General features: G+C 68.4%; 55 protein-coding genes and 1 pseudogene. 8 read left to right on the plus strand and 48 right to left on the minus strand.

Annotated features, from left to right (window positions below; translation table 11 throughout):
- Positions 1-100: 100 nt before the first annotated feature.
- Positions 101-592: a beta-class carbonic anhydrase gene (locus SK803_RS33295; protein ID WP_319970132.1), complete on the plus strand. Its 492-nt coding sequence runs from the start codon at positions 101-103 to the stop codon at positions 590-592.
- Here SK803_RS33295 and SK803_RS33300 read toward each other — a convergent pair.
- From SK803_RS33300 to rlmN, 5 genes are all read right to left on the minus strand, one after another.
- A complete protein-coding gene (locus tag SK803_RS33300; protein WP_319970133.1) occupies positions 589-1005 on the minus strand; it encodes a hypothetical protein in 417 nt (138 codons plus the stop codon). The genes SK803_RS33295 and SK803_RS33300 overlap by 4 nt on opposite strands.
- 113 nt (positions 1006-1118) lie before the next feature.
- Positions 1119-1778: a hypothetical protein gene (locus tag SK803_RS33305; RefSeq protein WP_319970135.1), complete on the minus strand. Its 660-nt coding sequence runs from the start codon at positions 1776-1778 to the stop codon at positions 1119-1121.
- Positions 1779-1849: 71 nt separating this feature from the next.
- Positions 1850-2281, minus strand: a complete 432-nt coding sequence (locus SK803_RS33310; RefSeq protein WP_319970136.1) for a type II toxin-antitoxin system VapC family toxin — start codon at positions 2279-2281, stop codon at positions 1850-1852.
- Positions 2278-2523 carry a FitA-like ribbon-helix-helix domain-containing protein gene (locus SK803_RS33315; RefSeq protein ID WP_319970137.1) on the minus strand — a complete coding sequence of 82 codons (246 nt, stop codon included), beginning with the start codon at positions 2521-2523 and terminating at the stop codon, positions 2278-2280. The genes SK803_RS33310 and SK803_RS33315 overlap by 4 nt, the downstream gene beginning before the upstream one ends.
- Before the next feature lie 80 nt (positions 2524-2603).
- The gene (gene rlmN / locus SK803_RS33320) at positions 2604-3710 is read right to left on the minus strand and encodes a 23S rRNA (adenine(2503)-C(2))-methyltransferase RlmN (RefSeq protein ID WP_319970139.1); all 1107 of its coding nucleotides are present in this window, start codon (positions 3708-3710) and stop codon (positions 2604-2606) included.
- A gap of 194 nt (positions 3711-3904) precedes the next feature.
- Between rlmN and SK803_RS33325 the strand changes: the two genes are divergently transcribed.
- A complete protein-coding gene (locus tag SK803_RS33325) occupies positions 3905-4291 on the plus strand; it encodes a PadR family transcriptional regulator (protein WP_319970140.1) in 387 nt (128 codons plus the stop codon).
- A 1-nt stretch (position 4292) separates the two neighbouring features.
- Here the strand turns inward: SK803_RS33325 and SK803_RS33330 are convergent, their stop codons facing one another.
- The 4 genes from SK803_RS33330 to SK803_RS33345 form a co-directional block, all read right to left on the minus strand.
- A complete protein-coding gene (locus tag SK803_RS33330; protein WP_319970141.1) occupies positions 4293-5267 on the minus strand; it encodes an aldo/keto reductase in 975 nt (324 codons plus the stop codon).
- 18 nt (positions 5268-5285) lie between these two features.
- Positions 5286-10196 carry a fibronectin type III domain-containing protein gene (locus tag SK803_RS33335; RefSeq protein WP_319970142.1) on the minus strand — a complete coding sequence of 1637 codons (4911 nt, stop codon included), beginning with the start codon at positions 10194-10196 and terminating at the stop codon, positions 5286-5288.
- Positions 10197-10277: 81 nt separating this feature from the next.
- Positions 10278-11066, minus strand: a complete 789-nt coding sequence (locus tag SK803_RS33340) for a GNAT family N-acetyltransferase (protein WP_319970143.1) — start codon at positions 11064-11066, stop codon at positions 10278-10280.
- Between the two features lie 8 nt (positions 11067-11074).
- On the minus strand, positions 11075-11818 hold the full coding sequence (locus SK803_RS33345; protein WP_319970144.1) for a class I SAM-dependent methyltransferase: 744 nt from the start codon (positions 11816-11818) through the stop codon (positions 11075-11077).
- 88 nt (positions 11819-11906) lie between these two features.
- Between SK803_RS33345 and SK803_RS33350 the strand changes: the two genes are divergently transcribed.
- Positions 11907-12731: a VOC family protein gene (locus SK803_RS33350; protein ID WP_319970145.1), complete on the plus strand. Its 825-nt coding sequence runs from the start codon at positions 11907-11909 to the stop codon at positions 12729-12731.
- 10 nt (positions 12732-12741) lie between these two features.
- Here the strand turns inward: SK803_RS33350 and SK803_RS33355 are convergent, their stop codons facing one another.
- From SK803_RS33355 to rpsB, 5 genes are all read right to left on the minus strand, one after another.
- A complete protein-coding gene (locus SK803_RS33355) occupies positions 12742-13587 on the minus strand; it encodes a phosphatidate cytidylyltransferase (protein ID WP_319970146.1) in 846 nt (281 codons plus the stop codon).
- Positions 13588-13668: 81 nt separating this feature from the next.
- The gene (gene frr, locus SK803_RS33360) at positions 13669-14226 is read right to left on the minus strand and encodes a ribosome recycling factor (protein WP_319970147.1); all 558 of its coding nucleotides are present in this window, start codon (positions 14224-14226) and stop codon (positions 13669-13671) included.
- A gap of 61 nt (positions 14227-14287) precedes the next feature.
- Positions 14288-14998, minus strand: a complete 711-nt coding sequence (gene pyrH, locus SK803_RS33365; RefSeq protein WP_396426237.1) for a UMP kinase — start codon at positions 14996-14998, stop codon at positions 14288-14290.
- Positions 14999-15122: 124 nt separating this feature from the next.
- Positions 15123-15938, minus strand: coding sequence for a translation elongation factor Ts (gene tsf, locus SK803_RS33370; RefSeq protein ID WP_319970148.1), 816 nt, complete (start codon positions 15936-15938; stop codon positions 15123-15125).
- A 72-nt stretch (positions 15939-16010) separates the two neighbouring features.
- Complete coding sequence (rpsB, locus tag SK803_RS33375; RefSeq protein ID WP_319970150.1) at positions 16011-16856, minus strand: 30S ribosomal protein S2; 846 nt, start codon at positions 16854-16856, stop codon at positions 16011-16013.
- 371 nt (positions 16857-17227) lie between these two features.
- Between rpsB and SK803_RS33380 the strand changes: the two genes are divergently transcribed.
- Positions 17228-17707, plus strand: coding sequence for a M23 family metallopeptidase (locus tag SK803_RS33380; RefSeq protein WP_319970152.1), 480 nt, complete (start codon positions 17228-17230; stop codon positions 17705-17707).
- A 721-nt stretch (positions 17708-18428) separates the two neighbouring features.
- On the opposite strand, the gene SK803_RS33385 is transcribed toward SK803_RS33380, so the two are convergent.
- Together SK803_RS33385 and SK803_RS33390 are read right to left on the minus strand one after the other, a co-directional pair.
- Complete coding sequence (locus SK803_RS33385) at positions 18429-19424, minus strand: FliA/WhiG family RNA polymerase sigma factor (RefSeq protein WP_319970154.1); 996 nt, start codon at positions 19422-19424, stop codon at positions 18429-18431.
- A complete protein-coding gene (locus SK803_RS33390; RefSeq protein WP_319970155.1) occupies positions 19399-20376 on the minus strand; it encodes a tyrosine recombinase XerC in 978 nt (325 codons plus the stop codon). Before SK803_RS33390 ends, SK803_RS33385 begins: the two co-directional genes overlap by 26 nt.
- A 208-nt stretch (positions 20377-20584) precedes the next feature.
- Here SK803_RS33390 and SK803_RS33395 point away from each other — a divergent pair, with 208 nt between their 5' ends.
- Positions 20585-21055, plus strand: coding sequence for a hypothetical protein (locus SK803_RS33395; protein ID WP_319970156.1), 471 nt, complete (start codon positions 20585-20587; stop codon positions 21053-21055).
- 44 nt (positions 21056-21099) lie between these two features.
- A complete protein-coding gene (locus SK803_RS33400; protein ID WP_319970158.1) occupies positions 21100-22596 on the plus strand; it encodes a M48 family metalloprotease in 1497 nt (498 codons plus the stop codon).
- 38 nt (positions 22597-22634) lie between these two features.
- Here the strand turns inward: SK803_RS33400 and dprA are convergent, their stop codons facing one another.
- The 15 genes and pseudogenes from dprA to SK803_RS33475 all read right to left on the minus strand — a co-directional run bounded on the left by dprA (position 22635) and on the right by SK803_RS33475 (position 34820).
- Positions 22635-23810, minus strand: coding sequence for a DNA-processing protein DprA (gene dprA / locus SK803_RS33405; RefSeq protein WP_319970160.1), 1176 nt, complete (start codon positions 23808-23810; stop codon positions 22635-22637).
- Positions 23811-24501: 691 nt separating this feature from the next.
- Complete coding sequence (locus tag SK803_RS33410) at positions 24502-26025, minus strand: YifB family Mg chelatase-like AAA ATPase (RefSeq protein ID WP_319970162.1); 1524 nt, start codon at positions 26023-26025, stop codon at positions 24502-24504.
- 1 nt (position 26026) lies between these two features.
- Positions 26027-26404 (minus strand): YraN family protein, encoded by a 378-nt coding sequence (locus SK803_RS33415; protein WP_319970163.1) that lies wholly within the window; start codon positions 26402-26404, stop codon positions 26027-26029.
- 164 nt (positions 26405-26568) lie between these two features.
- Entirely contained in the window at positions 26569-26892 is a 324-nt protein-coding gene (locus tag SK803_RS33420; RefSeq protein ID WP_030468024.1) for a DUF2469 domain-containing protein, read from the minus strand.
- Positions 26892-27683: a ribonuclease HII gene (locus SK803_RS33425; protein WP_319970164.1), complete on the minus strand. Its 792-nt coding sequence runs from the start codon at positions 27681-27683 to the stop codon at positions 26892-26894. Before SK803_RS33425 ends, SK803_RS33420 begins: the two co-directional genes overlap by 1 nt.
- Positions 27680-28546: a signal peptidase I gene (gene lepB / locus SK803_RS33430; protein WP_319970165.1), complete on the minus strand. Its 867-nt coding sequence runs from the start codon at positions 28544-28546 to the stop codon at positions 27680-27682. Before lepB (SK803_RS33430) ends, SK803_RS33425 begins: the two co-directional genes overlap by 4 nt.
- Positions 28547-28562: 16 nt before the next feature.
- A pseudogene (gene lepB, locus SK803_RS33435) lies at positions 28563-29291 on the minus strand (signal peptidase I); the annotation flags it as partial.
- Positions 29292-29294: 3 nt separating this feature from the next.
- Positions 29295-29654 carry a 50S ribosomal protein L19 gene (gene rplS / locus SK803_RS33440; protein ID WP_086663379.1) on the minus strand — a complete coding sequence of 120 codons (360 nt, stop codon included), beginning with the start codon at positions 29652-29654 and terminating at the stop codon, positions 29295-29297.
- Between the two features lie 154 nt (positions 29655-29808).
- Complete coding sequence (trmD, locus tag SK803_RS33445) at positions 29809-30555, minus strand: tRNA (guanosine(37)-N1)-methyltransferase TrmD (RefSeq protein WP_319970166.1); 747 nt, start codon at positions 30553-30555, stop codon at positions 29809-29811.
- Positions 30545-31060, minus strand: coding sequence for a ribosome maturation factor RimM (rimM, locus tag SK803_RS33450; protein WP_319970167.1), 516 nt, complete (start codon positions 31058-31060; stop codon positions 30545-30547). The genes trmD and rimM overlap by 11 nt, the downstream gene beginning before the upstream one ends.
- 19 nt (positions 31061-31079) lie before the next feature.
- Complete coding sequence (locus SK803_RS33455; RefSeq protein WP_030468017.1) at positions 31080-31319, minus strand: RNA-binding protein; 240 nt, start codon at positions 31317-31319, stop codon at positions 31080-31082.
- Positions 31316-31759, minus strand: coding sequence for a 30S ribosomal protein S16 (gene rpsP, locus SK803_RS33460; RefSeq protein ID WP_319970169.1), 444 nt, complete (start codon positions 31757-31759; stop codon positions 31316-31318). Before rpsP ends, SK803_RS33455 begins: the two co-directional genes overlap by 4 nt.
- Before the next feature lie 122 nt (positions 31760-31881).
- Complete coding sequence (locus SK803_RS33465; RefSeq protein ID WP_319970170.1) at positions 31882-32613, minus strand: LamB/YcsF family protein; 732 nt, start codon at positions 32611-32613, stop codon at positions 31882-31884.
- Positions 32613-33389 (minus strand): CPBP family intramembrane glutamic endopeptidase, encoded by a 777-nt coding sequence (locus SK803_RS33470; protein WP_319970171.1) that lies wholly within the window; start codon positions 33387-33389, stop codon positions 32613-32615. Before SK803_RS33470 ends, SK803_RS33465 begins: the two co-directional genes overlap by 1 nt.
- Positions 33390-33944: 555 nt before the next feature.
- Positions 33945-34820: an RNA polymerase sigma-70 factor gene (locus SK803_RS33475; protein WP_319970172.1), complete on the minus strand. Its 876-nt coding sequence runs from the start codon at positions 34818-34820 to the stop codon at positions 33945-33947.
- Positions 34821-34963: 143 nt separating this feature from the next.
- Between SK803_RS33475 and SK803_RS33480 the strand changes: the two genes are divergently transcribed.
- Positions 34964-35443, plus strand: a complete 480-nt coding sequence (locus SK803_RS33480; RefSeq protein ID WP_319970173.1) for a carboxymuconolactone decarboxylase family protein — start codon at positions 34964-34966, stop codon at positions 35441-35443.
- Here SK803_RS33480 and SK803_RS33485 read toward each other — a convergent pair.
- From SK803_RS33485 to SK803_RS33495, 3 genes are read right to left on the minus strand one after another with little or no spacing between them, the layout of a single operon-like run.
- Positions 35440-36495, minus strand: coding sequence for an amidohydrolase family protein (locus tag SK803_RS33485; RefSeq protein ID WP_319970267.1), 1056 nt, complete (start codon positions 36493-36495; stop codon positions 35440-35442). The genes SK803_RS33480 and SK803_RS33485 overlap by 4 nt on opposite strands.
- 2 nt (positions 36496-36497) lie before the next feature.
- A complete protein-coding gene (ffh, locus tag SK803_RS33490) occupies positions 36498-38063 on the minus strand; it encodes a signal recognition particle protein (RefSeq protein ID WP_319970175.1) in 1566 nt (521 codons plus the stop codon).
- Positions 38064-38089: 26 nt separating this feature from the next.
- On the minus strand, positions 38090-38554 hold the full coding sequence (locus tag SK803_RS33495) for an NUDIX hydrolase (RefSeq protein WP_319970176.1): 465 nt from the start codon (positions 38552-38554) through the stop codon (positions 38090-38092).
- A 25-nt stretch (positions 38555-38579) separates the two neighbouring features.
- On the opposite strand from SK803_RS33495, the gene SK803_RS33500 reads away from it, so the two are divergent.
- The gene (locus SK803_RS33500) at positions 38580-42263 is read left to right on the plus strand and encodes an nSTAND1 domain-containing NTPase (RefSeq protein ID WP_319970177.1); all 3684 of its coding nucleotides are present in this window, start codon (positions 38580-38582) and stop codon (positions 42261-42263) included.
- On the opposite strand, the gene SK803_RS33505 is transcribed toward SK803_RS33500, so the two are convergent.
- The 14 genes from SK803_RS33505 to SK803_RS33570 form a co-directional block, all read right to left on the minus strand.
- Positions 42256-42870: an HAD family hydrolase gene (locus SK803_RS33505; protein WP_319970178.1), complete on the minus strand. Its 615-nt coding sequence runs from the start codon at positions 42868-42870 to the stop codon at positions 42256-42258. The two genes, SK803_RS33500 and SK803_RS33505, sit on opposite strands and share 8 nt — an antisense overlap.
- A complete protein-coding gene (locus SK803_RS33510) occupies positions 42867-43427 on the minus strand; it encodes an AAA family ATPase (protein WP_319970179.1) in 561 nt (186 codons plus the stop codon). The genes SK803_RS33505 and SK803_RS33510 overlap by 4 nt, the downstream gene beginning before the upstream one ends.
- 70 nt (positions 43428-43497) lie before the next feature.
- The gene (locus SK803_RS33515) at positions 43498-43692 is read right to left on the minus strand and encodes a hypothetical protein (protein ID WP_319970180.1); all 195 of its coding nucleotides are present in this window, start codon (positions 43690-43692) and stop codon (positions 43498-43500) included.
- Positions 43689-44192, minus strand: coding sequence for a hypothetical protein (locus SK803_RS33520; RefSeq protein WP_319970181.1), 504 nt, complete (start codon positions 44190-44192; stop codon positions 43689-43691). Before SK803_RS33520 ends, SK803_RS33515 begins: the two co-directional genes overlap by 4 nt.
- 279 nt (positions 44193-44471) lie before the next feature.
- Positions 44472-46796 (minus strand): [protein-PII] uridylyltransferase, encoded by a 2325-nt coding sequence (locus SK803_RS33525; RefSeq protein ID WP_319970182.1) that lies wholly within the window; start codon positions 46794-46796, stop codon positions 44472-44474.
- 21 nt (positions 46797-46817) lie between these two features.
- Entirely contained in the window at positions 46818-47156 is a 339-nt protein-coding gene (locus tag SK803_RS33530; RefSeq protein ID WP_030479675.1) for a P-II family nitrogen regulator, read from the minus strand.
- Positions 47153-48496 carry an ammonium transporter gene (locus SK803_RS33535; RefSeq protein WP_319970185.1) on the minus strand — a complete coding sequence of 448 codons (1344 nt, stop codon included), beginning with the start codon at positions 48494-48496 and terminating at the stop codon, positions 47153-47155. The genes SK803_RS33530 and SK803_RS33535 overlap by 4 nt, the downstream gene beginning before the upstream one ends.
- Positions 48497-48799: 303 nt before the next feature.
- Entirely contained in the window at positions 48800-50323 is a 1524-nt protein-coding gene (locus tag SK803_RS33540) for an alpha/beta hydrolase (RefSeq protein WP_319970187.1), read from the minus strand.
- A gap of 116 nt (positions 50324-50439) precedes the next feature.
- Entirely contained in the window at positions 50440-51432 is a 993-nt protein-coding gene (gene alc, locus SK803_RS33545; protein WP_319970188.1) for an allantoicase, read from the minus strand.
- On the minus strand, positions 51429-52718 hold the full coding sequence (gene allB / locus SK803_RS33550) for an allantoinase AllB (protein WP_319970189.1): 1290 nt from the start codon (positions 52716-52718) through the stop codon (positions 51429-51431). The genes alc and allB overlap by 4 nt, the downstream gene beginning before the upstream one ends.
- 5 nt (positions 52719-52723) lie before the next feature.
- The gene (locus tag SK803_RS33555) at positions 52724-53728 is read right to left on the minus strand and encodes a glycerate kinase (protein WP_319970190.1); all 1005 of its coding nucleotides are present in this window, start codon (positions 53726-53728) and stop codon (positions 52724-52726) included.
- The gene (gene gcl, locus SK803_RS33560) at positions 53725-55425 is read right to left on the minus strand and encodes a glyoxylate carboligase (RefSeq protein WP_319970191.1); all 1701 of its coding nucleotides are present in this window, start codon (positions 55423-55425) and stop codon (positions 53725-53727) included. The genes SK803_RS33555 and gcl overlap by 4 nt, the downstream gene beginning before the upstream one ends.
- Position 55426: 1 nt before the next feature.
- Positions 55427-56284 carry an NAD(P)-dependent oxidoreductase gene (locus SK803_RS33565; protein WP_319970192.1) on the minus strand — a complete coding sequence of 286 codons (858 nt, stop codon included), beginning with the start codon at positions 56282-56284 and terminating at the stop codon, positions 55427-55429.
- Positions 56281-57027 carry a hydroxypyruvate isomerase family protein gene (locus SK803_RS33570; RefSeq protein ID WP_319970193.1) on the minus strand — a complete coding sequence of 249 codons (747 nt, stop codon included), beginning with the start codon at positions 57025-57027 and terminating at the stop codon, positions 56281-56283. Before SK803_RS33570 ends, SK803_RS33565 begins: the two co-directional genes overlap by 4 nt.
- Positions 57028-57109: the final 82 nt, after the last annotated feature.

The following is a 57109-nucleotide window of genomic DNA, read 5'->3' on the forward strand; positions in this document are numbered from 1 at the left end:
GTCTCTGAGTGGGGGCCTTTCCCATCTCCTGGGCACAGTTGCAGGTATGCGCATGCGGCAGTTGGCTCAAGGCATACGCCCAGGTGAGAGGACCTCGCACATGTCGGTCACCGACGAACTGCTCGCCAACAACGCCTCGTACTCAGCCCAGTTCTCCGGCCCGCTCCCGCTGCCACCCGCCAGGCACCTGGCCGTCGTCGCCTGCATGGACGCCCGCATCGACGTCTACCGCGTGCTGGGCCTGCGGGAAGGCGAAGCGCACGTCATCCGCAACGCCGGCGGCGTCGTGACCGAGGACGAGATCCGCTCGCTCGCCATCAGCCAGCGCCTGCTCGGCACCCGCGAGATCATCCTGATCCATCACACCGACTGCGGCATGCTCACGTTCACCGACGACGACTTCAAGCGCTCGATCCAGGACGACGTCGGCGTGAAGCCCGCCTGGGCCGCCGAGGCGTTCAGCGACCTGGAAGAGGACGTCCGGCAGTCCGTCGGGCGCATCCTCGCGAACCCGTTCGTGCCGGTGAAGGACTCCGTGCGGGGCTTCGTGTTCGACGTGGCGACCGGCGCACTGACCGAGGTAAAGCCTTAGACACAAACCCAGCAGTACAGCCGTTCGTCCTTGCTCACCGCTTTCTGCGCCAGCGCCTGAAGTTCGTGCAGAATCTCAGCCAGCTCCACGGGATCCCACCTTTGCAACTCCTCAATCTGCGCCCAAGCCACGGCAACGTCGCTCAGGTCGGACGCCTGGTGGAGCCCGTCCCGCAATCCATCAGTGACGGTGAGGACCAGCAGCTCGCCGTCGCCCTCCATCGCCACCAGCTGCCCAGACCGCTCATCGCGCACCACGTCGTCGTAGGGCCGCCCCGTGAGCAACTCCTCCAACTTCCCCATCACCACAACGGGATCGAGCCACTTGGTCTCCACCGGCCCGAACTGCGAGGGCCCGCCGTCGATCACCGTCGCCGCCACCTCGTCCGACGGCGCGGCGAAGTAGTCGTACATCACTCCCACAACCGAATTCCCCTCAGTGCACGCGATGTTCGCAGCAGTACATCACGCGCATCCACTCCCACAGCAGGTCCACCGTGATCTCGGCGCAGGTTCCGGGGTTCGCTTCATCGGCGGTTGCTCACCCGATGTTCGAGGCAGTACTGGACATGCAGCTGCTCCCCCTGCATGCCCTCAGCCCAGATCTCGGCGCAGAACCCCTCGCGCTGCTCCTCGTGCATCAGCCGCGGCCAGTCCTCGACCATCTCCCGCAACTCGGTGCAGGCCGCCGCGAACGCCTTCCAACTCCCGGTGAAGAACGCGGTGTCCGCAGCGAAGTGGTACCGCAACTCGTCCCTGAACTCGCGATGCCGAGCCTCACCCCGCCACAACACGTCCCTCGGCAACCCCCGGCACACCACGGTGTGCGGCCGGCCTCCCCGAAGCCGAGCCCGCACGTCCTTCCACCGCGAAGCCGGAAACCCCAAACTGTGGTGCAGCAGAACGAGATCCACCGAAATGTCGTTCTCGGCGGCATACATCCGGCACTCACAATCCTTGCGCCGCAACGGCAAGTAAACCAACGTCCGCGGCGACCGCATGGCAAACGCCCACGCCATCGCCAACTCCTTGGCGGCCGCCTTGTTCACCGTCACGCTCACACCGCAGGACGCGAGGTGCATCGAGGCATGCGCCACCGGCCGGGCAGGCCGCACCACCCGGTACTCGTCACGGCCCAGCCGCACTGTGCTGACGAGCGTGCGCCAGCGTTCCCCCTCGAGTTTCATCGCGGGAAACGGTAAGGCTCATCGGCGAACCGCCCCACCGAATTTCGCCCGCGCCGCGCGAGTCCACCTTCTTACGACTCGCGTACGTCGCCCCATGGGTTGAGCAAAGCGATGCCCGTGTCGATGAAATCCTTGGTGTTGCGAGTGGCCAAGCAGGCCGCGAAACGGCGGCAGATGGCAGCGATCTGCGCATCGGCCATGCTGATCGGGGAGCCCTGTTCCTCACGCGCAGCCGCGATCTCGCCGTAGTAGCCGGCTGCCGCACCGTCGAACGGCAGAATCTGCCCCTGGAAGTCCTCGGTCAACAGTTCCGAGACCTTGACCGCGAGCACTGTCCTGCGTTGGCCGTCCGGCATTCGCTCGACCCCGTACGCGAGCTCGGCGGCCGTCACGGCGGTGATGAAGACTTCGTCGGCCGGGTAGCGATCGACCCAGCGAATCACCTCGTCGTTCGGAAGCTGCCTCATCAGTTCCGAAACGACGTTGGTGTCAAGAACGATCACTCGGGAAATTCCGCTGCTCGTGCCCGCTCCGTGCGCTGAGGAGGTTCGAACGAGACCTCATCCACGTCGGCGAAGCGTTGTTGAATCCTCGTCCCCATACCGGGACCTGAGTCGGACTTGGTCAACACCGCCGCGAGAATCGCGCGCACCTCGGCTTCCATCGACCGGCCGTGCTCAGCCGCACGAATCCTGAGCTTCGCTTTCAGGCTTTCGTCGAAGTCTCGGATCGTCAGGACCGCCATGATCCACCTCCGATGCTGTCATTGCAGTCAATGCTAGCACCTGAGCGTGCGAGTAGTAGTTCTGCCAGCCAATCCCCAGGTCAGCCCTCAGCAGCCAGCTGACCGCAAGCCGCGGCGATCTCCTGCCCACGAGTGTCGCGCACGGTGCACTCCACACCCTGCTCCCGCACCCGCCGCACGAACTCCCGCTCAACAGGCTTGGGCGACGCGTCCCACTTCGATCCAGGAGTCGGGTTCAGCGGAATCAGGTTCACGTGCACCAGCTGCCCCAGGTACTTGCGCAGCTTCTTGCCGAGCAGATCCGCCCGCCAGCCCTGGTCGTTGATGTCGCGGATCAGCGCGTACTCGATCGACACCCGCCGCCCGGTCTGGTCGGCGTACGCGCGCGCCGCCTCCAGCACCTCGGCGACGTCCCACCGGGTGTTCACCGGCACCAGGGTGTTGCGCAGCTCGTCGTCCGGCGTGTGCAGCGACACCGCCAACCGCACCTGCAGCTTCTCCTCGGTCAGCTTCTTGATCGCCGGCACCAGGCCCACCGTCGACACGGTGACGGTGCGCTGCGAGATGCCGAGGCCGTCCGGTGCCGGGGCGGTGATGCGGTGCACGGCCTCGATCACGCGCTTGTAGTTCGCGAGCGGTTCGCCCATGCCCATGAAGACGATGTTGGAGAGCCGGCCTGGTCCGCCGGGGATGTCGCCGTCGCGCATCGCCGCGGCACCCAGCCTGACCTGGTCCACGATTTCGGCGGTCGACAGGTTGCGTTGCAGGCCGCCCTGGCCCGTTGCGCAGAACGGGCAGGCCATGCCGCAGCCGGCCTGTGACGAGATGCACAGGGTCGCGCGGTCCGGGTAGCGCATGAGGACGGACTCGATGAGCGTGCCGTCGTGGGCGCGCAGCAGGGTTTTGGCCGTGGTGCCCTCGTCGGTGGTGACCTTGCGCACGACTGTGAACAGCGGCGGCATCAGGTCGGCGACGAGCTTGTCGCGCGTGGCGGCCGGGATGTCGGTCATCTCGGCCGGGTTCACGGTCAGGCGGCTGAAGTAGTGGTTCGACAGCTGCTTGGCGCGGAACGGCTTTTCGCCCAGGGCCGCAACGGCTTCCGCGCGTTCGGCAGGTGACAGGTCGACGAGGTGGCGCGGCGGCAGGCCGCGCTTGGGCGCGTCGAAGACAAGGGGAAGCGAGGTCATAGCACATCTAGTGTCCCACGAACTTCAGCGACACAAGACCGTTGCATCGCGATAGGTTCCGATATATCGTTAGCGACATGATGATGAGACCACACCACAGAGAGCACCACCACAGACATCGCCACGGTCCCTTCGGGGGCGGTGGCAGGGGCGGCCGCCAGAGGCGCGGCAACGTCCGGGCGGCGGTTCTGTCCTTGCTGGCAGAACGGCCGATGCACGGCTACGAGATCATTCAGGAGATCGCCAAGCGCACCGGCGGCGTGTGGAGCCCGAGCCCAGGCTCGGTCTACCCGACGCTGCAGATGCTCGCCGACGAAGGCCTCATCTCCGCGGTCGAGGAAGGAGGCAAGAAGCTGTTCACCGTCACCGAGCACGGCAGGACGGAGCACACGGCCCCGCCCTGGCGCGACATCGACATCCAGCTCGACCCGGTCGACGGCGAACTGCGGTCGGCGGTCCGGCTGATGGGCAGCGCGATGGAGCAGATCTCCCACGCGGGCACGCCCGAGCAGAAGGCCCGCGCGGTCGAGCTCTACAACGAGTTGCGGCGCAAGCTGTACGCCATCCTCGCCGAGGAGTGACCTACCACCGGTCGTGCACGTGCGGCCGGATCAGCTCGTCGTAGACGGCGGCGACAGCCGCCGAGTCGACGGGCGCCAGAGCGGCAGCCCGTGAGTTCGCGGCCGCCTGCGAAACGTTGCGCGCACCGGGGATCACGACCGTGACACCGGGCTGGTCGATGATCCAGCGCAACGCGAACTGCGCCATCGTGGCACCTTCCGGCACCAGCGGCCGCAACCGCTCGACGGCCTCCAGGCCGACCTCGTACGGGACCCCGGAGAAGGTCTCGCCGACGTCGAACGCCTCGCCGTTGCGGTTGTAGTTGCGGTGATCGTCCGCGCCGAAAGTCGTTGCCGCCGTGTACTTCCCGGACAGCAACCCGGACGCGAGCGGCACCCGCGCGATGATCGCCACACCCGCCTCGGCCGCGGCCGGCAGCACCTGCTCGAGGGGCTTGAGCCGGAACGCGTTCAGGATGATCTGCACGCTGGCCACGTGCGGACGCCTGATCGCCGCCAGCGCCTCCTCGACCTTCTCCACAGACATGCCATAGGCAGCGATCCGTTGCTGCTCAACCATTTCGTCCAAGGTGTCGAACACCTCGTCGCGGCTGTACGCCGGCGTGGGCGGGCAGTGCAGCTGCACGAGGTCCAGCGTGTCGACACCCAGATTGCGGCGGCTGCGGTCGTTCCACGCGAGGAAGTTCTCCCGGTTGTACCCCTCCGTGGTCTGCGCCGGCAGTCGCCGCCCCATCTTCGTGGCGACGAACACGTCGCCCTGACGCTCCTTGAGGAACCGCCCGACGAGCGTCTCGCTGCGGCCGTCGCCGTACACGTCGGCGGTGTCGAAGAAGTCGACACCCGTGTCGGCGGCGGCGTGCAGCAGCGCGAGCGCCTCGCTCTCATCCACCTCGCCCCAGTCGGCGCCGAGTTGCCAGCAACCCAGCCCCACGACGCCGACCTGGCGGTTCAACCTGCCTGCGATTCGCTTCTCCACGAACCGGAGCCTAGTCCGCTACCAGCAGTCGTTCGTGCCGCTGTACGGCCCGAGGTAGCCGCCCCAGTACAGATTCGCGTCCGTTTCGAACTTGTTCAGCCGCCAGGGGTTGCCCGCCGCTTTCCAGGAGGCCGCGGAGGCGATCGCGTAGGCGGTCACGAACGATCCGTACGACGCGAAGAACGTCGTCTGCCACGTGTGCACGGCCTCATGCCTGAGCAACTGCTGCGAGTTGTTCTCCGCCACTCCCGTGCCGTACCGGCCGCGCAGGCTCAGCTTCTCCTCCGCTTCGCACTTGGTGAGCTGGTTGAGCCTGTCCTTGCTCTGCGGGAAGAAGAAGTAGTCGCCGATCGTGATCGGCTGGCCGGTGGCAGTCGGGCTGAAGCCGAAGCACACCCGTTGGCGGTTGCTCGTCGCACATTCCAGGCCGAGCTTCTGCACCACCAGGTACGCGGCCGCGTTCGAGCCGTTGCCGATGTTCTGCCAGTTGTACTGGAAGTCCGGCATCCACACGTTCGACACGGCCGCCGCGACCGGTGAGTACACCTTGCCGGCCATGTTGGACATGGAGACGCGGAACTCCCACTTCACGCCGACCGGCCGCTGGTGCAGGTAATCGCTCGGACGGTTGGTGGTGGACATCGGGTACCACGGGCCGTTGTCAGACGCGTTGCGGTACTCGAGCGAGTAGAGGACACCCGTTGTCGGGCTCGCGCCCCACGACACGTTCACCTTCGGGGTGTTGCGCTCCGCCGAGGCGTAGATCCAGGAGGGCGCGACAGGTAGCGGCGGCAGGGGTTTGACCGTCACGGTGTTCGACGCATTGCCTTGGCCTGCCTCGTTCGCCGCACGCACGTAGAACGAGTAGTTGTAACCGTTGAGCAGGCCGGTGGCGTTGAACGACGTGCCGTGGACAGGGTTCGGGAAGTAGAACCAGCTCGACTGGCCCTGCGGCTGGAAGTAGACCCAGTAGTAGTCGGCACCGCTGCTGGGGTTCCAGCTGAGCTGCGCGCGCCCGTCACCCGCGCTCGCCGACAGCCCACTCGGGGCGGAAGGCAAGGGCTGGAACGGTTTCGCACTGACCACGTTGGACGGTGGACTCTGGCCGCCGAGGTTCGCCGCCGTCACGCGGAACTCGTAGTTGAACCCGTTGAGCAGGCCGGTGGCGGTGAACGACGTACCGCTCGCCGGGTACTGGAAGTAGTACCACTGGCTGTGGCCCTGCGGCCGGAAGTACACCCAGTGGTAAACCGGGCCGCTGGGGCTCGCGTTCCAGGTCAGCGTCACCCTCTTGTCGCCGGCGACCGCCCTCAGGTTCGACGGCGCGGCAGGCGGTGGCGGCACCGGTGTCGCGGCCACCACGTTCGACGCACCGCTCTCCCCCGCGACGTTGCCGGAGATCACCCGGAACTCGTAGCGGTGGCCGTTCGCGAGCGGCTTCACGGTGAGCGCCCACGCCTGCACGGGCAGCGGAAGCCGTTGCCAGCCAACCTGCCCCGCGGTCGTGTCGCGGTACTCCACCCAGAAGTACGTGGCGTGCTCGACCGCGTTCCAGCCGAGGCCCACCTCTCCGTTGCCGGCGATCGCGGTCAACGAAGCGGCGGCGGGACGCGGCGGCAACGGCCGTGCGCTCACAACGGGAGTCGTCTTGCTGTCACCAGCTGAGTTCGTCGCGGACACCTTGAACTCGTAGGTGTGCCCGTTGGTCAACGGCTCCAGCGTCGCCGTCGGCGATCCGAACGGCACGTCGAGCTTGCGGAAGCCCTCACCGATCGAGGTGTCGCGGTAGTAGACCCAGTAGTACACGCTCCCGGTGGGCGACGCGGTCCAGTTCAGCACCACCCTGCCGTTGCCGGGTGACGCCGTCAGGTTCGTCGGCGGAGCCGGCAGACCACCGCGCGACGTGATGCTGACGGTGTTGGAGACGGCCCCGAGTCCACCCGCGTTCTCCGCGCGCACCTGGAACTCGTAGACGTGGCTGTCGCGCAGCCCTTCCCAGCTCATCGTCGTCTGGTCGGTCGGGTACGTGGCCCGCGTGAACGCGGTCTCGCCCGCCGTCACGTCCCGCCGGTAGACCCAGTAGTAGAGGTTCGGCCCGGCCGAGTCCCACTGCAGGTCGACGCTGCCGTCACCGGCCGCACCCCCGCGCAGGTTGCCGGGAGCCGCGGGAAGCGCGTAGGTCGCGGTGGCCGACCGGACGTCGGAAGCGGGACCGTCACCGGCGAGGTTCGTCGCCACGATCTTGAACTCGTAGACGTGCCCGTGCGTCAGCCCACCAGCCGTGAACTTCGCCTCACCGGCGGGGTACGGCAGCTTGGTGAAGCCCTGACCAGCGGTGACGTCCCGTTGGTAGATCCAGTAGTAGACGTTCGGCAGCGCGGTCCAGCCGAGTTCGATCTCACCGGACGGCTTCGGCGTGGCGGTGAGCCCGGCGACCTTGGCCGGCAACGGCGGCATGGGCTTCGCGGACACCACCGCACTCGCCGCGCCCTCACCGCCGTTGGTGATCGCGGAGATCTTGAACTCATAGGTGTGCCCGTTGGTCAGCAGGCCCGCGGTGAACGACGCGCCGGACGTGATCGGGTACTCCAGCTTGGTGAAGTTCTCCTCGCCCGCCGTCACGTCGCGCTGGTAGACCCAGTACCAGGCGCTGGGCACCGCACTCCAGTTCAACGCGACCGTGCCGTCGCCCGGCGTGGCGGTCAGCCCGACCGGCGCGGCGGGTGCGTCGTAGCGAGCCGTCGCCTGCACGACCGCGCTCGCCGGACCCTCACCGCCCGCGTTGACACCGCTCACCTTGAACTCGTAGACGTGGTCCTTCAACAGCAGACCCGGCTGGAAGCTGGTGCCGTCGGTGATCGGGTACTGCAGCTGGATGAAGCTCTCACCTGCGGTCACATCCCGCTGGTACACCCAGTACCAGAGGTTCTCGCCCGCCGAGTTCCACTGCAGCTTCACGCTGCCGTCGCCCTGAGCGGCCGCGGTCAGTCCGGTGGGCGCCGCGGGCTTGTCCCACCGCGCGGTCGCGGACACGACGCCCGACCGTCCCGACTCGACGTTGAACCGGTTGATCGAGGTGACCGCGAACTCGTAGACGTGCCCGCTCTGCAACAGACCCGGCTGCGCCGCGGTGCCGTCCGCCACGGGATAGGTGAGCCGCTTGAAGTCGGTCTCCCCTGCGGTCACATCGCGCTGATAGACCCAGTACCAGAGGCCGTCGCCCGCGGACGCCCACTGCAGCTTCACGCTGCCATCGCTTTGCGCGGCAGCGGTCAGGCCGGTCGGCACGGGTGGTGGCGCGACCTGCACGACCGCCTGGACGACGTTGGACGGGCCGCTCTGGCCACCGCCGTTGCGGGCCAGGACCTTGAACTCGTAGGTGTGGCCGGGCACGAGGTCGGTCACCGTGAAGCTGGTGCTGTTCGGGTTCGGGAACCACACCTCGGTGAAGTCGGCTTCGTTCGCGGTGACGTCGCGCCGGTAGATCTGGTACTGCGCGTTGCCCGTCACGGCGTTCCACTGCAGTGCCACGTCGGCGTTCGTACCTGGTGTGGCGCGCAGGTTGCCCGGCGCGGGTGGGGGCGTGACGTGCGCGGTGACGCTGACCGTGGACGAGAAGGCGCCTTCGCCGTTCGCGTTGACCCCGGACACCTTGAACTCGTAGGTGTGCCCGTCGCGCAGACCGCCGAGGCCGTGTTCGCCGGCCGTGTCCTGCTTGGGAGAGCGCGCGAAGTGCGTCTGCCCGGCCGTGACGTCCCGCTGGTAGACCCAGTAGCTCAGGCCGTTCTGGGCGGTCCAGGTGACCTTGCCGCCGCCCTCGGTGTCGGTGGTCGCCGCGACCCCGGCCGGTGCGGAGGGCACGGTCGACGGGTCCGGTGTGGCGGGCGGCCACGGCACGTCGACGAACCGGGGCCGGTAGATCCGCGCGTCGCTGTAGTTGTCCTCGTTGTTGAGACTGTTGTTGTTGTAGGACAACAGAAGCGTGCCGGGGCTCGCCTGTTCCTGATGCAGCTGCGCGTCGTAGGGGAACTGCCAGTTCGTGCTGATCTCCGGCTCCGGCGCCTTGTACAGGTACGCAGGCCCGGAGAACGGGCCGGTCGGGCTGGGCGCGGTGTACGCGGCGAGCCACGGACCGAACGGCGTGTTGCCGTCGTGGGTGGCGAGCACGAACTGGTTTCCGTTGCGCACCACGGAGAACGAGGTGCCGGCGCCGGAGAGCAGGCGCGCGGACTGGCTCTCCTGCGCGACCCACGTGGTGCCGTTCCAGAACTGCCACGCGCCGCCGAGGTTCGTCGTCCTGGCGACGTGGGCGAACTTGTAGCCGTCGACGTCCTCGGTGCCGTAGACGTAGTCGTAGCCGCCGTCCGAGACGATCGCCGAGCCCCAGCCGACCTTCTTGTCGAGCGTCAGGTCGGTGACGCTGGTGACGGCGAGCGCCGGCAGCGAGAACGTCACGAGCGCGGTACCGACCCTGACGAAGCCGAGCGGTCCCTCGCCTGCCTTGCTGTAGCGGCCGTAGATCGCTTTCAGCACGCCGTCCTGCACCTTGGCCGCGCCGATCCAGTAGAACTCGTCGGGGTTGGTGGCGTTGACCAGCGAGGTGGGGTTCGCCGTCGTACCGCCGTGCAGGGTCTGCACGAGCTGGTTGCCCTGCTGCACGACGATCGAGTTGTGGATGAACGGCGCGCTCTTGGGCCGTGAGTGGTCCGGGTTGACCGTGCCGAGGAACGTGTCGGAGAACAGCCACGCGACACGTCCGTCGGGCAGTTGCACGGACACCGTGCTGTCGGCACCGGTCCAGTGCCCGCCTTGGTCACCGTAGGTGTTGAACATGGCGCTGAGATCTGCGGAAGGTGGCGCTGCGTGACTTGGCGGCACCACGAACACACCCAGCAACAGCAGCAACGCGAGCAGGAACCGGCGTCTCATCGCGTACCCCCAGTACGTCGCGGCGACGAAGCTGAGGGAATGTACATATGAGACGACCTCGGGCAACAGAGCCCGAACGGTCTAGCGGGTGAAATTCAGCGTGCGAGCGTAGGGCCGGAAGCCCAGCTGCTCGTAGAACTTCTCCGCGGGATTTTCGTGGAACGGATAGACGATCGCCTGATCCGCACCCAAGTCGCGCAACGCCCGCATCGCGCCGAAACACGCCGCGGCACCCAGGCCCATTCGGCGGAAATCCGGATGCGTGCCAACGGGTTCGAGTTCGCCGACGCGGTTCTGGTCGTCCAACCACATCAGGCAATACGCCGCGAATCGGCCATCCGGCGCTTCCACCACCCAGTCGAGATCCGTGCGGTACGGCCAGGCCGCCATCACGTTGCGGTAGCTCTCCTCCGTCACGCGCGAGGGATTCCAGACCCGTTGGTGGATCTCGACGCGCCGGGCCAGATCCGCCTCGGTGACGGACCGGGCGGTGAAGCCTTCCGGCAGCGACGGCTCGGGCAGGTCACGCAGGTCGTGGGTCATGAAGACCTGATACTCGCCGTCCTTCCGTGAGTACCCGTGGCGTTCCAGAGCTGCGATCAGATGGGTTTCGGCGTCGAGGATCATCACCTCGCGGTCGGGAAACCGCTTCAGGACCTCGTCGGCGAGATCGGGATGCGCGGGATCGACCTGGAGGAACAAGTCGGTGCCGCGCTGCTCCCAGGCCCATGCGGCCGTCTCGCCATCGCGCTGCCACAGCTCGAACTGCCACTCCGGCTCGCGGCCGACGTGCTCGAACCGTTGCCACGCAAGGTCTCCGACGTGCCAGTTCGCGCTCTGCGACCAGAGCCGTTGAGTGAGACGTTGCATCTCACGGATCACACGATCAGCCCCTTCGGCTTGCGCCGCACGTGCAGCCGGTAGCCGACCGGGAAGCTCAGCCCGTCGACCGACGCGATCGCACGCGCGGCGACCTCGGCCGAGAACTCTATGCGCAGCACCGATTCCAGGTCTTCTCGATTTTCGAACCGCCACTCGGCGGTGACGCGGGTGAGCGAGAAACCGTTGTCCGCGAAGAACTTCTCTACCGCGGCGGGGTCGTAGCGCGGTTCGTCGGCACGCAGCCACGGCCCGTACGGATCGGCCGTGCCGTCCAGGTCGACGATCGCGAGCGCACCGCCGGGCCGCAGCACCCGGTCCGCCTCGCGCAGCCCCGGTTCGCAGCCCGGCCCGAAGAAGTAGGCGGTGCGGGCGTGCACGAGATCCGCTGAGGCGTCGTCGAGCGGCAGCCCTTGCGCGGGACCGGAAACGACGCGGGCGTTGTGGAGTTGAGCCACCCGGTGCTTGGCGCGTACGACGAGCGGCGGGTGCGGTTCGACACCTGTCACGGACTTCGCGGACCGGGCGAAGATCGGCAGGTGGAAGCCGTCGCCGCAGCCGACGTCGACGACGTCCAGTCCGTCAAACGGACATTCGTTACTTATCGCCGCCCAAATCGCACCGTGCACGTCCTGCGCGCGATTCTCGACCTCGTAGACGTCAGGCCAATGCCAGATGTTCGGGCTCGGCACGACATCTGCCGGGCGCACCGCGTTCAGCGCCGCCCGCACGAATCCCCTCACGAAGACACTGTAGGGCCTCGATTTGCCGGTGACCGTTCGAATTGGCCCAACTGCGGCGTAGCGTGATCGCATCTCTTCCCTGCAGGAGGTGGCAGTGTCGATCGCGCCGAACACTCCCCAGCTCGCACCGTTGCTCTCCGGTAGTCCGTGCTGGGCCGAGCGGACCGTGGACGACCTCAAGGGCGCCATCGAGTTCTACACCGGCCTGTTCGGCTGGCACTACGCCGACGACGACGGCTACACCGTGGCGATGGTCGACGGCATCCCCGTCGCCGGACTGCCGCAGGGCGAGCCGGACTCGTGGCGGTTGTACCTGGTCACACCCCATGCGCGAGCCACCGCGGAGAAGGCGTTCCACTTAGGCGGATCCGTGCTGCGCAACCCTGAGGACTCCGCCGACCACACGCAGAGCACCGTGATCGCCGACCCGACCGGCGCAGTCGTCGGGTTCCGGCACGTGCCACCGGACTGGCGCTTCGGCACGGGCGGGCACGGCGCCTACGCGTGGGCCGAGCTGAACACCCGGGACGGTGCGGCGGCCGACGAGTTCTTCGGCGAACTGTGCCACTACGACATCACGCAGATCGGCGACGGCCACCGGCTGGACTACGCGTCGTGGTCCGTCGAGGGCACCGAGGTGATCGGCCGGCAGAAGATGGGCCGCGAGTTCCCGTACGGAGAGCGCTCCCACTGGATGGTGTACTTCAACGCGGCGCCCGAGATCGGCACCGACTCGGTGGCGTACCGGGTGCTGGAGCTCGGCGGCCGGGTGACCGTCGAGCCCTACGACACCCCGTTCGGACGCATCACCGTCGTCGAGGACCACGCGGGTGCGGCGTTCTCGGTGATCGACCAGTCGCGCGTGATCGAGGCCGAGCCGCGCACCGAGGTGGACGACCCGTACGACGACTGACGCGCCGCCGCTACTGCACGAAGAGGTGCAGCAGCAGCCAGGACGCGACAGCGGACGGGAGGAGCGAGTCCATCCGGTCCATGATGCCGCCGTGGCCGGGCAGCAGCGTGCCCATGTCCTTGATGCCGAGGTCGCGCTTGATCAGCGACTCGACCAGGTCGCCCGCGGTGGCCGTGACGACGAGCGCGGCACCGAACAGCACGCCGTGCCACCACTGGCCGTCGAGCAGCGTGGTGACCGTGACCGCGCCGCCGGCCATGCCCGCGACCAGTGAGCCGGCGAAGCCCTCCCAGGACTTCTTCGGGCTGATCGTCGGGGCCATCGGGTGCTTGCCGAGGAAGACACCGGCCGCGTAGCCGCCGACGTCGGACAGCACGACACCGATGAGGAACGCGAAGGCGCGGCCCGCGCCGTCCTTCTCCGGAACGACGAGCATGGCCGCGAACGCCGCCATCAGCGGCACGTACGCGACCGTGAAGACGGACGCGCTGAGGTCGCGCAGGTAGCCGTCGGAGCCGCCGCGGAACCGCCAGGCCATGCACACCAGGACGGTGATCACGAACGCCGTCGTGATGCCCGTGCGTTCCCACGGCCAGGAGAGCCAGATGATCGCCTGGCCGCCGATGAGCGCGGGCCACAGCGCGACGTTGTAGCCCTTCTTCTTCAGCTCGGTCGCGAGCTCCCACGTCGCCACCGCCGCGGCTGCCGCGACGATGGCGATGAAGGTCTGCCGGACGGTCAGCAGCGACACGATGATGACGGCGCCGAGCCCGACACCGACCAGGATCGCGGACCGCAGGTCACGTCCCGCCCGCGAAGGCTTCGACGCGGGCACGTCCGCTGGACTGCCTGCCATCTGTGCTCCCATCACGACCTCCGCCCGGCCAGGGCACTCACGCCTGCGGCGCGACTCGGCCGGGCGAAACCATCAGGAACATCAGACTTCGAGAAGCTCGGCTTCCTTGTGCTTCACGAGCTCGTCGACCTGCGCGGTGTACTTGTGGGTCAGAGCGTCGAGCTCCTTCTCACCACGAGCACCGTCGTCCTCGCCCACCTCGCCGTCCTTGACGAGACGGTCGATCTCTTCCTTCGCCTTGCGGCGGACACCGCGGACGGAGACGCGCGCGTCCTCGCCCTTCTGCTTCGCGACCTTCACCATGTCCCTGCGGCGCTCCTCGGAGAGCTGCGGGATGACGATGCGGATGATGCTGCCGTCGTTGCTCGGGTTGACGCCCAGGTCGGAGTCCCTGATCGCCTTCTCGATCGCGTTCAGCTGGCCCGCGTCGTACGGCTTCACGACTGCCATGCGCGCCTCAGGGACCGTGATGCTGGCCATCTGGTTCAGCGGCGTCATCGAGCCGTAGTAGTCGATGTGAATGCGGTTGAACATCGAGGGAGTCGCACGACCGGTTCGGACGGAGGAGAGGTTCTCCTTCGCGACCGAAACCGCCTTTTCCATCTTCTCCTCGGCGTCGAGGAGGGTCTCGTCGATCACGACTGCTCCTTGCTCTGCGTGTACGTGCCCGAATCCCGGTCTGGTCTTGATCCCACCAGGTCTAGAAGGCCGGGCGGCCACCGGGGGTGCTGACCAGAGTGCCGATCTTCTCACCACGCACCGCGCGCGCGATGTTCCCCTCGGTGAGGAGGTTGAAGACGAGGATCGGCATGTTGTTGTCCATGCAGAGGCTGAAGGCCGTGGCATCGGCGACGTTGAGGCCGCGCTCCAGCACCTCGCGGTGGGTGATGTTGTCGAACATCAGCGCGTCCGGGTCGATCTTGGGGTCGGCCGTGTAGACGCCGTCGACGGCCTTGGCCATCAGGACGATCTCGCAGCCGATCTCCAGAGCGCGCTGGGCGGCGGTGGTGTCCGTGGAGAAGTACGGCAGGCCGGCGCCGCCACCGAAGATCACGACGCGTTCCTTCTCGAGGTGACGCATCGCGCGGCGGGGGATGTACGACTCGGCGACCTGCGTCATCTGGATGGAGGTCTGCACGCGGGTGTCGATGCCGTGCTCGCGCTCGAGGAAGTCCTGCAGCGCCAGGCAGTTCATGACCGTGCCGAGCATGCCCATGTAGTCGGCGCGCGAGCGGTCCATCCCGCGCTGCTGGAGCTCGGACCCGCGGAAGAAGTTGCCACCACCGATCACGACGGCCACCTGCACGCCGGACTTGTGGACGGCCGCGATCTGCTTGGCGACTGTCTGGACGACGTCGGGATCAACTCCGACGCCACCACCGCCGAACATCTCGCCACCGAGCTTGAGCATCACCCGGTTGTAGCCGTGGCTACCTTCTTCGCTCACAGGTCCTCTCCTCGCGCCTTTGGGAAGGAATCGTCTGGACATGCTGAGGGCGGGGTCGCCTGTTGCCGCAACCCCGCCCTCACCGCAATCAGCTCTGGCCGACCTCGAACCGAGCGAAACGGGTAACCGTCACGCCGGCCTCGTCCAGAAGAGCCTTGACCGTCTTCTTGCTGTCCGTCACGGAGGCCTGCTCGGTGAGCACGACGTCCTTGAAGAAGCCGTTGACGCGACCCTCGACGATCTTGGGGAGCGCGCCCTCGGGCTTGCCCTCCTCGCGAGCGGTCTCCTCGGCGATGCGACGCTCGTTGGCGACGAGCTCCTCGGGAACCTCGTCACGGGTGACGTACTTCGGGCGCATGGCGGCGATCTGCATCGCGGCACCCTTCGCGGCCTCGGCGTTGTCACCGGTGTACTCGACCAGCACGCCGACGGCGGGCGGCAGGTCAGCGGCGCGCTTGTGCAGGTAGACCGAGACGGTGCCGTCGAAGTCGACGGCCTTGGCCAGCTCGAGCTTCTCGCCGATCTTGGCGGAGAACTCCTGAACCAGCGCGTCCACGGTCTTGCCGTCGACCTCGACGGCCTTGAGGGCCTCGACGTCGGCGACCTTGTTGGCCTTGGCGAGCGCGACGATGTCGTCCGCGAGGGCGATGAAGTCGGCGTTCTTGGCGACGAAGTCGGTCTCGCAACGCAGCTCGACCATCGCGCCGTCCTTGACGGCGACGAGGCCGTTGGACGTGGTGCGCTCGGCGCGCTTGCCGACGTCCTTGGCGCCCTTGATGCGCAGGATCTCGACGGCCTTGTCGAAGTCGCCGTCAGCCTCGTCCAGCGCCTTCTTGCAGTCCATCATGCCGGCGGCGGTCAGCTCGCGGAGCTTCTTGACGTCCGCGGTGGTGTAGTTCGCCATCGTTTTCCTTCTGCGATGTACGCGCTTGAGTCACGCGGCGCCCGCTGGTGTGCGGGCGCCGCGTGGGGGAAATCAGGACTGGACGGGCTGCTCGGCCGGGGCTGCCTCGGCCGGGGCCTCAGTCGCGACGGCCGCGTTGGTGGTGAGGAGCTCCTGCTCCCACTCCGCCAGCGGCTCGTCGGTCGCGACCTCGGGCTTGTCCTGGCCGTCGGCGGCGTCGCGACGGGCGCCGGAGCGCTGCATGAGACCGGCGGCGGCGGCCTCGGCCACCACCTTGGTCAGCAGAGCCGCGGAACGGATCGCGTCGTCGTTACCCGGAATCGGGTAGTCGACCTCGTCCGGGTCGCAGTTGGTGTCGAGGATCGCGACGATCGGGATGTTCAGCTTGCGAGCCTCACCGACCGCGATGTGCTCCTTCTTGGTGTCCACGATCCACACGGCGCTGGGCACCTTGGACATGTCGCGGATACCGCCGAGCGTGCGCTCCAGCTTGTCCTTCTCGCGGTTCATCATCAGGATTTCCTTCTTGGTGAAACCCTGGAAGCCGCCGGTCTGCTCCATCGACTCCAGCTCCTTGAGGCGCTGAAGCCTCTTGTGGACCGTGGAGAAGTTGGTGAGCATGCCGCCCAGCCAGCGCTGGTTCACGTACGGCATGCCGACGCGGAGGGCCTCGTTCGCGATGGCCTCCTGCGCCTGCTTCTTCGTGCCGATGAACAGGATCGACCCGCCGTGCGCGACCGTCTCCTTGACGAACTCGAAAGCCCTGTCAATGTAGGTCAGCGTCTGCTGCAGGTCGATGATGTAGATGCCGTTGCGCTCGGTGAAGATGTAACGCTTCATCTTCGGGTTCCAGCGCCGGGTCTGATGCCCGAAGTGCACGCCGCTGTCAAGCAGCTGCCTCATGGTTACGACGGCCATGGCCGGTTCGCACCTCATCTGTCGGGACGCGCCAGGTCTCGCCTTTGCGCGTCGGTTCGGTTGACGCTTCAGGCCGGTGAGGCCGTCAGCCCTGGTGCCATTGCCGCCGTCCGCACCCACGGAGGATCTCTCCACCATCAGGACCGTCGGACGTCGTGACTCGACCCGGCTGGGATCAGCTGGTCGGATCTGCGTTGGCACGCGAAGTCGTCCCGCGCACAGACGGGACGCGCCCGACAGTCTACGCCGAACCCCCGACAAACTTCGAATCGCCCCCGCCCCACCCACCCCAGTTGTCCACAACCGGCGAGTAATCCACAGATCCCCAATACCCGCTGGTCCCCGATGACCCCCTGACCCACCGTTGACCCATGCCCCTCCTCCCCGCCGCCCTGCTGCTCACAACCCTGCTGACCCCCACCGCCACCCGCTTCACCTGGCCACTGCCACCCCCGCACCCGGTAGTCCGCGCGTTCACCGCCCCGGCCACCCCCTTCGGCCCCGGCCACCGAGGCGTGGACCTCTCCGCCGCCGCAGGCACCCCGGTCCTGGCCGCAGGCGACGGCGTCGTGATCTACGCGGGCGCCGTAGCAGCCCGCACGCTCGTGTCCCTGCAACACAGCGGCGGCCTGCGCACCACTTACGAGCCAGTGGCACCAACCGTCGCGGCCGGCCACTCAGTGCGCCGCGGCGACGTGCTCGGCCACCTCCAGGAAGGCCACTGCCCGTCGCCGTGCCTGCACTGGGGCGTCCGGCGAGGCCACGAGTACCTGGACCCTCTCCGACTGGTGACCTCAGGCCGCGTACGCCTGCTGCCCCTGACCCCGTCGACACCGCCCAGAGGCGGCTGACACACCTCCGCTGCGCGGCCGCCCCGTCCCGCCCGCAGCGATCCCGATCGGGCGTCGTCCCGCCACTGCCCGGCGGTCGACGGCGGCGCGTCCCCGTTGCGCGCCGCGACGCCCGACAGGTGCCGGGAGGTCGGAGGCAGCGGCGTGTCTCCCCCGACCTCCCGGCACACCTGCCCGGACGCGGCCCGGCTGACTGCGGCCCCACAGCTCGTGCGCAGCGACGGTCAGCCGCTCCTCCGCCCCCCGCAGCCAACCCGGTCACGCCCGCCGCGCCGACAGCCACCAGGAGGCAGTCACGTCCACGCGCGATCCGCCTCTCACCACGGCTGCTGACCGTGCCCCACACGCGCCTGATCTGGCCCTACACCGGCCTGACGAGCGGCCGAACGCACGCCCGTGCGCTCTGACACGCGCCCCCAAAACGCGGCCTCACCTACGGCCTTCGGCCCGTTTCCCAGCAGCTGTTCTCGCCCTGGACGTGCCCGGCAAGCCCGCGCCGGCTGGTTCCGGGCGTACTGCTGCCCGAGCGGGCACTCGGTGTGGTTGGAGCCGCTCCATGAGCCACCCGTTCGAGTGAATTAGCCCTGGCAAGCGACGGAAAGGGGTGTTTTGCCCATGTTCTGGCGGCTCGGCGGCGTCGTCAGCGCACCGCGGCGGCATGGTGGTGTGCGCGTGCGGCAGCCCGGCGCTCGCCGGGTTGCGGGTGGGGAGGGAGGCTGGCTCAGGCCTCGGACTGCTCGTTGAGCTTGGTGCGCAGGCGCAGGACGGCGCGGGTGTGCAGCTGGCAGACCCTGGACTCGGTGACGCCGAGGACCTTGCCGATCTCGGCGAGGGTCAGGTTCTCGAAGTAGTACAGGGTCACGACCACGCGGTCGCGCTCGGCGAGCTGGGCGATCGCGTCGGCCAGCTGACGGCGGCTGTCCTGGTCGACGAGGCTCGCGACCGGGTCTTCCGCGCCGTCGTCCGGCAGCGACTCGGCCAGGGAGGCGCCGCCCTTGTTCGGGGCGATCAGCTCGTCGAGGGCGACGACGCTGGTGAGCTGGAGCTGGCCGTAGAGCTCGCGCAGCTCAGCCAGACCGATCTTGAGCTCTGCGGCGAGCTCGCGGTCGGTGGGCGTGCGCTGCAGCTTGGCGCCGAGGCGTTCCAGGGCGCGTTCGACGTCGCGGGCGCGGCTGCGGACCGAGCGCGGCACCCAGTCCTGGGAGCGCAGGTCGTCGAGGATCGCGCCGCGGATGCGCTGCATGGCGTAGGTCTCGAACTTGAGGCCGCGTTCCGGCTCGAACTTCTCGATCGCGTCGACCAGGCCGAAGATGCCGGACTGGATCAGGTCGGCCACGTCCACGTGGGCGGGCAGGCCCGTGCCGACGCGGCCGGCGACGTACTTGACCAGCGGCGCGTAGTGCAGCACCAGGCGATCGCGCTGGCCCTGCTCGCGGGACTCGCCGTAGCTGCGCCACAACGCGACGATGCCGGCCTCGACGTCGTCACCAGACCTGGCGTCCGCGCGCGTCACGGCAGTCGGGACGGCAACGGGCGTGCCGTTGACATGCGTGTCGGCACCGGGCTCTGAGCTCGCCTCGGTGTGCGGCGCGCCGTTCTGACGGTGCCCGTTGCTCGCTTGTTTCGAAACTGGTGCGGGCACGACGGGTTCAGGGGGCACGGTCGCCGTACGCGATCCTCCCCCTGCGGCGTCAGGAACGGGGGTGGGTTCGGTCATGGATCGCCTTCAGCCGTTCGACAGTGACGTGTGTATAAAGCTGAGTCGTTGCGAGCGTAGCGTGACCAAGCAGTTCTTGGACGGTGCGCAGGTCCGCTCCTCCTTCCAGCAAATGGGTCGCAGCGGAGTGGCGCAACCCGTGCGGCCCGATGTCCGGTGCATCCGGTACCACGGCGACGACCTCGTGCACCAGAGTGCGAACGGCTCGCTGGTTCAGCCGGCCGCCGCGGGCACCGAGGAACAACGCCGGTGGCGAATCCGGTGCTACCAGGGCGTTTCGCCCCTCGTCCAGCCACCGCCGCAGCGCTCGCTCCGCCGGCACGCCGAACGGCGTGCTGCGCTCGCGTCCACCTTTGCCCAGAACCCGAATCACCCTTAGGGAGTAGTCCACGTCGCCGAGGTCAAGACCACAGAGTTCGGCCACGCGGATACCTGTGGCGTACAGCAACTCCACCACGGCCTGATCACGCAGCGCAACCGGATCGCCTTCGGAAGCGCCAGAGGATACGGCAGCCAGCGCGTCCTTCGCCTGGTCCGCACGCAACACGGACGGCAACGTCCGGTGCGGTCGCGGAGCGGCGAGCCGAGGCCCCGGATCTGCTGCCAGATGACCGGCGCGGTGCGCCCACGCCGTGAATGCGCGTGCAGCAGCAGCCCGCCGCGCGAGTGTCGTACGGCTGGCACCAGCCGTGCGTTGCGCGGCAAGCCAAGACCGCAGGTTCGTGAGGTCGATGCGGCTGACGTCGGCGTTTTCCAGGCTATTCCCCGCGACGTGTCCAAGAAGTGCCACCGCGTCACCGATGTACGCGCGCACGGTGTGCGGCGAGAGATCGCGCTCCAACGTCAGGTGCCGTTCGTACTGCCGCAACACGTCTGCAACGAACGCCGGCAGTTTTTCGCGCAGGCGAACGAGATCGACACGACGTGTCCGACCATGCGGCGGCGGGGACATAGGCCAAGACGCTGCGCCAGTCGGGGCGTTTGGTCAAGTATCGCCACACCCTCGCGCCATTTGAGAGCGCTCTCATGATCGGTAACACGATAACGTTTCAACTCCCTGTGACGACCAGGGCTTTGGTGGCTCGTACAGATCACCTTTCGGAGTAGCGATGGCAGCCGGTACCACCGTCCGAACAGCCGAAGACCTAGCCCGCCGAGTCGTGCGGAAGATCGCTCCCGAGGAGCTGTCCTCGTTCGGCATCGTCGCAGCTCCGTACCTGGAGAGCCCCAAGCAGGCCGAACGCAGGCTGCGCCAGGCCCATGACGACCCGCTGGGCTTCGGCCTCGGCGACATCGTCACCATGGCGACGCCCGTGATCGCCCTCGTGTCCGGCAGCGTGATCACCGCGGTCTCGGACAGCGTCGGCAAAGCCGTGCGCGACGGCACCACCAACACCGCGCGCAAGGCGTGGCGCAAACTCCGCGGCAAGCCCGTCGAACCACTCGAGCTGCCGTCGACGCCGCTCACCAAAGCCCAGCTCACCGAGGTGCGCCAGATCGCGCTGGAGCGCGCCCTCTCGCTCGGCATGAAGCAGCAGAAGGCCGAAGCGCTCGCCGACGCCGTTGTCGCCGCCCTCGTGCTGCGCGACGACGACCAGGACACCGGCGAGGCCGGTGACGCCTCCAGATGACGGAAGCGAAGCCGCAGGTCAACCCCAGGGCACTACCGTCCGCGATGATCCTCCTGCTTCTCCTCCTCACGGTGACGGTGCTCCTCAACGTCTTCTTCGTCGCGAACTGGCTGTCCGGCCTCGAACAAGGCGGCGCCGGCTCCCTCCTGCAGAAACTGCAGATGCTCCTGACGCCGGGCCTGGCCGTCTACGGCATCTACGCGGCGATCCGCATCCGCCGCTCCACCCCGCTCGCCGAGATCGCGGGCCTCCGCGAGGCCAGCAAGGCCGTGACGGGGCTCGTGCTGGAGGTGAACCCACCCCGCCACACCGACATCCGCCTGGGCAAACACCTGGGCAGCCGCGCCTACGTCACCGGCCCGCCACGCAAGCCGATCATCGTGCTGGGCCCGGAGCTCCTGGCGCTGCACGCGATGCCCGGCGAACGCAAAGCCGTGTTCGACGCCGTCGTGCGCCACGAACTCGCACACGTGCACGCCGGCGACCTCTGGTGGTACCAGCTGGCCACAGTGCTGCGGTTCTCGAACCTCTCCACGGGCTTCTTCACCCTGTTCGTCCTGTGGCTCGACGTCCTGCTCGACCGCGGCGACATCACCTCCTTCCTCGTGAGCACGTTCCGCCTGGCCGCACTGACCCTCCTCACCGAACTGATCGCCAGAGCCTTCCTGCGTGCCCGCGAACACGCCGCCGACCTGCACGCCGCGGAGTTCGGCGTCGAAGGCCTCCTGGCAGCCGTCCAGTCACACGAAACCGACCAGACGCGCTCGGTCGTCCGCACCTGGCTGCGCCGCCACCCCGGCGCCGACGAACGCTCGCAAGCCCTGACGAACCCGATGCGCCTGCTCGCCTCACCGTTCGGCCAGGTGTTCCTCGGCGCCGCAGCAGCCGGCGCCGGCTTCGTCACGTTGCAGGACCTCCTCCTCACCGGCAGCACCGCGGACAAAGCGACGCCGGTCATGACCGGCGTGCTGCTCGGCATCCCGCTGACCCTGTTCGTGGCCTTCAGCCTGTGGCGCGGCGCCTGGCAGGAGAACCGCAACCGCTTGCGCCCACTGCTGACCGCCGCCGCACTGCTCGGCGGCCTGGTGACCGGCAGCCATCTGCCGCTCTACACCCGGATCTTCGACCAAGCCCCGATCGGTATCCCGATCGCGCCGTCCACTCTGCTGGCCCTCGCCCTGGGCACCGCCGGCCTGTGCTGGTGGCTCGACTCCCTCAGCACCTCGTGGCACCAAACCGACCCGAGCGCCTCACGAATGCCCACGTTCCTCAGGTACGCGGTGCCGTCCGCCTGCGGGGTCGGCGGCTGGCTGTTCGCGGTCCTGTGGACCTGGTCGGCCCGGCTGCGCGGCATCTACCTCGGCTGTCCCCTGGAGGAATCCAGGAACCTGCCGATCTGCCAGTCCTCGACACCCGAGTCCGACACCGCCATCACCGTGGCAAGGGACTTCGGCTTCACGTTCTGGTCAATTCTCACCCTCCTGGTCGTCGTTGCGACCCTCGTCGTCCCGCACCACCTGCGCACTCGCTCCAGCCGGTAGCCGCTCCGTCCACAATGGACGGCGTCTCGGTCAGCCGATCACCGCACCTCCAATCTCTGCCAGCCCTCGTCGACCTGCAGCGCCAGCCCGGCGAGCTCCAGTTCGGGCAACAACGCCCGAACCCGTTCCAACGGCACCCCGGACTCGACCGACACGCCCTCGTCACTGACCCCGCACCGCTTCCCCAAGGCCTCGTAGACCCGCATGGCCTCCCCCTGCGGCGCCCCGAGGTCGCTCTCCTTCTCGGCGGGCTCGGTGGCGAGGTCGTCCCCGAACCGCCCCACCGACTCCACGATTTCGGCCACCGAACTGACCGACACCGCCTGCCCGTCCCGCAACAACTCGTGGCACCCCACCGAACTGGCCGAAGTGACCGGCCCGGGCACCACCATCAACTGCCGCCCCAACGCCAGCGTGATCGCGGCCGTGTTCTTGGCCCCGCTACGCCGCCCGGCCTCAACAACCACGGTGCCGCCACCCAAGGCCGCGATGAGCCGGTTGCGTGTGAGGAACCGATGCCGCGCAGGCGTCACCCCAGGCGGGTACTCGCTGACGATCAACCCTTCCCGCGCGATCTTGCCGAGCAACCCCTGATGCCCGGCGGGATAGGCGAAGTCCACCCCGCAAGCCAGCACCGCGATCGTCAACCCGTTGGCACCCAACGCCCCGCGATGAGCAGCACCGTCAATTCCGTACGCCGCACCGGACACAACGGTCACACCGACGTCCGCCAACCCGTACGCGAACTCGCCGGCAACATGCTCGCCATACCCACTGGCCGCCCGCGACCCCACGATCGCCACGGCCTTCTCGACCGCCTCCGCCAGGTCATGCGACCCACGCACCCACAGCGCCAACGGCTCACCCCGCCGCGCATTCCCCAGCGCCACGAACGGCCACCGCGGCCACTCGTCGTCCTCCGGAATCACCAGCCGCCCACCCCGCTCGGCAACACGCGCGAGGTCTTCGCGAGCCCGCTCCTCGCCCCGGCGAGCAGACGTCTGGCTGGCAACGGACGGCGACACCTCACCCGCGCGAACCAGCTCAGCAGCCTCAACCGGCCCGACCTGGGCAACCAGCCCCGCGAGCGCCGACGGGTAGGGCTCGGCGACGCGGGAGAGGTAGGCCCTGGCCAGACGGACGGGATCGATGGATGGACCGGTGGTCGGAGCGGCAGGTGGAGCGCTGGGCGGGGAGGTGGATGGAACGGTCACCGGAACCACCACCAGGGCAACCAGCGGTGCCAGGGTTCTGGGCGCCACGGGTTCGGCGGGCTGACACCGGCGGGGCGCCTTCGGAGTGTGCAAGGCAGTTGCAGAAGAGCAGGCACGGCCGACGCTGCGGAGGCAGCCGGGGCGAGGAGTGGGGTCATGGTCGGGCTCCTTGTTGGTCGGACGGGTGGGTGAGCGGGGCGCCCGCTGGGGATGGGGCGGGCGCCCCGCTCGGGAACCGGACGCGAGCCGAGGCTCGAGGCTCTGCGTCCGGCGACTCGGGTGGCGGAGATTGGGTGAGGTGCCGGGCGCGGAGTGGGAGTGGGCTCCGCGCCCGGCGGCTTGGGGTCAGCCAGATCGGCTGGGGTCGAGGGGTCGAGGTCACGGCGCGCTCGAGGGGTCGAGGGACAGGTCACGGCGGGCCGGACCGATGGGCTGTGGACCGGCGAGTGAGCCAGGTGTGAGCGGCGTGGGGCCAAAGGCCCGGCGGCTTGGGGTGCGGCCGGTTCGAGATGTGACTGGTCCGGGCTGGAGGCGGGGTCGGGGTGCGGGCGGGGTCGGGGCCGGTTGGGGTGGCCGTTGGGTGAGCGGGCGCTTGCCGGGGGTGGGGGCTCGCGCCCGCTCGGTTGGGGCCGGCCGTGGAGCCGGGGCTTGAGTGCTCCTGCGGCCGGCTGCTTGGGGCTTGGCGGAGTGGTTAGGAGAGGGCTCGGCGTTCTCGGAACTGGAGGGCGGCGGCTACGTGGTCGGCGGTGGGGGTGTCGGATTCGGCCAGGTCGGAGAGGGTCCAGGCGACTCGTAGGCAGCGGTCGGCGCCTCGGCCGGTCAGGGCGCCGGTGGCCAGGGCGCGGTCTAGCAGGGCTGTGGTTTGGCGTGGGAGGGCGAACTCGCGGCGTAGGGCTGGGCCTGGGACGAGGGCGTTGGCGGGCCAGGTGTGGCCGTGGGAGGACCAGCGGGTTGCGGCCCTTGATCTGGCTTTGAGGACTCGGGCGCGGACTACCGCTGTGGGTTCTGGTGGGGTGGCGTCGGCGTTGGACATGGCGGTGGTCGCCCGCATTCGGACGCGGAGGTCCACGCGGTCCAGCAGGGGGCCGGAGAGGCGGGCCTGGTAGCGGCGGCGGACTGTGGTGGTGCAGGTGCAGTCGATCTCTTTCGGCGGGGCGCAGGGGCAGGGGTTCGTGGCGAGGATCAGCTGGAAGCGCGCCGGGTAGCGGGCTACGCCGTCGCGGCGGGGGATGCGGACTTCGCCTTCTTCCAGGGCTGTGCGGAGGGTGTCGATCGTCTTCTGGCCGAACTCGCAGGCTTCGTCGAGGAAGAGGACGCCTTTGTGGGCTCGGGAGGCGGCGCCTGGCTTCGCCATTCCGGCGCCGCCGCCGATCAGGGCCGCGATCGAGGTCGTGTGGTGGACGTTCACGAACGGTGGGCTGGATACGAGCGGGTAGTCCGAGGAGAGGACTCCTGCTACCGAGTGGACGGCTGTCACCGCCAGGGCGTCTTGGCGGGTCAGCGGTGGGAGCAGGCCGGGGAGGCGTTCGGCGAGCATCGTTTTGCCGGTGCCCGGCGGGCCGGTCAGGAGCAGGTGGTGGGCGCCTGCCGCGGCTACTTCGAGGGCCCAGCGTGCTTCTGGCTGGCCCACCACGTCGGCCAGGTCCGGGGCTTCCGGGCAGGGCGGGTCGGCCTGGGGTGGTGCGGGTTGCAGCGTCACGTCCTCGGCGCGCAGCCAGGAGAGGACCTCGGACAGCGTCAGTGCGCCGTGCACTTCCACGCCGTCGACCAAGGACGCTTCGGGCAAGGCGTCGACCGGGACGATGGCCGTCTTGAGGCCTGCTCTGCGGGCGGCCAGCAGGGCCGGGAGCATGCCGCGGACCGGGCGGACTCGACCGTCCAGCGCCAGTTCGCCGAGCAGGACGGTGGTGGACAGGCGCTCGGGCGGGACCGAGCCGGCGGCGGCCAGGGTCGCGCAGGCGATGGCGAGGTCGTAGCCGCTGCCGCCTTTGGGCAGGTTCGCCGGGGACAGGCCGAGCACGATGCGCTGCTTCGGCCACTCCTCGTCGCTGTTGCGGACAGCGGCCTTCACGCGCTCCTTCGACTCGTGCAAAGAAGCGTCCGGCAGGCCGAGGAGATGGGTGCGGGGCTGGCCCACGCCCACGTCGGCCTCGATCTCGACGGCCAGGCCGTCGACGCCGTAGAGCGCGACCGCCCACGCCTGCGCGAGGCCCATCTCAGGCTCCCCGCAGGTGTTGCAGGTGCGCCTTGCCGTCAGGGGGCCAGGTGACCGAGATCAGGTCGACGCGGACCTGGCACCAGCCGACACCGTGCGCGGCCAGCCAGCGCAGGGCTGTTCGGCGCAGGCGGGACAGCTTGCGCTGGTCCACGGCCTCGTCCGGGCGGCCCCAGACGGGACCGGACCTGGTCTTGACCTCGCAGACGACCAGGCGGCCACCTTCGACGGCCACGACGTCGAGCTCGCCGTCGCGGCACGTCCAGTTGCGGGACAGGACGACCAGGCCCTGCCCCTCCAGGTACCTGCACGCCAGATCCTCGCCCTGCCTGCCCAGTTCCTGCTGCCTGGTCTCGGCCGGTGCCTGCGCTGCTGCCACCACTGCCTTCGCCTCCCTGTGGGTCGTTGGGTACGACCTTGCAGGGTGGGGTGGGGCGGGTGGCCGGGCTGAGGGGAATCTGTGGACAACTCAGCGGCTGTGGACAAGTCGGCCGTTGTCGATCTTGAAACGGCGGAATTGTCGGTGGGGTGTGCTAGTGGGTGCTACGTGGGGAACGGCCCGCTTTCCGGCAGGCGAAGGTCCGGCTTGTCCAGCTCCTCCACGTTCACGTCCTTGAACGTGATGACACGAACGTTCTTGACGAACCTCGCGGGGCGGTACATGTCCCACACCCACGCGTCCGACATGCGCACCTCGAAGTACACCTCGCCATCGGCGTTGCGCACCTGCACGTCCACCGAGTTGGCCAGGTAGAAACGCCGTTCGGTCTCCACGACGAACGAGAACTGGCTGACGATGTCGCGGTACTCCTTGTACAGCGACAACTCCATCTCGGTCTCGTACTTCTCGAGATCCTCTGCACTCATTACGCCTCCGCGCGGGTCATCTGCTCCGCGCCCTCACTCGTCGCGAGCTCCCCGACGTCAGCCGGGGTTGCACCATTCTGGACCACGGCTGTCGTGGTCGTGCCGCGCGCCACCCTGTGCGGCGCGGCGAGACCGTGCTTCGAAGCCGCCGCTGCCACATTTACATACGACCAGCGATGCTCCGCACACGGCCCGTGTTCCATCAACGCCGCTGTGTGTTCCGGCGTGCAGTACCCCTTGTGCACGTTGAACCCGTACTGCGGATACCGCGAGTGCAGGTCCTCCATGATCCGGTCCCGCGTGACCTTGGCCAGCACAGATGCCGCCGCCACGCACGCGGCCGCCTGGTCGCCCTTGATCACCGCGACACTCGGCGCGGGCATCCCCGGCACCTTGAAACCGTCGGTCAGCACGTACCCAGGATGCGTCGCCATCTGCGCCACCGCGCGCCGCATGCCCTCGAGGTTCATGACGTGGATTCCCAGCCAGTCGATCTCGGCGGGCGACACGACGATCACCGAGTGATCGACGGCACGCTTCAGCACCAGGTCGTACATCCGGTCGCGCGCCAGGGCCGTCATCAGCTTCGAGTCGTTCAAGCCTTCGAGCCGTGCCGCGTCACCCGGCCGCAACACGCACGCCGCGATCACCAGCGGCCCGGCACAGGGCCCACGGCCGGCCTCGTCGACGCCGGCGACCGGCCCCAGTCCCCGTCGCTCCAGCGAGCCCTGCAACGCCCAGTTCCCGGCAGAGCCCCGCACCACCGCGCGAGGCGGCATCAGCATGGTCATCGGCGGAATCGGTCTCGCACTCGACGTCCCAGCAGGAGAAGGGGCCACGCGGCGACGATACCGAGCCCCAGCGGGACGTTCTGCTGCCATCCCGGCGCACCCATCGACACGGCCTGCGGGTCGTGGTCCGTCACGCCGCCCCACCTCGACGGAGGCAGCACGATCACGCGCGCCTTGCCGATCACGTTGTCGACCGGCACGAGCCCGTTGAGCCCGCCCTGACCCTGGCACCGCGAGTCGCACGAGTGGTTGCGGTTGTCACCGAGCACGAACAGCATCCCGTCCGGGATCTTGAGCTCCTCGAACGACTCCTGCTCGGCCGGCGTGCCCTCGTCGAAGTGCTTGTACGGCTCGTCGAGCGCCTTGCCGTCCACCGTCACGCGGTTCTGCTCGTCGCAGCACTTCACGGTCTGCCCGCCGACGGCGATCACGCGTTTGACGAAGTCCTCCTCGTTCGCCGACGGCAGGCCGATCAGCGACCCGAGCCACGACAGCCCCTCCGAGATCGGGTTGCCCGACTCCTCGGAGATGAAGTCGTTCTGCCACGACGGCGGCCCGCGGAACACGATCACGTCGCCGGGCGACGGATCGGTGAAGCGATAGGTGACCTTGTCCACGAGCACCCGGTCGCCGTAGCAGTCGGTGCACCCGTGCAGCGTCGCCTCCATCGACTCCGACGGGATCATGTAGACGCGGCCGAGAAAGATCTGGATGCCGATCGCGAGGCCGAACGCGACCAGGATGAGGACCGGCAGTTCCTTCCAGAAGTTGCCCTTTTTCTTCTTCTTCGAAGTGGGTTCATCCGAAGCGTCCGAAGCGGGCTCGTCGCTGGACGGGTTCTGCGCTGGATCGACGTCAACCACGAGATCAGCCTAGGGGCTGCGGGTTGTGATCCGACACAACACTCCACCGATCTTTCGGGAAAACGACGTACCGCGCCTTCCCGATGACGTTCTCGACGGGCACTGTGCCCGCTACGCCCCCACCGCCCTGTTTGCGCGAGTCGGTGGAGTTCATCCGGTTGTCCCCCATTACGAACAACCGTCCTTCCGGCACGCGCACGGGAGCGAACGGCTCGTGGTCCGCTGACGAAGTGCCGGGCTGCCAGTACACATAGGGCTCATCAAGCGGTTTGCCGTCCACGACAAGACGATGCTGCTCATCGCAGCACATCACCGTCTGCCCGGGCAGCGCGATGACGCGCTTGACGAAGTCACGCTCGTTCGCGGGCGCGATGCCCAGCAATGAACCGATGTTCTGTGCGGCGCGCGCGACGGGATTCGTCGACGGCGCGGCGCGGAAGTCGTTCGCGGTCCAAGCTTCAGGGCCGCGGAACACGACCACCTCGCCCGGTTCGATGTCGCCGAAGCGGTAGGTGATCTTGTCGACCAGCACGCGGTCGTTCTCGCAGCCGGTGCAACCGTGCAACGTGCGTTCCATCGACGCCGAGGGGATCACGTAGACCCGCGCCACGAACGCCTGGATCAGCACCGTCAGCACGACGGCCGTCAGCACGACGTAGAGAACTTCTCTCCAGACAGGAGTACGCCCCCGCTCCGGTTCATCCGGTGCGGAGGCGTCCTCGAAGTCTGCTGGGCTCGAAGCCACCGATCAGGAGACCGGACGGGCCTCGCGCTTCTCCTTGATCTTGGCAGCCTTGCCGCGCAGGTCGCGCAGGTAGTACAGCTTGGCGCGACGCACGTCACCGCGGGTCACGACCTCGACCTCGGAGATGTTCGGGGAGTGCACCGGGAAGGTGCGCTCGACGCCGACACCGAACGAGACCTTGCGGACGGTGAAGGTCTCACGGATGCCGCCACCCTGGCGACGGATCACGACGCCCTGGAACACCTGGACGCGCTCGCGCGAGCCCTCGATGACGCGGACGTGAACCTTCAGCGTGTCACCCGCGCGGAAGGCCGGGATGTCAGTACGCAGCGACTGGGCGTCAAGTGCGTCCAGGATGTTCATCGGTCGTCCTCACATGTGTCTGTGAACTCCCCAGAGCATGTTCCATGACAGTGCACGACATGATGGGGGTCGGTTAGGAGCGCACGCCGGTATGACAACCAGCTGCGGCAACTGGTCCAGTGTGCCAGACCAGGCACTCCGGAATGAAATCGGGCTACTCCCCGCCCTCGCGCAAGCGCGTGAGCAAGGCCCGGTCATGCTTGTCGAACGCGTCCTCCGGCAACGATTCCAGCAGGTCAGGACGCCTTTCAAAGGTCCTCACGAGCGATTGGTCACGCCGCCAGCGGTTGATCAGCTTGTGGTTGCCGGAACGCAGCACGTCCGGCACGGCGAGCTCACGCCACACCTCCGGCCGCGTGTAGCTCGGGCCTTCGAGCAGGCCGTCCTGGAACGAGTCCTCGGCGTGCGACTTCGGGTTGCCGAGCACGCCGGGCAGCAGCCGCGCGACCGCTTCCACGATCGCGAGCACGGCCACCTCGCCGCCGACGAGCACGTAGTCGCCGATGGACACCTCGTCGACGCGCACGCGCCGTGCGGCGTCATCGACAACACGCTGGTCGATGCCCTCGTAGCGACCGCACGCGAACACGAGGTGCGACTCGTTCGCGTACTCGTGTGCGACCGCCTGCGTGAACGGGCGTCCGGCTGGCGTCGGCACGATGAGACGCGTCTCGTCCGTGCACACGTCGTCGAGCGCGGGACCCCAGATGTCGGCCTTCATGACCATGCCGGGACCGCCGCCGTACGGGCTGTCGTCGACGGCCTTGTGCACGTCCTGCGTCCAGTCGCGCAGGTCGTGGACGCCGACGCTGATCAGGCCCTTGTCGATCGCCTTGCCCAGCAACGCCGCACGCAGCGGCGTCAGGTACTCCGGGAAGATCGTGACGACGTCAATCTGCATCGAGGAGACCCTCTGGCGGATCGATCACGACACGGCCGCCGCGAACGTCCACAGTGGGCACGATCTCGCGCACGAACGGGATCAGCGCCTCGCCGCGGTCACGGATGACCACGAGCAGCTCGCCACCGGGGCCGTGCAGGATCTCCTTGACCGTGCCGAGCTTGGTGCCGTCGACGAGTTCCGCCGTGAGCCCTTCGAGTTCGTGGTCGTAGAACTCGTCGGGATCGCCGGTCGGCGGCAGGTCGTCGGTGCTGCCCAGCAACAACGTGCCGCGCAACGACTCCGCGACGTCGCGCGTGAGGACTTCCTCGAAACGCACGAGCAGCCGCCCGGCATGAGGCCGGGCGGCTGACACGGTGAGGCTTCGAGACGTGCCGTCACGCAGCTTGGCCTGAATCTTCTGCCCGAGTGCGAAACGCAGCTCGGGTGAATCAGTGCGCACGTCAACGGAGAGTTCGCCGGTGATCCCGTGCGCCTTGGCCACACGGCCGACGACGACGTCCATTTGCCCTTTGCTGCTTCGTTCAGCGGTCGGTGTCAACGACGTCGACCCGCACACCACGACCGCCGATACCGGCCATCACGGTGCGCAGAGCCGTCGCGGTGCGACCGCCACGACCGATCACCTTGCCGAGGTCGTCCGGGTGGACGTGGACCTCGAGGGTGCGGCCGCGACGGGTCGTCACGAGGTTCACCCGGACGTCGTCCGGGTGGTCGACGATGCCGCGAACGAGGTGTTCGAGGGCGTCAGCCAACAAACTCACGCCTCGTCCTTGGGCGCCTCGGCGTCAGCCTTGGGGGCCTCTTCGGCCTTCTTGGCCTTCTTCGCCTTCGGCGTGGTGGCCTCGGTCATCGGCTCGGAGCTCGCGGCGGCGAGCGCGGCGGCGAACAGGTCGGCCTTCGACGGCTTCGGCTCCTTGACCTTCAGGGTGCCCTCGGCGCCCGGCAGGCCCTTGAACTTCTGCCAGTCACCGGTGATCTCGAGGAGACGCTGCACCGACTCGGTCGGCTGCGCGCCGACACCCAGCCAGTACTGCGCGCGCTCGGAGTCGACCGCGATGAACGACGGCTCTTCCTTGGGGTGGTACTTGCCGATCGTCTCGATGGCCTTGCCGTCGCGACGGGTGCGCGCGTCGGCGACCACGATGCGGTAGTACGGCTGGCGGATCTTGCCGAGACGCTGAAGCTTGATCTTGACGGCCACGAGTGTGGTGCTCCTTGAACTCTGTGTTGGTGTTGCGCACGGCCGCGGCCCGGGCAGAGGGGCCGACCGCGGCGGACGACGGTTAATTGTGCCAGATGGGGGCAGGCGGATCCGAATCGGGTCTACACGAACGCCGTCACAGTGCCGAGCGCTTCCCTGACGGCCCGCGCGTGCTCGACTGCTCCGGGGGTGTCGCCGTGCACGCACAACGACTCCGCCTGCACCTTGATGACCGCGCCGTCGACAGCGACCAACTCGCCATCGAGGAGGCGCACGGCGCGTTCGACGACCTGCTTGGTGTCGGTGAGCAGGGCGTTCGACTGCCCGCGTGGCACCAGAGTGCCGTCCGGGAGATAGCCGCGGTCGGCGAAGGCCTCCTGCACCGGGCGCAGGCCGGCGGCTTCCGCCGAGTGCAGCAGGTGCGAGAACGGCAGCCCGAGCACGGGCAGGTCCTTGAACGCCTTGACGCCGTTGACCACGGCTTTCGCCTGCTTCTCGTGGTGCACGGTCGCGTTGTACAAGGCACCGTGCGGCTTCACGTACACAACCTCAGTGCCTGCTGCTCGTGCGCACGCGTCGAGCGCACCGATTTGGTACAGCACCTCGTCGGCCAGTTCGATCGGGTCGACGTCGATGAACCGCCGCCCGAAGCCGGCCAGGTCGCGGTAACTGACCTGGGCACCGATCTTCACGCCGTTCTTGGCGGCTTCCTCGCACACCTTGCGCATCGTGGACGGATCACCGGCGTGGAAGCCGCACGCGACGTTCGCACTGGTGATGATGCCCAGCAACGCGTTGTCGTCGCCGAGCCGCCAGATGCCGAAACCCTCGCCGAGGTCGCTGTTCAGGTCCATCACATGACCCCGACGGAGACGAGGAGGAGGGTGAGTCCGGGCAGGAAGTTGTTCATCATGTGCGCCACGATGCTCGCCCCGAGCCTGCGGGTGAGCAGGCGGGCGATGCCGATCGGGATGGCGATCACGAGCAGCAACGACGTGCGCAGCGGCTCGAAGTGGCCGATCGCGAAGATCACCGTGGTGAGCCCGAACGCGGCCCAGCGGCTCCAGCCCTGACGTTCGACGGCACCCCACAGCAGGCCGCGGTAGATGATCTCCTCGCAGACCGGTCCGATGAGGCTGACGTAGAGGAACATCGTGATCGCGGCGCTGAGCGGCAGGTTCGAGCCCGACAACAGATCGCCGACGGCGCTCGTCGCGTTCTCCTCGCCGACGACCTTCGCCCAGATCGTGGCGGCGGAGTAGGTCAGGACGAGGCCGAGGATGCCGAGCTTGAGACCCGTGGCCAGGTCTTCCTTGGTCATGGTGAAGCGCAGATCGATCTTCGGCCCGTTGCCTCTGACGTACGTGATCACGATGGCGACGGCCGCCGCCAGGATCGTCGGCACGATCGAGCCGATCAGCACGAACGACACCGAGTCGACCAGGCTCACGCCGAACTGCTTGGCAACGGCCGTGATGAACACGGCGCTGAGGATGAAGACAGCCTCCACCAGCAGAAAAGCGCCGAACCCCCAACGCTGGCCGACCCGCTCGGGCTCCGGGTTGCGGCTGATGTCCCGCACGCTCTCGAGGAAGCCTCGCTTCGGCTTCAGGGACTCCGGCTCACTCACGCTCTGCAATCTAGTCACGCCTCAACTACCCGCGGCTGCACAGCGGCCAGTGACACTCTCATGATCAGCTCACCTCGCGATCGACGGCTTCTGAAGCACCGATGCGCTGTCGGTGCCTCGCGATACGCTTGGAGTGGGGACCGCGAGCCCCCTTGGGGGAGTGCTGCCGCCCCCGAATCCGAGGCTACTGTGCGGCACCGACGGAAACCGGGCCAAGCGTCTGGCCAAAAGATGGTCAGATCGGGTCCCGCCGGATGTCCTTGCTCCTGGCGTTACGGATCGGCGTACAAACGCTGCTACTAAACCTGGTGTCAGCCGGTTGGGCGGCGGGTGTGCGCAGTTGGCGGGCTTGGTCACGCCTGGCTCGTCGGCTGGGGCGGGCGCGTCGTGGTGGCTTGTCTCGGCAGGTGCGGCCGGTGATGGATCTCCGCGTACGACGGCGGTTCCGCGTTGCGCAGGATGCGTCGTTGCGGCGCCGCGAGGATGGCCGAACAGAGCGAGCACGACTGCTGTAGCGCTCACGGAAGCCCGGCTCCGCGGCGAACGCGGCCGAACTCAGCGGCGCAGGGCCGTCTCCTCCTCCATGTGCGACAGCTTCTCGGGGTTGCGCACCGCGTAGAGCCCGCTGATCCGCCCGCCGTCGAGGCGCACCGCGATCACGGTGTCGAGTTCGCCGCCGAACCTGACGATCAGCGCCGGGTGACCGTTGGCGCTGGCCGGTTCCATCGTCCAGCCCGAGACCTTGAGCAGGCCGCCGAGCAGCATGCGGGCCACCTTGTCGGCGCCTACGACCGGGCGTGGCACTGCCTGCTTCACGCCGCCGCCGTCGCCGAGGAACACGACGTCCGGGGCGAGAAGGTCCAGCAGGCCTTGCAGATCGCCGGTTTCGGTGGCGCGCTGGAACGCTGCCAGGGCGTCGCGGGTCTCGTTCTGGGAGACCGCCTCGCGTGGGCGGCGGGAGGCGACGTGCGAGCGGGCTCGGTGGGCGATCTGGCGGACCGCCGCGGGGTTCTTGTCGACGGCGGCGGCGATTTCGTCGTAGTCCAGGTCGAAGACTTCGCGCAGCACGAACACGGCGCGTTCGGTCGGGGTCAGGGTTTCGAGGACGAGCATCATCGCCATCGAGACGCTGTCGGCCAGTTCTACGTCTTCGGCGACGTCCGGGGTGGTGAGCAGCGGTTCGGGGAGCCAGGAACCGACGTAGGACTCCTTGCGGCGGCCCAGGGTGCGCAGGCGGGTCAGGGCCTGGCGGGTGACGATGCGGACCAGGTAGGCGCGGTGGTTCTCCACTGCGCCGAGGTCTACGCCGGACCACTTGAGCCACGTCTCCTGCAGCACGTCCTCGGCGTCGGCGGCCGAGCCGAGCATCTCGTAGGCGATCGTGAAGAGCAGGTTGCGGTGGCTGACGAAGGTGTCGGTGGCGTCCGGCATTGATCTCCTCCTGGGAACGGGCCTCCCCATGAGACGCCGGCCAACTGCGGCTTGTGACAGTGGCATGGGTCACAGAAACGAGCTGTCACAGGCGAAGCGGCAGCGGCATCTCGTGGTCGTTCGAAAGCCACGAGGAGGAAATCATGGAACCCCGCTTCAACCTTTTCGGCACCGAGACCGGCACCAAGCTCGCGAAGCGGTTCGCCGGACTCGGCCAGGCGGTCCACCAGACGTCGCTGCCGGCGCTCACCGCAGAACTGGTCAGCCTGCGGGCCAGCCAGCTGAACGGGTGCGGCTTCTGCCTCGACATGCACGTCAAGGAAGCCATCGCGGCGGGTGAGGACCCGTTGCGGCTGCACCTGGTCGCCGGTTGGCGTGAGACGACCGTGTTCACCGAGGCAGAGGAGGCCGCGCTGGCGTTCGCGGAGGAGGGCACGCTGCTCACGCGTGAGGGCGTGAGCGACGAGACCTGGGACAACGTGCGCAAGCACTACGACGACGAGCAGACGGCCGCTCTCGTCTGCCTGGTCGGCCTCATCAACGCCGCCAACCGGATGGCCGTGATCACGCACCAGAAGGGCGGCTCGTACCAGAGCGGTGCGATGGCCCAGTTCCAGAGCTAGTGGATCCGGCCCCTGAGCATGATCATGCGCGGCGTCCGCAGGACATCGAGGTTCTCCCGCGGATCCTCGTCGTAGACCACGATGTCCGCGGCCGCGCCTTCGGTCAGCGACGGGAAGCCGAGCCACTCGCGGGCGTTCCACGACGCGGCACCGATGGCGTCCGCGGCGCTCATGCCGACTCGGTGCAACGCGGCGATCTCGTCGACGATGCGGCCGTGCTGGATGCCGCCGCCCGCGTCGGTGCCCGCGTAGACCGGCACGCCCGCCTCGATCGCGGACGAGACGGTCGTGGAGACACGCGCGTGCAGCTCACGCATGTGGTTCGCGTACGCGGGGTACTTGCCGGCCTTGTCCGCGATGCCGGGGAAGGTCTCGATGTTGATCAGCGTGGGCACCAGCGCGGTGCCCTGCGCGGCCATCAGCGAGATCGTGTCGTCGGTCAGGCCGGTGCCGTGCTCGATGCAGTCGATGCCCGCGTTGATCAGGCCGGGCAGGGCGTCCTCGCCGAACACGTGGGCCGTCACCTTGGCGCCGGCGTCGTGGGCGACCTTGATGGCCTGGGCCAGCTCGTCGTCCGTCCACAGTGGAGCGAGGTCGCCCACGCCGCGGTCGATCCAGTCGCCGACGAGCTTGACCCAGCCGTCGCCGTACGCGGCCTGCTCGGCCACGGCTGAGGCCAGGTCCGACTCGATCTCCACGCCGATGTACGGGATGTAGCGCTTCGGGCGGGCGATGTGACGGCCCGCGCGGATGATCCGCGGCAGGTCCAGGCGCTCCTGCAACGGCGTGGTGTCGATCGGCGAACCGCAGTCGCGGATCAGCAACGTGCCCGCGTCGCGGTCCGTCAGCGCCTGCTCGACGGCCTCGGACAGCTCGACGCCGCCCTTGGGGCCCAAGCCGACGTGGCAGTGCGCGTCGACCAGGCCCGGAACCAGGAACCCACCGTCGACCACGGTCTGTGCGTTCGGCACCGGCTGGGTGCGCACACGGCCGTTGACGACCCACAGGTCGCGCGGCTCGCCGTCCGGGAGGACGACGCCGCGCAGGTGCATGGTCACTTCTTCTTGTCGTCCCCGTCGAACTTGAACTTCGACGGGTCGAAGCCGGGCGGGAGCTCGTTCATGCCGCCGCCGAGGTTGGGCAGGCCACCGGGAGGCATGCCGGGAATCCCGCCAGGAGGCATGCCGGGCATGCCACCGGGGAACATGCCGGCGGGGAAGCCGCCCTTGACCTTCGGGGGCGTCGGGCCGCGTCCGCCCTTGCCCTTCTTCCCCTTCTTGCCCTTGCGGGTCTTGCTGCCGCCACCGCCGCCGAAGCCCATCCGGCCGGCCATCGACGCCATCATCTTGCGGGCCTCGAAGAAGCGGTTGACCAGGTCGTTGACGTCACTGACCTTGACGCCGGAGCCGTTCGCGATGCGCAGCCTGCGGGAGCCGTTGATGATCTTCGGGTCGTCCCGCTCGGCCGGGGTCATGCCGCGGATGATCGCCTGGATGCGGTCGAGGTGCTTCTCGTCCAGCATCCCGAGCTGGTCCTTCATCTGACCGGCGCCGGGGAGCATGCCGAGCAGGTTCGCGATCGGGCCCATCTTGCGGATCGCGAGCATCTGCTCCAGGAAGTCCTCGAGCGTCAACTGGCCGGAGTGCAGCTTCGCCGCGGCCTTCTCGGCCTGGTCCTGGTCGAAGTGCTGCTCTGCCTGCTCGATCAGCGTGAGGACGTCACCCATGCCGAGGATGCGCGACGCCATCCGGTCGGGGTGGAAGACGTCGAAGTCCTCGAGCTTCTCGCCGTTGGACGCGAAGAGGATCGGCTGGCCGGTGACCTCGCGGACCGACAGCGCGGCACCACCGCGGGCGTCGCCGTCGAGCTTGGTCAGCACGACACCGGTGAAGCCGACTCCGTCGCGGAACGCCGTGGCGGTGTTGATCGCGTCCTGACCGACCATCGCGTCGACGACGAACAGGACCTCGTCCGGGTTGACCGCGGCCCGGATGTCGATGGCCTGCTTCATCATCTCTTCGTCGACACCGAGCCGGCCGGCCGTGTCGACGAGGACGATGTCGTGCTGCTTGGCCTTGGCTTCCTCGATGCCGCGGCGCGACACGTCGACGGGGTTGCCGACGCCGTTGCCGGGCTCGGGAGCGAAGACGGGCACGCCCGCGCGCTCACCGACGACCTGGAGCTGCGTCACCGCGTTCGGGCGCTGCAGGTCGGCGGCGACGAGCAGCGGCGTGTGGCCCTGGCCCTTGAGCCACTTGGCCAGCTTGCCAGCGAGCGTCGTCTTGCCGGCACCCTGCAGACCCGCCAGCATGATCACCGAAGGCGGGTTCTTGGCGAGGTTCAGCCTGCGGGTCTCGCCACCGAGGACGTTGACGAGCTCCTCGTTGACGATCTTCACGACCTGCTGCGCCGGGTTCAGCGCCTGGTGGACCTCGGCACCCTTGGCGCGCTCCTTCACCTTGGCGATGAAGTTGCGCACAACGGGCAGCGCGACGTCGGCCTCGAGCAGGGCGACCCTGATCTCGCGGGCGGTCGCGTCGATGTCGGCGTCGCTGAGCCGGCCCTTGCCGCGAAGGCCCTGGAGAACCGTGGTCAGCCGGTCGGAAAGCGTGGAGAACACGCCTCCCAGACTAGCTAACCGCACGTTCACCCGAGGTACGGCTCCCCACCGGGCCCCAGCGCGTGCTCCACCCGCAGCCGCATCGACGGGTGCATTCGGAGGTTCTCGATCTCCTCTGCCTTGACGAACCGCACCTGGGTCGACTCGTCGCTGACCGCTTTCACACCTCCTACTACGCGCGCACGAAAGACCATCGAGCACTCCTGGCTGACCGTGCCGTCGTCGTAGGACGTGACGTGCTCCGGATCCGAGTAGAGCCCGACGAGCCCGGTCACCTCGACCTCGTACCCCGTCTCCTCGCGCGCCTCTCTGACCGCCGCGTGCGCGAAGGTCTCCCCCACGTCGACCAGGCCGCCGGGCAACGCCCAGTAGCCGTCGTCAGCGCGTTCGATCAGCAGAAGGCCCTCGTCAGTGCGCACGGCGACCTGCACCACCGGCCACAACCGGTTCGCTCGCGGTGCGTCGGGGTCGCGGAAGTGGTCCTCTTTCATGTCCGAATGATGCAGGATGCTCCGCGTGGGTCGGATCTTCCTCAGCTACCACGGTCACGACGAGGGCGACGAGATCGCGCTCTACCTGCACGGCGCCCTGAAGGACGCCGGTTACGAGGACGTGCACGCCTACACCGCGCCCGGCTCCGGTCCCGATGTCGCGATGCCGTGGAAGGACAGCCTGCGCCGCGAACTCCTCGGCGCCGACGCCCTGATCGTCGTCACCTCACCCGGCGCGTACTCCGAGTGGTGCACCTGGGAGTCGTCGCTGTTCCGCGAACTGAAACCGGACGCGCCGTGCATCGAGTTCTTCAGCGCCCTCTCCCAGAACCGCGCGATCCTCAACGACCTGCAGGCCCAGAAGGTCGACCACACCGACGCCTCCTCGCTGGCCGCCGCGCTCGACACGGCGTTGAAGATCCTGGACCGGGCCGGAGTGGGCAAAGCCGCACCTCCCTCGTCGCCCTTCCCCGGCCTGAAGGCGTTCGACGAGAACCAGGCCTCGCTCTTCTTCGGCCGCGAGGACGACGTCCAGCGGCTCGCCGAACCACTGCTGGGGCGGCGGGAGTCCGGCGCGATGGCGGTGATCGGCCCGTCCGGCGCCGGCAAGTCGTCGCTGGTCCGCGCCGGCCTGATCCCGCTGCTGCGACGCGCGGGCTGGACGATCATCGGCCCGGTCACGCCGTCCCAGGGCGTGCTGCCCCCGATCGAAGGTCCTGGCCGCCGGCTCGTGGTGCTCGACCAGGCAGAGGAACTGCTGATCGGCGACTCCAGCGCACTGCTGCGACGCCTGGTCGCGGCCAGCCGCGGCGAAGCCTGGGTCGTCTACACGGTCCGCGCCGACTTCCTCGACGAGCTCATGCGCCGGGAGGACTTCGAACCGCTCTTCCGCGACGACTTCCTCGTCATGCCCCTGACCAAGGCCGAGCTCCCGCTGGTGATCAACGGACCGCTGCGGGCCCGCGGCTGGCAGGTCGACGACGCGGCGCTGGGTCTCATCCAGGAGGACGCGAGCCGCGAGTCGTTGCCACTGCTGGCCTTCGCCCTGGAGAACCTCTGGCGGCACGTGAACCCCGACGGCCTGCGCGCACCTCGCTCGATCACCCGAGCCGAGTACGAGGCTTCCGGGCGCGTGATGGACGTGTTGCGGCGCCAGGCCGACGAGGCCTTCGCGATGGCGCGGGACCTGGTGCGCGAGGACGACGGGTCCTGGCCTCCAGTAGGGGAAGCCGAACGACGAGTGCTGCGCACGTTGCGGCTGCTGGTGGCGGTGGACGAGTCCGGCAAGTTCACCAAGCGGGCGGTGGCGGTCGACGGCGTCTCCGCCCAGGACCGGGAACTGCTCGACCCCTTCATCACCAACCGCGTGCTCACCGCGAACCAGCAGTCGATCGAGGTGGCGCACGAAAGCCTGTTCCTGCACTGGCCACGGCTGCGGGAAGGGCTGGAACGCGACCAAGCAGCGCTCAGAGCACGGCGTGAGGTCGAGGACATCGCCGCGGAATGGGTGAAGCACCCCGACCAGCTCATCGCGCCGTCGCGACTCGCCTCACTGCTGAGCGTGCTGACCGCGTCCGACGAATCGCTCGCGGAACTGTGGCCGCAGCTGGACGACGCGCTGCGGTCCTTCCAGTTCTCCGAGAACGCGCGCCGGCTGCTCAGCCGCTCGTTGCAGCAACGCCTTGACGATGAGGTACGGCGAGCGAGGTCCATGGATCCGGACGACGCACTACGCGCGCTGGCGGGTGACGACCTCAACGTCCGGCTGCTGCTGCACGCACCCGACCTCGCCGAGTGGCGGGTCAGCTTGTTGCGCGCCATGGCTTCCACACACGTCCTGCGGGCGTTCACCGGACACACGGGCGGCGTATGGGGTGTCGACTGGTCGCCCGACGACACAGCGCTCGTCACCGGGTCCAAGGACGGCACCGTGCGCGTGTGGAACGCCGAAACGGGCGCCTGCACGCACGTCTTCCAGCACGGTCAGGAACATCGCGGCACCGATCCCGGCTGGGTGCGTTCGGTCGCGTGGTCACCGACCGGCGAGGTCATCGCTTCGGTGGCGACCGACGAGACCTTGCGGATGTGGTCGCCCACCGAGGGACGGGAGATCACGGTCATCCCGCTGCCGGACCGTCCCTGGTCCGTGCGCTTCGACGCACAGGGCACGAAGGCGCTGGTGGCCTGCGCGGATGGCGGCGCCTACGTGTGGGCGGCGGACAGCCGCGACAGGAACCCGGCCGGCGAACTGCGCAGCGTCGACGAGCGAGGCGAACCGGTCCGTCTGTGGGACGCCGACATCGTCATGGACCTCGTGACAGACGCCGAGTGGATCGCCGTCGCCAGGGACGACGGCCTGATCGAGCTGACCGGGCCCGAGGGTGCGAAACGCCGGTTCGAGGCACGTGCCGGTATCACGGTCCGCTCCGTTCGCTTCCACCCCTTCGATGCCGAGGTGTTCGCCACCGGCGACCAGAACGCCGATGGCGTGATCTTCAGCGAGGGCGACCAGGTCGTCCTGATGGGGCACTCTGATCAGGTGCGGAGGGTGGCCTGGTCACCGAGCGGCATGAGGCTCGCCACCGCTTCCGCGGACGGCACCGTGCGGGTGTGGGACGCCGTCACCGCGCAGGAGGTCCTCTGCTTGCGCGGACATCGGCAAGGTGTGTGCGACGTGGCGTGGTCACACGCCGGCGATCGGCTCGCGACCGTGGCGGACGACGGCGGTCAACGGGTGTGGAAGATCGGATCGGAACCCAGTTACCAGTGGGCCGGCACCCGTGCCGCCGTGAGCGCGATGGCGTTGGACCCGCGCACCGGTCAGGTGACCGTTGGGCAGAAGGACGACTCGAAAGATCCACCGAGGACGTGGTTGCTCGATCTGGGATTCCGCGACGAACGCGCGCTCGAACCGCACTACCGTCCGGAATCGCTCGCCTGGTCCCCCGACGGAGAACTGCTGGCGATCGGCATCAGTGACGGCGTGGTCACGATCTTCGACCGCGGCCTGAACACGGTGGCCAGCCTGACCGACGCGTTCGACGGCGTCCACGACGCCCAGTGGTCGTCGGACGGGAAGTGGCTGGCGGTCGCCTCACGGGATCGCACCTGGCTGCCCAGGGTCTACGACCGCGACGGCCGGCTGATCCCTTCTCCGGGGTGGACCCGGCATTCCGGGTTCTTGCGCGCGGTGGCGTGGCATCCCGATCGTCAGGTGTTCGCTGTCGCGGGCGACGACAACCTGATCACGGTCAACTCCCTCGACCGCACGCTGTGCTCGTACCGCGCCGACAAGCGGTTCACCTCAGTCGCCTGGCACGGCGACGTGCTCGCGGCCGGTGCGGCCGACGGAACCGTGGCGCTCCTGCGCCTGTCGAACGAGCTCACGCTGATCACCGAACTGGTCGGGCACACGGACGAGATCAACACCATCGCCTGGTCACCGGACGGCCGCAGCCTCCTCACGTCGTCCAACGACCACACCGCCCGCGTCTGGGATCCACGGACAGGTGGTCAGCGCACGGCGTTGATCGGACACACGGGACCGGTGACCGCGGCGCTGTGGTCACCGGAGGGCATGGCCGTCACCGGCTCGGCCGATCACACCGTGCGGTACTGGAACACGTCCGACGGGTTCTCTCATCCGTTGTCCTGCACAGGCCAGGACGTCGCTGATCTCATCGCGGAAGCCAGGATGCGGATCAGCTGATCCCGTGTGCCGCCAGAGCCTCCAGCAACACCGGCTCACGGCGTCCGACCGGAGCCGTGGAGATCTGGGCGAACCGCAGCCCCGCCGACACCGCCGCCCCGTCCGACACCGGGTCGTCGCCGACGTACAAACACTCGGATGGAGCAACGTCGAGTCGAACGCAGGCAGCCTCGAAAGCCCTCGCGGAAGGCTTCGAGACCCCGATCTCGAACGACAACGCGAACCCGTCCACCGACAACGACTCGCGCGCGAACACCCGCCTGATGTCCCACGAGATGTTGCTCAGCACCCCGACCTTCAGCGGCCGGACCCGCGACAACGCCGCCGCGGTGTCGGAGTACGGCAGCCAGAACGCCGGGTTGTGCAGTCGTTGGAACAGGTCGTCGGTCATCGTCAGCCCTGCCAGCCGGAACAGGGTCAGGTAGGCCGAGCGGTTGGCCAGCGGCGTCAGGTCCCGGGCGTCCCACACCGCACGCTCGGCGGCGTTCATCCTGGCGATGAACGGCGCCGGGGCGCGCAGCACGGTGAGGTGGGGCGGGGACAGCCAGCGGTAGGTGGGACGCCCGAACAGGGTGCCTGCGAAGTCGAAGAGGACAGCCTTGATCACGACACCATGATGCGCAGACCACCAGAGGTCCCCGCACGGGTGAGGAGCGTCACGCTCGCGAAGCCGAAGGGCACCCAGCCCGCCTCGAACTGCGCTCGCATCGACGAGCCGCGGCGGACGTGTCGCTCGAAAGCGTGAGCCCGCACGACGCGGCGGCGGGCGATCTGGCCGTCCAGGGCCTGGGCCGCCGAGGCGTCCAGCCACAGGAAGTGGCGGGAACGCCCCGACAGCAGGCCGGCCAGTACGAGCATGAAACGGGTGCCAGGGCGGGTGGACGGTTCGTGCACGACCAGCAGTCCCGCGCAGAACAGCGCTGCCCAGAAGACGCGCAGACGGTGTGTGAGGTGCACGAAGACGCGCCAGTACTTGTACGGCAGGGGCATCCGCGGTTCCAGCCACATGCGCACCTGGTCGGAGTCGAGGACGGTGACCGGCTCGTCCGCGTCCAGGCGGGTGAGCAGCGTCGTCTTGCCCGCGCCGGGAATGCCGGCGAGGACTACGAGCGAGCGCGGCTGCACTCGGATGACTGCGGTCTGCGTGTTCAACACGGCGGTCATGTCCTAGAAGACGTCTTGACCATCCTTCTCGTTCAGTTTGGTCCGATTTCGGGTGAAACGCACGGCGGTTTCATCGCCAGACGACCGCGCGGTAGGTGCCGTTGGCGAAGGTCGCCACGCCGATGACCTGCCCGACCTCGCTCAGGCCGGTCACGGAGTGACGTGCGGCACCCGAGAGCGATGGCAGCAACGTCTGCGTGCCGTCCATGTTCCAGGTCGCGGCCGTGGTGCCGACGGTGCCCGCGACGACACCGGAGTTGTTCACCTCGGAACGGTGCCCGCGCCCAGGATCGTCGCGGCACCGGTCGAGTCCCAGAGCACCGCCTGGCTCACGCCGTTGATCATCGCCGTGCCCGCGACGGTGCCGGAGTCGTTGACGTCGTACGCGACGGAACTCGTCGCGCCCGGCACCGTCAGCTGCGCCAGCACCCCGGAGAAGTTCCACTTCACCGCCTGGGCCTGGTTGGCCGAGTTCACGGCGTACCCGACGACCACGTAGTCGCGGTTGATGGCCGCGGCCCACGAGTCGAAGCCGAGGTCCGGGAGCTTTTTGATGCCGTCGAAACGGTCCCAGCGCACGGCGTGCTGCGAGGTACCTGTGCCGTAGGAGACGCCGGCGATCGCGCCGGAGTCGTTGATGTCGACCGCGGCGCTCCGGAGATCACCCGGCAACGTGCCGAGGTCTTCCACGGCCGGCGGAGCCGCTTGAGCGGTAGCGGGAATGATCAGGGCCGCGACGACGGCGGCCACCATTGCGGTTCTCAACTTGTTCCTCCCCAGTCAGAACAACGAGAACTCGACCATGCCCGGACCGCACGAGCGTTGTCCAGGAAGCTGTCTCGTTGTCATGCAAGGAGGAACACCGGCGGCGGTGCGAGTGCGCGGTACCTCCCCCGGCCCGTCACTCGTCACCACCGCCTCTGCCCGTCCGGGAAGCGATCCACCCCTCGAGGACGCTTTCCGGACACCACGAAGACTGCCCGGTTCCGGAAGCGCGCAGGAGCGTGAGCACCCGGAGAGGTTGTGCGTAGAGCTACTCAACCTCTACTTGGCCGCGTCGAGCACCGCTCGTTCGATCCGCCGCCGATCCAGGTCGGCGCCGGCGATGCTGAACGAGTCGACGACCGTCGCGCCCAACGTGGACACACGCGCCCACTGCACGTCGGCGCCGCACTGCTCCAACGCGCCGGCCACCCGGTGCAGCAGCCCGATCCGGTCTGCCGCACGCAGTTCCAGCACCACCGCGCCGGTCGCCTCGTCGTCGAACCACAGCACCTTCGCGGGCGGCGGGTCGAGCGGCGGGCCGCCGTAGTCGCGTTCCTTCGCGGCGAGCTTGTCCGCCAACGGCAACGAGCCCTCGATCGCCCTGGACAGCTGTTCGCGCAGCAGTGACGCGTCCGGCAACGAGCCGAATCGCGGCGACACCGTGAAGGCGTCCACCGTCGCACCGCCGTGCGAGCGCAACGTCGCCGCGTGCACCTCCAGCGAGTTCAACGCGAGCACGCCGGCGGCTTTGGACAGCAGGCCGGGCAGGTCCGGCGCGAGCACCGTCACGATCGCCGCGTGGTCCTGCTTCTCCAGCAGCACGTCCGGCTTTCCTGACTTCGCAACACGTTCCGCCATGGCGACGAACGACGGGTCCAGCGGTTCCGGTTTGGGCAACGCCTCCCCGGCCATCGCCTTGCGGCACCGCGCGACCAGGTCGGCCATCAGCGCGGCCTTCCAGTCGGTCCACACACCGGGTCCGGTCGCGAGGGAATCGGCCTCCGCCAAGGCGTACAACAGCTCCAGCAGGATCGGGTCGCCACCGAGCGTCTCGACCACCCGGTGCACGGTCGCCTCGTCCTCGACGTCACGCCTGGTCGCGGTGTGCGGCAACAGGAGGTGATGACGCACCATCGCGGTCAGCGTCTCGACGTCCTGCGGCCACAACCCGATCCGCTCCCCGATCTGGGTCGCCAGCGCGGCGCCCACCTCGGAGTGGTCCTGCTGCCGTCCCTTGCCGATGTCGTGGACCAGCGCGCCCAGCAACAACAGATCCGGCCGTGCCACCGTGGTCACGAGACGAGCCGCGTGCGCGACCGTCTGCACCAAGTGCCGGTCGACCGTCCACATGTGCGCGGCGTCGCGCGGCGGCAGGTCCCGCACCGCACCCCACTCGGGGAACAGCCGGCCCCACAAGTCCGTGCGGTCCAACGCTTCCACGACGTCCACGAGCCCGCTACCGCTGCCCAGCAACGCCAGCAGCTCCTCGCGGGCCTCGCGCGGCCACGGCTGCCGCAGCTCCGGCGCCGAGTCCGCGAGCCGGGACAACGTGCCCGTCGCGATCGGGTGCTTCGAACGGGCTGCCGCCGTGGCCACGCGCAACAACAACGCGGGATCACGGCTGGGAATCGCGTCACGGGCGAGAGAAACCTCGGACCCGTGCAGCACAACACCTTCATCCAACGGCCTGCGCGGCGGCTGTCCTCTCAGGAACGCCCCGAGCCCACGCTTGGGCGCGGCGGCACGAGCCGTGCGCACAGCAACGTCGAACGCGTAGACGACAGTGCGTGCGGCAGAAGAAAGTGAACGGGCCAAAGCGAACCGGTCGGCCAAACCGAGCGCGGACGCCACCTCGTCCCCGTCCTGCGCCCGCAGCACGTCACGAGGTTTCCTTGCCACACGGCGAAGTTCGGTGCGAACGTCCAACAGCAGTTTGCGGGCCTCGTCCACGTCGGCGGACGGCCGATCCACTACCTGCGCGATCGACAGCGCGTCCAGGATCGTGATGTCCCGCAACCCACCACGACCGTGCTTCAGGTCGGGTTCCACGCGGTGTGCGATCTCGCCGCTGCGGCCCCAGCGCTTCTGCGACGACTCGGCGATCTCGTCCAGCCGGTTGCGGACGTTGCCGCGCCACGCCTGGCGCGCCCCCTCGGCGAGCTTCTGCGAGACCTCGGGATCGCCCGCGATGTGCCGGAGGTCCAGCAGTCCCAACGCTGTCCGCAGGTCACCGGCGGCGACCCGCAGAGCTTCACCGACCGTGCGGACCGAGTGGTCGAGCCCGATGCCGGAGTTCCAGAGCGGGTACCAGAGCTTCTCTGCGATGGCGTCCACGTTCTTGACGCCGTTGTGCACCAGGACCAGGTCGAGGTCGGAGTAGGGCACGAGCTCCCGCCGCCCCAGCCCGCCGACCGCCACGAGCGCGATACCCGATCCGGATATCCCCGCTCCCCCCGCGTGTTTGGTGAGCCAGAACTCGTGCAGGTCCACGAGTGCCTCGCGCAGCGGTTCGGCGGCCAAGCGACGACGACCTGGCACGAGCAGCCTTTCGCGTGCTCGTACCAGGTCGTCAGCCGTGACGACGGCCGTTTCGTTGTTCTCCACGGACCGTCTCCCCAAGCGTTGTTACAGCGCGTCCGATCCGCGTTCGCCCGTGCGCACGCGCACGACCGTCTCGACCGGAGTGACCCAGACCTTGCCGTCACCGATCTTGCCGGTGCGGGCGGCCTCGACCACCGCTTCCAGGACCTTCTCGACCGCCGTGTCGTCGATGACGACCTCGATCTTGATCTTGGGTACGAAGTCCACCGAGTACTCGGCGCCGCGGTAGACCTCGGTGTGGCCCTTCTGGCGGCCGTAGCCCTGCACCTCGCTGACGGTCATGCCCAGCACCCCGAGCTGTTCCAGGGCGCCCTTCACGTCGTCGAGCGTGAACGGCTTGATGATCGCGGTGACCAGCTTCATTTCTTGTTGCTCCCCTCGAGGACCGCGGTCGCACCAGCGGCCACGCTCGGCTTGCCGGTACCACGCGCACTGGTGAGGCTGCCGTACTCGTAGGCGCGCTCAGCGTGCTCAGCCTCGTCGATGCTCGCGACCTCCGCCTCTTCCGGCGCGCGGAAGCCGACGGTGAACTTCACCAGGTAACCGAGCGCGAGGCTCAGCACGAACGAGTACCCGAGCACCGCGAAGGCACCGACGGCCTGGCGCCACAGCTGGTCGACGCCACCGCCGTAGAAGAGACCGTTGATCTTGGCCGGGGCCGCCTCGCTGGCGAACAGACCGATCAGGATCGTGCCGGACAGACCACCGACGAGGTGCACGCCGACGACGTCGAGTGAGTCGTCGAAGCCGAAGCGGTACTTCAGCGACACGGCCAGGGCGCAGAGGACACCGGTGATCGCACCGACCGCGATGGCACCGACCGGGGTGACCGAGGAACAGGCGGGCGTGATCGCGACCAGGCCGGCGATGACACCGGAGGCGGCACCCAGCGTGGTGGCCTTGCCGTCGCGGATGCGCTCCGTGAGCAGCCAGCCGAGCATCGCCGCGCAGGTGGCGACGAGCGTGTTGATGAACGTGACACCGGCGAGGCCGTTGGCACCCAGCGCCGAACCGGCGTTGAACCCGAACCAGCCGAACCACAGCAGACCGGCGCCGAGCACGACCAGCGGCAGGCTGTGCGGCTTCATCGGCTCCTTGGGCCAGCCGACGCGCTTGCCGAGCACGATCGCGAGCGCGAGACCAGCCGCACCGGCGTTGATGTGCACTGCCGTACCACCGGCGAAGTCGATCGCGAGTAGCTTGTTGGCGATCCAGCCACCGGGGTCGACGACGTTGCCGGCCGCGTCCTTGCCGTCGAAGTCGAACACCCAGTGCGCGACCGGGAAGTACACGATCGTCGCCCACAGACCCGCGAACAGCAGCCAGGGGCCGAACCGGGCGCGGTCCGCGATGGCACCGGAGATCAGCGCGACCGTGATGATCGCGAACATCGCCTGGAACGCCACGAACACCGTGCTCGGGATCTTGCCCGCCAGCGAGTCGGCAGCCAGCAGCCCGTCGAGCCCGAAGAACTCGAACGGCTTGCCCACCAGACCCGCGCCGACGTCAGCACCGAATGCCGTCGAGTACCCGAACAGCACCCACAGGACACCGACTACGGCCATCGCGCCCAAGCTCATCATCATCATGTTGAGCACGCTCTTCGAACGGACCATGCCTCCGTAGAAGAAGGCGAGGCCCGGCGTCATCAGCAGCACCAATGCGGCGCTGGTGAGCACCCAGGCGGTGTCCCCTGTATCCACTTCGACCTCCACTGCACGTCGGTTGCAGGGAGCATCGAGATGTCCTGTTTCGCGCACTTACGCGGCACGTTTCGCGGAGGTGAACTGTCGGGCCGAGGTTGTTACGTCCACGTTTCACGGCGTTCACGGTCTCGATTCGGCCACCTCACGGCGCCGGGCCGGTAACGAGATCTGGTGACGAGAAGTAGCCGCGGGCTCCCACTTCCGGGGCAGTTGGACGCACCCGTCGTGGCCGCTCGACACCGTGGGCAGCGGGCCGTACCCCCGGCGGACACACCGGGGGCACGGCTCACGACCTGCCTGTCAGCGAACCGAGAACGGTCCAGCAGGCACCGGGCGCTCGGCGGTCAGGATCGACGCCTGGGCCGGAGGCTCGACCGCGGCACACGAGGTGCCGTTGCGCGGCAGCTTCAGCCCCACCAGGTACTCGTCGTTGATCTTCAGCGTGCACTCGCTGCGGTCGTAGACGCCGTGGCCCCAGCCTTCGTAGGTGACGAAGACGGTGGTGTCACGGGTCTGACGGTGCGCGTTGACCGCCCACTCGTAGACCGTCGCCGGGTCGTACTTGGCGTTGGTCATGAGGATCTTCGGCGCGTTCTTGATCTTCAGCGGCCGCTGCGGGTTCGTGGCCTTCGGGAACCCGACGCAGCCCATCGTGGCGCCATGGCCGAGCGACGAACCACGCGTGTTCGGCGCGACGCGGTTCTCCATGGCGTTGAGCGCCTGGTACTCGCCCCACGAGCTGACGCGCAGGTTGTAGTCGTTGCAGAAGATGCCCGCGAACGGGTTCTCGAACGTCTCACCCGCCGCGAAGCCCGCCGGAGCGGCCACCGGCGTGCCCTGCACGAGCGACGCGACGAAGTCGGCGAACGGCTTGAAGGCCGGGCCGTAGCCCATGCCCACCACGGAGCCGCCGAGCTCCTGTCCGGTGATCTTGCGCCCGTTCGGGTCGGTCACCTCACCGCGGTCCGCCTTGGCGAGGAGATCCTTCCAGATCTTGCGAAGGTCCTTGCCGTAGAACGGCGAGGTCGGCGTGCGGTCACTCCACTTGACCCACTCGTTGAACATGTCCTCGGCACCGCGTGCCTCGGTCTCCATGAACTTCCAGGTGCCGAGGCTGTGGTCCATGTTGGAGTCGATGATCATGGCGCGGATGTTCTGGCCGTACTGCGCCGCGTAGTGCTGGCCCATGATCGTGCCGTACGAGACGCCGTAGTAGTTGATCTTCTTCTCGCCCAGCGCACGGCGGATCGAGTCGATGTCGTTCGCGACGTCGAACGTCGACGCGTGGTCGAAGATCGCGCCGGACACCTTGCGGCAGTCCGCGCGCAGTTCCTTGTTGAACTCGACCAGCTTGTCGAACTCCGCCTTGCTCTTCGGGTAGTCGGACGGCTGGCGTTGCAGCACCTCCGCCGAGCACTTGATCGGCTGGCTGCGCGCGACGCCACGCGGGTCGAACCCGATGACGTCGAACTTGTCGATGATGTCCTTGCTGAAGTAGCGGTCCGCGAACATCGAGAAGTCGACGCCCGAACCACCGGGTCCACCGGGGTTGATGACCATCGCGCCGATGCGCTTGGTCTGGTCGCTCGCCTTTCTGCGCGACACGGCCAGCTGGAACTTCTCCCCGTTCGGCTTGCTGTAGTCGATCGGCAGCGTCAAGAAGCCGCACTCGACGGTCGGCACCTCTTCGCACGGCTTCCAGTCGATCGCGCCGACCTTGAACTCCGGCTGACCTTCCGGAGCCGCGGACGCGAGCGGCGTCATGCCCAGAACCAATGCAGAACTCGCGAGCGCGGCCCCGAGGGCGCGCATCATCGGTTGCATGTGGATTTCCTCCCTAGATCCCCGATCTTGCGAGAGGAAACGCTTCCACCGATCGTGTGACGCAGACAACCAACCGAGGTAGGGAAAAGAATCAGACTGTGGTCGTACAACCACCGTCAGTTAGTCGTTTTGGCCCACATAGTCCGCAGGTGTGCTAGGCCGTCACTCGTAGGGGTGCCGAGCACTCGGAGGCGTGCCATGCCTCCGTCGGGATAGATGTCGAGTCGCACCTGAGTTGCCTCGGTGCCGTCCACGACGAACCGGTGCCGCGTGTCGGGCTGCAGCCGGGTGCGCGGCAGCAGGTCGAACCACGCCTCCGGGTCCTTGCGCTCGTCGCAGCCGCTGACCGACGCCCAGCCCGGCGCGTTGCCCTTGAAGTGGCTGGTGTCGAGCTCGACCAGCTGCACGACGCCGGGTGCGGCGAGCCGCAGCGACACCCAGTCGTTGCCGTCGTCACGCCGGCGCGCGGTCTCCCAGCCCTCACCCATGACCGTGGCCTGACCAGGGGAGATGAGGTTGTTGGGCGAGCTGTAGAACATGTTGCTGCACCCGGTGACGACCGCGCCGTTCTCCAGCGCGGCGAGGTCGATGCCGCCCACGAGCAGACGCGGGTCGGCGAGCGGTTCGCCGTGCACGCGCAGTCGGGCGACACCGCCGTCGGGGTCGATGGTCAGGCGTACGTGTGTGACGCGGCGTCCTTCGCGCACGTCGAAGTAGTGCTTCTCGTCGCCCTTGAGTGCGGAGCGTTCGACCAACGGGAACCACTCGGTGATCTCGTCGGCGGACGGATAGCCGTCGACCTGAGCGCCTTCGACCCAGCAGAACGGCGGGTAGTTGCCCTTGAAGAACGCCGTGTCGACGACGACTCCGCGCACGACACCCGGCATGCCGAGCCGGATCACCGCCTGGTCGACGCCGGCCTCACGGCGGCGGCGGGTCTCCCAGCCGTCGTAGACCTGGCCTTTGTGGCCGAAGGTGTAGGTCTGGTAGACCGGCTCGGCGGGCTTGATCAGGTTCTCCCGCTCGGCGAACAGCTCGTCGTTCGCCCACACCACACCGCCTCCGACCGCGCGCGAGGCGAGATCGGGCAGCCGGGTCCACTCGGTCATGCTTCTCCTCTGCGTAGCAACTTGCCCTGTGTCGTACTGATTTCCTTGCCACGCAACCACGTCTGACGCACAACGCCGTGCAGCGTGCGGCCGTGGTACGGCGTGACGGGGTTGCGGTGGTGGAGCTTGTTCTTGTCCACCACGAAAGTCTCGTCCGGGGCGAACACCACGAGGTCCGCGTCCCTGCCCGGTTCGATGGCCCCCTTGGTCTCCAGCCCGACCTGACGCGCCGGGTGCACGGCCATCCAGCGGACGACGTCGGTGAGCTGGAAGCCCCGCTCCCGCGCCCCCGTCCACACCGCGGGCAGGCCGAGTTGCAGTGACGCGATACCGCCCCACGCCGTGGCGAAGTCGCCTTCCTTCAGCTCGACCGTGCTCGGCGAGTGATCGCTGACGACCAGTTCGATCACGCCCTCGCGCAGCCCCTGCCACAACGCCTCGCGGTTCGCGGCCTCGCGGATCGGCGGGCAGCACTTGAACTCCGTCTGCCCGTCGTGGATCTCCTCGGCGGTGAACGTGAGGTAGTGCGGGCAGGTCTCGGCGGTCACGGGGAGCCGGTCGCGGTGCGCGCCCTCGATGATGTGCAACGCGTCCGACGACGACAGGTGCAGCACGTGCGTGCGAGCGCCGGTCTTGCGGGTCAGCTCGACGACATCGGCGATCGCCCGGTTCTCGGCCTCGCGCGGCCGTGAGGCGAGGAACCCCGCGTAGTCAGGTTCGGCGTCACGAACCGTGTGCGCGTCCTCGGCGTGCACGATCGTCAACGCGTCGAGCGTGGCCAGTTCCTTGAGTGCCGCTTCGAGCTCAGCCTTGGTCACCGCGGGGAACTCGTCGACGCCCGAGTGCAGCAGGAAGCACTTGAAGCCGAAGACGCCGGCCTCGTGCAACGGCTTCAGGTCGGCGAGGTTGCCGGGGATGATCCCGCCCCAGAACCCGACGTCCACCGACACGTTCGCCGCGGCCTTGCGCTTGATCTCCAGCGCCGCCACCTCGACCGTGGGCGGGATGCTGTTGAGCGGCATGTCGATGATCGTGGTGACACCGCCGGCGGCAGCGGCTCTCGTCGCCGTCTCGAAGCCCTCCCACTCGCTGCGGCCGGGGTCGTTGACGTGCACGTGCGTGTCGACCAGGCCAGGCAACAGCACCTCGTCGTCCGAGAGGTGCATGACGTTCGGTGAGTCGATGAACGGCTCGACGGCGACGATCCGGCCGTCGACCACACCGACGTCGCAGGCGATCTCGCCCTGGGGGGTGATGACCCTGCGGGCGCGGAAGACCAGGTCCATGTCCCTCACTCTGACACCCAGTCGCGGGCGATGCGACCGCCGAGAACGCCCAGGAGCGAATCGGCCAGGGCCATGCACCGCGTGACGTCCGGTTCGACGTCCAGCAGCGCGTAGGCGGCCTTCAGCCCCAGGTCGCCGGGTTCGATCGAGCACCGACCTGCCACCGCGACCACCGGCACGTCCCCGGAGGCCCTGACCACCCCGTACGGCGCCTTGCCGTGCCGGGTCTGCGCGTCCAGCGATCCCTCGCCGGTGATCACCAACGACGCCCCGGCGACGGCCTCGGCGAATCCGGCCAGCTCCAGCACCACCTCGATGCCCGGCCGGAACCTCGCGCCGAGCACCGCCAACGCCGCGAACCCGATCCCGCCGGCCGCACCGGCTCCCGGACGTGACGCGTACTCCGGCCCGATCCGCCGGGCGAACGCTTCGAGCCGGGCTTCGAGGATCTCCACCTGTTCGGGTGATGCACCCTTCTGCGGCCCGTAGACCGCCGCCGCACCGGAAGGACCGAGCAGCGGGTTGTCCACGTCCGAGGCCAGCACCAGGTCGACGTCGGCGAACGACGCCTTGCCCAGCGCCTCCAGCATCCCGGCGCCGCCGTCCGTGCACGCGCTGCCGCCCAGCCCGAGCACGATCGTGGTGCAGCCGATGTCCAGCGCGGCCTTCAGCAGCTCACCGACCCCGTGGCTGGTGGCGTCCAGAGGCGCGGGCCGGTCCAGCAAGGTCAGCCCGGCCGCCGACGCCACCTCGACCACGGCCGTCGTGCCGCGGACGGCGAACGACGCGGGCACCGGCGCGCCGGCCGGGCCGGTGACCCAGCGCCCCACCTTCAGGAACCCGGCGGCGACGGCGGCGTCGACGGTGCCGTCGCCGCCGTCCGCCACCGGGAGAAGGCGCACGTCCACGTCCGGGACCGCCTCCCGCAGGCCGCGCGCGACGGCGGCAGCGACCTGCGGGGCGGTGAGCGATCCCTTGAACTTGTCCGGCGCGACGACGACTCGTGTCACGGGAGCGGCTCGAATTCCTTCATCGCGGCGATCGACGTGCCGTTCGCGGTGTTGCCCTCGCGTTCGATCATGATCTCCACGAGCACCGGCCTGGAGGTCCTGTCGGCCTCCTTGCGCGCCCACTCCAGCGAGCCGCGGATCTCGCCGGGATCGGCCACGCGGATGCCGGAGCAGCCGTACGCCTCCATGATCTTGACGTTGTCCGAGCCGCTGGTGTCGTAGTGGATGTCGACCTCGTACTTCATGTCGTAGCCGCCGTGGTCCTCCGCCATCCGGATCAGGCCGAGGTACTCGTTGTTCAGCATGATCAGCACGAACGGCACGTCGTACTGGGCGCCGACCGCGAGCTCCTCCACGAGGAACTGGAACGAGTAGTCGCCGACGATGCCGACGACCTCGGCGTCCGGCCGCGCCTTCTTCACGCCGATCGCCGCCGGGATCTCCCAGCCGAGCGGACCGGCCTGGCCGCAGACCTGGTAGTGCCGCGGCTTGTGCGCCTTCTGGTGCTGACCGGACCAGATCTGGTAGAGCCCGATGGCCGTGACGAAGTAGGTGTCAGGACCGTAGAAGTCGTTGATCTCCTTGAACACCCGCGGTGCCTTGACCGGCACGGTGTCGAAGTCCTCACGCCGCAACAGGGTCCGCTTGAGCTCCTGGCAGCGGTCGACCCACTCGCCGGCCGCGCGCGGTCCACGTGCACGTGCTTTTTCGAGGAGTGCCTGCAAGAACAGCTTGGTGTCGGCCACGATCCCGAGGTCCGGGCCGAACACCTTGCCGATCTGGGTCGGTTCGACGTCGACGTGGATGAACTTCCGGTCGCCGCGGTAGGTGTCGAGGTCACCGGTGTGCCGGTCGCCGAACCGCGCGCCCAGCGCCAGCACCAGATCCGACTCCAGGAACGACGCGTTGCCGTAGCGCTGCGAGGTCTGGATGCCCGTCATCCCCGCGTAGAGCGGGTGGTCCTCGTCGATCGCGCCCTTGCCCATCAGCGTGGCCTGGATCGGGATCTGCACCAGCTCGGCCAGCTCCAGCAGCTCATCAGACGCCTCGCCGAGGATGACACCGCCACCGGCGAGCAGCAGTGGGCGTTCGGCGGCGAACAGCATCTCCAGCGCGCGCTCGACCCGTGCGTCGGACGGCACGCTTTTGGGGACGGGCAACGGTTCGTCGATGCTCGAATCCCACTCGATCTCCTGCTTCTGCACGTCGATCGGCAGGTCGATCAGGACCGGGCCCGGCCGTCCCGAGCGGGCGATCCGGAACGCCTCGCGGAAGATCCACGGCATCTGCGCGGCTTCCTTGACCTGCACCGCCCACTTCGTGACGGGGGCTGCGATCGAGACGATGTCGACGGCCTGGAACGCCTCCTGGTGCAGCTTCGACACCGCCGCCTGGCCGGTGATGCACAGGATCGGCACGGAGTCGGCCTGCGCGGTGTACAAGCCAGTGATCATGTTCGTGCCGGCGGGACCGGACGTGCCGATCGCGACACCGACGTTGCCGGTCGTGCGCGACCAGCCGTCGGCCATGTGCGTGGCACCCTCCTCGTGCCGCACGATCAGGTGCTCGATCGAACCGTCCTGCTCCATCGCCTTGTACAGCGGCAGGATCGCGGCGCCGGGGCAGCCGAACACGGTGTCGATGCCCTCGGACTTGAGGACCTCGACGACCGCCTGCATGACTGGGATCTTCGGCATTTCAGGCCCTTCCCGCGAAGTTCTCGATGACCTTGAGCAGCGCGGAGTGGTCGAGCGACCCGTAACCCTGCGCGCGTGCCGCCGCGACCAGTGCGGCGATCTGGTTGGTGACCGGCAGCGCGACGTCGGCGGCGCGCGCCGCGTCCAGTGCGATGCCCATGTCCTTGTGGTGCAGGTCGATCCGGAAGCCGGGCTGGAACTCGCGCGCGATCATGGACTCGCGCTTGAGGTCGAGGATCCGGTTCGCCGCGAGACCGCCCGCGAGCACGTCGAGGCCCGCCTTCGGGTCGACGCCGGACGCCTCCAGCAGCACGATCGACTCGGCGACCAGGGCGTAGACGCCGCCGACCATCAGCTGGTTCGCGGCCTTCACCACCTGGCCGGCGCCGTGTGGTCCGACGTGGACGATCGTCCTGCCGACGACCTCCAGGAACGGCCTGGCGGCGGCGAAGTCGGCCTCGTTGCCGCCGACCATGATGCTCAGGGACGCCTGGACCGCACCGGTCTGGCCGCCGCTGACCGGCGCGTCGAGCACGCGGACGTTCGACAGCTTCCGCGCGATCTCGATCGACGTGGACGGCCGGATCGTGCTCATGTCGATCAGCAACGTGCCGTCGTCGAACGTGACCTCGTCGATCACCGCTTCGACCTGCGGGTGGTTCGGCAGCATCGTGATGACGACCTCGGCGCCGCTCACGGCCTCCTGGGCGGATGCCGCTGCCTTGCCGCCGTCGGAGACGAGCTTCTCCAGCGAGGCGGAGCTGAGGTCGAAGCCCGTCACGTCGTGCCCGGCGGCTACGAGGTGGGCGGCCATCGGGCTGCCCATGATGCCGAGTCCGATGAAACCGATCCTGGTCATGCTTGATCCCTCCAAGCGAAGGAGTGGGTGACGGGCTTGTACTCGGCGCCGACGAAGCCCGTGTAGCCGTTGGCGCGGAGCTTCGCGAGATGCCCGAAGATGTCGAGCTCGCCGGTGCCGGGCTCACCGCGTCCGGGAGCGTCGGCGATCTGCACGTGACCGATGAGGTCGACGTGGTCGGCGAGGATGTCGAGGTCGTCGCCGTTCGTGGCGAGGTGGTAGAGGTCGGCGAGCAGCTTCACGTTGCCGCGGTCGATCTCTTCGATGACGTCGAACGCCTGTTCGGCGGTCTTGATCGGGTACTTGGGCGCGCCGCTGAGCGGCTCGATGACGACCTGCGCGCCGGCCTCGGCCGCGATGTCGGCGGCGAAGCGGTAGTTCGAGATGGTCTGCGCGGTGGTCTCGAAGTTGCCGTGCAGCGCGTTGAGCGTGCGGCAGCCGAGGCGGGCCGCGATGGCGACGGTGATCTCGACGTTCGTCCGGAACTCGGTCTCCCTGCCGGGCCAGGACGTGAGCCCGCGATCACCCGCCGGCATGTCGCCCGCGTAGAAGTTGAGGCCGACCAGGCGCACCCCGGCGTCCTCCACGGCGCTCTCGAACGCCTCGATCTCGCGTGTCTCGGGTACGGCGTCCGCGAAGGGCCACCAGATCTCGACCGCGTCGAACCCGGCGGCGCGCGCCGCTTGCGGGCGTTCCAGCAACGGCAGCTCGGTGAAGAGCATGGACAGGTTTGCGTCGAACATCTCGGGCGATTCCTTCCACATTGCGGAAGTTAGATTCCGTACAACGGAGACACTAGACATCTCGCGCGGCCCAGGTCAAGAA

The organism is Lentzea miocenica, assembly GCF_033949945.1.
Lineage (GTDB): Bacteria > Actinomycetota > Actinomycetes > Mycobacteriales > Pseudonocardiaceae > Lentzea > Lentzea miocenica.

Bases quoted from the DNA above. Each gene is read 5' to 3' on its own strand.
- SK803_RS33295 (WP_319970132.1), top strand. From the start codon at position 101: ATGTCGGTCACCGACGAACTGCTCGCCAACAACGCCTCGTACTCAGCC.
- SK803_RS33300 (WP_319970133.1), bottom strand. From the start codon at position 1,005: ATGTACGACTACTTCGCCGCGCCGTCGGACGAGGTGGCGGCGACGGTG.
- SK803_RS33305 (WP_319970135.1), bottom strand. From the start codon at position 1,778: ATGAAACTCGAGGGGGAACGCTGGCGCACGCTCGTCAGCACAGTGCGG.
- SK803_RS33315 (WP_319970137.1), bottom strand. From the start codon at position 2,523: ATGGCGGTCCTGACGATCCGAGACTTCGACGAAAGCCTGAAAGCGAAG.
- rlmN (WP_319970139.1), bottom strand. From the start codon at position 3,710: ATGACCTCGCTTCCCCTTGTCTTCGACGCGCCCAAGCGCGGCCTGCCG.
- SK803_RS33335 (WP_319970142.1), bottom strand. From the start codon at position 10,196: ATGAGACGCCGGTTCCTGCTCGCGTTGCTGCTGTTGCTGGGTGTGTTC.
- SK803_RS33340 (WP_319970143.1), bottom strand. From the start codon at position 11,066: ATGCAACGTCTCACTCAACGGCTCTGGTCGCAGAGCGCGAACTGGCAC.
- SK803_RS33355 (WP_319970146.1), bottom strand. From the start codon at position 13,587: ATGGCAGGCAGTCCAGCGGACGTGCCCGCGTCGAAGCCTTCGCGGGCG.
- pyrH (WP_396426237.1), bottom strand. From the start codon at position 14,998: ATGCTCAAGCTCGGTGGCGAGATGTTCGGCGGTGGTGGCGTCGGAGTT.
- tsf (WP_319970148.1), bottom strand. From the start codon at position 15,938: ATGGCGAACTACACCACCGCGGACGTCAAGAAGCTCCGCGAGCTGACC.
- rpsB (WP_319970150.1), bottom strand. From the start codon at position 16,856: ATGGCCGTCGTAACCATGAGGCAGCTGCTTGACAGCGGCGTGCACTTC.
- SK803_RS33380 (WP_319970152.1), top strand. From the start codon at position 17,228: ATGCCCCTCCTCCCCGCCGCCCTGCTGCTCACAACCCTGCTGACCCCC.
- SK803_RS33385 (WP_319970154.1), bottom strand. From the start codon at position 19,424: ATGACCGAACCCACCCCCGTTCCTGACGCCGCAGGGGGAGGATCGCGT.
- SK803_RS33390 (WP_319970155.1), bottom strand. From the start codon at position 20,376: ATGTCCCCGCCGCCGCATGGTCGGACACGTCGTGTCGATCTCGTTCGC.
- SK803_RS33400 (WP_319970158.1), top strand. From the start codon at position 21,100: ATGATCCTCCTGCTTCTCCTCCTCACGGTGACGGTGCTCCTCAACGTC.
- SK803_RS33410 (WP_319970162.1), bottom strand. From the start codon at position 26,025: ATGGGCCTCGCGCAGGCGTGGGCGGTCGCGCTCTACGGCGTCGACGGC.
- SK803_RS33420 (WP_030468024.1), bottom strand. From the start codon at position 26,892: ATGAGTGCAGAGGATCTCGAGAAGTACGAGACCGAGATGGAGTTGTCG.
- SK803_RS33425 (WP_319970164.1), bottom strand. From the start codon at position 27,683: ATGACCATGCTGATGCCGCCTCGCGCGGTGGTGCGGGGCTCTGCCGGG.
- rplS (WP_086663379.1), bottom strand. From the start codon at position 29,654: ATGAACATCCTGGACGCACTTGACGCCCAGTCGCTGCGTACTGACATC.
- trmD (WP_319970166.1), bottom strand. From the start codon at position 30,555: ATGCAGATTGACGTCGTCACGATCTTCCCGGAGTACCTGACGCCGCTG.
- rimM (WP_319970167.1), bottom strand. From the start codon at position 31,060: ATGGACGTCGTCGTCGGCCGTGTGGCCAAGGCGCACGGGATCACCGGC.
- SK803_RS33465 (WP_319970170.1), bottom strand. From the start codon at position 32,613: ATGGACCTGAACAGCGACCTCGGCGAGGGTTTCGGCATCTGGCGGCTC.
- SK803_RS33475 (WP_319970172.1), bottom strand. From the start codon at position 34,820: ATGCCGGACGCCACCGACACCTTCGTCAGCCACCGCAACCTGCTCTTC.
- SK803_RS33480 (WP_319970173.1), top strand. From the start codon at position 34,964: ATGGAACCCCGCTTCAACCTTTTCGGCACCGAGACCGGCACCAAGCTC.
- SK803_RS33485 (WP_319970267.1), bottom strand. From the start codon at position 36,495: ATGCACCTGCGCGGCGTCGTCCTCCCGGACGGCGAGCCGCGCGACCTG.
- SK803_RS33495 (WP_319970176.1), bottom strand. From the start codon at position 38,554: ATGAAAGAGGACCACTTCCGCGACCCCGACGCACCGCGAGCGAACCGG.
- SK803_RS33510 (WP_319970179.1), bottom strand. From the start codon at position 43,427: ATGACCGCCGTGTTGAACACGCAGACCGCAGTCATCCGAGTGCAGCCG.
- SK803_RS33530 (WP_030479675.1), bottom strand. From the start codon at position 47,156: ATGAAGCTGGTCACCGCGATCATCAAGCCGTTCACGCTCGACGACGTG.
- SK803_RS33540 (WP_319970187.1), bottom strand. From the start codon at position 50,323: ATGCAACCGATGATGCGCGCCCTCGGGGCCGCGCTCGCGAGTTCTGCA.
- alc (WP_319970188.1), bottom strand. From the start codon at position 51,432: ATGACCGAGTGGACCCGGCTGCCCGATCTCGCCTCGCGCGCGGTCGGA.
- allB (WP_319970189.1), bottom strand. From the start codon at position 52,718: ATGGACCTGGTCTTCCGCGCCCGCAGGGTCATCACCCCCCAGGGCGAG.
- gcl (WP_319970191.1), bottom strand. From the start codon at position 55,425: ATGCCGAAGATCCCAGTCATGCAGGCGGTCGTCGAGGTCCTCAAGTCC.
- SK803_RS33565 (WP_319970192.1), bottom strand. From the start codon at position 56,284: ATGACCAGGATCGGTTTCATCGGACTCGGCATCATGGGCAGCCCGATG.
- SK803_RS33570 (WP_319970193.1), bottom strand. From the start codon at position 57,027: ATGTTCGACGCAAACCTGTCCATGCTCTTCACCGAGCTGCCGTTGCTG.